Consider the following 57,177-nt stretch of genomic DNA (forward strand, 5'->3'; position numbering starts at 1 on the left):
GCGCCCGGACCGGCGCGTGCCCGGCCCGAGATGTCTACTTGGCGGATGTCGTTTCACGCTGCGGTGACGGCGCCTCGCGTCGGCCCTCGGTGTACGTCGTGCCCGGGAGGGCCGCATGCGGCGCCGCACGGCCAGGCAGGGGTGGCAAGGCCTTGGCACGCTCCAGGTCGATGCCGGCCGTCTGCGCCACCCGGCGTCCATAGTCTTCGTCACAGTGCCACAGATGCCACACCATGCGCAGCTGGATGGTCTCCGGGCACTGCTTCAGGTCGCCGCCGATGTTGGCCACCAGGTCGTCGCGCTCCCAGTCCTCGAAGCTGCGGTAACGTTCGCCCGCCTGTCGGTAGTCGCTCGACGTGCGGGTGGTCTGATAGCGGCCCAGGTGGCCTTCGACCCACTGGTGATATTCCTTCGCGGGCCGCGGCGCTTCACGCACGCCGGCCACCGAGCTCGGCTCGTAGTTGACGTGCTTGTTGCTGCCGGCCGGGTCGACCTGATAGGCCATCTGCCCGTCTCGCTGGTTGGTGTGTGCACGTGCGGCGGGCTGGGGTGCGTTGATGGGCAGCTGCAGGTAGTTGGGGCCGACGCGGTAGCGCTGCGTGTCGGAGTACGACAGCGTGCGCCCCTGCAGCATCTTGTCGTCCGAGAAGTCGATGCCGTCGACCAGCACGCCGGTGCCGAAGGCCGATTGCTCGGTCTCGGCGAAGACATTGTCGGGGTTGCGGTCGAGCACCATGCGCCCGACCGGCAGCAGCGGAAAGCGGTCCTCGGGCCAGCGCTTGGTGTCGTCGAGCGGATCGAAGTCCAGCTCCGGATGCTCGTCGTCGGACATGATCTGCACGCAGAACTCCCATTCGGGACAGTCGCCGCGCTCGATCGCCTCGTACAAGTCCTTGGTCGCATGGCCCACGTCGTGCGCCTGGATCTCGGCGGCCTGCGCGCTGGTCAGGTTGCGCACACCCTGCTTGGGCTGCCAGTGGAACTTGACGAGATGCGCCACCCCCTGGTCGTTGACCAGCTTGTAGGTGTTGACGCCTGCGCCTTCCATTTCGCGGTAGTTGGCCGGAATGCCCCACGGGCTCTTGACCCACGTGACCATGTGCAGGGCTTCGGGTGACTGCGAGACGAAATCGTAGAAGCGCCACGGCTCTTGCCGGTTGGTGACCGGGTCGGGCTTGAAGGCATGGATCATGTCGGGAAACTTGATCGCGTCGCGGATGAAGAAGATCTTCAGGTTGTTGCCCACCAGATCCCAATTGCCGTCGACGGTCTTGAGCTTCACGGCGAAGCCGCGCGGGTCCCGTGCGGTCTCCGGCGAGTCTTTGCCGCCGATCACGGTCGAGAAGCGAACAAAGACCGGGGTGCGCACACCGGTCTCGGTGAGGACGCGGGCCCGCGTGTAGTTGCGGGCCGGCTCGCTGCCAATCTTGCCGTAGGCCTCGAAGTAGCCGTGCGCGCCGGTTCCGCGCGCATGCACCACCCGCTCGGGTATGCGCTCGCGGTCGAAGTGGGTGATCTTCTCGATGAACTGGTAGTTCTCGAGCGTCGCCGGCCCGCGCTCGCCAACCGAGCGCAAGGACTGGTTGTCATAAACGGGATGGCCCTGGCGGGTGGTGAGGATGGGGCGGGGGTCGGTCATGGTTTTCCTTTCAGGAGCGGAAGGACGGTCGTGAGTGGTGCGGGAGGCGTTGCCATGGCGGCGCGCTCGCCGTCGCCTCGTCCTGGCACAGGTTCCGCAACCTTGCAAACGGCGCGCCTTGCGGCGCGAACACCGCGCCCGTGTCGCTCTGCATGCCGCTCACCCTTGCGCGCCGTCTCCAGCCCCGCCGTATCGGAAAGGACCTGGCAACGGCTGCAGGTGTGGCCCCACAGAACTCGGGCCTGTGGCGCGGTTTTGCTGCACTGCAGTAGTAGACTGCGCACCCCATCCGTCGCGCGTACCGGACGCATTGCACCTTCGACTGGTATCCACCTTGGCACCGCTCCCAGGCCCACACCGATCGAACCCGCAAAGCGGGGTCGCCGACCGCCCGCCGCATGTCCTGATCACGTCGTGGGGCACCGCGGGCGACATGCACCCCTTCCTCGCCGTCGCTGCCTGTTTGCAGCGCCGCGGTCACCGCATCACCTTCCTCGCGCCACCGGTGCATGAAGCGCTCGTGACACGGGCGGGCTTCGGTTTCCGTCCCTTGGGCACCGACGCGCAGTACCAGGCCGCGCTGGACGACCCCGAGATGTGGGACGAGCGCAAGGCCTTGGGTGTCGTCTGGCGCAGCATCCGTCCCAGCCTCGTGGCGACGCGCGACCTGGTCGCGACCCTCCCCCCTGACGAGCCATGCTGGGTGCTGACGCACCCGATCGCGCTGCCCTTGGCAGCCCTCGCACGCACCGTGCGCCACGACTTGCACATCGTCGGCGGCTACCTGGCGCCGGGCAACCTGCGCAGTTGCCGCGACCCGATGACGGTCGGACCGCGCCGGCTGCCGGGATGGGTCCCCCGCCGTTGGCGTCGCTGGATCTGGGACCGCGTCGACGCCAGCGTGATCGACCCGGTCTTCCTGCCGACGCTGAACGAGCAAAGAGCGGCCATGGGTCTGGGCGCCGTCCCCCGGTTCATCCCGCACCTGCAGGGCACGGCCGACGTCTCGCTGACGCTTTTCCCGCCCTGGTTCGGGCGGCCCCAGCCCGACTGGCCGACTGGCGTGATCAGTGGGGTGTTTCCTCTCCACGAAGCCGAGCCGGGCGAAGGCCTCTCCCAAACATTGAGCGATTTCCTGGCCGCGGGCGACGCGCCGATCGTCTTCACGCCCGGCACCGGGCACCGTCATGCCTCGCCCTTTTTTGCCAGCGCGCTTGCAGCGGTGGCGCGCATCGGACGGCGCGCGATCTTCCTGACGCCACATCGCCACCAACTGCCACCGCAGCTTCCATCCCATGTGCTGTGGCAAGCGCATGCCCCGCTGCGCGCCCTGCTGCCGCGTGTCGCGGCGCTGGTTCACCACGGCGGCATCGGGACCAGCGCCGAAGCACTGCGCGCCGGCACGCCTCAAGTGGTCGTGGCGTATGCCTTCGACCAGTTCGACAACGGCGTGAGGGTGCGCGAATTGGGCGTGGGCGAGATGCTGCCCGCGTCCCGCGCGACACCCCGGCGCTTGGCGCAGGCGATCACCGGGGTGCTGTCGTCGCGCCCGCGCCGGGACTCCTGCGCCGCGGCCTCCCGACGGTTCGCCTCCGACATCAGCCTCGACGCGCTGTGCGACGAACTCGAGAGCACATTGGCCCACCTGCCGCAGCGTCGGCAAAACAACCTCGAGCAGACCGACGACCTTGTGTCGCGGCCCTGAGGCAGCGCCCCTGCCTGCCCGTCCGGCGCATCGCGTTGATGGGTGGTGCGCTAACCGGCTCACGGCCTGGCCTTGTCAGCGCCGCCACCACGCGCGCAAAACTGCTTCGCACTACTTTACAGGCGGGACGTCACCGCCTCCGCAGGGCCGCGCGTTGATCTGCTCACGTGTCGGGCCTCGGTGGCCCGCACCCGACGCAACTCCCTGACAGGAACCACATGGATGCTTTCCTCCCCCGTGCACTGGTGCTCGCCTCGATCTTGTCGGCCGGCCCTGCTTCGGCCTCGCTGACGGTCTACAGCCACGACGACTTCCGCGGCCACCGGGCCACGCTGACCGACACCGCGCCCGACTTCCGCGCCTTCGACTTCAACGACCGCGCGTCCTCGCTCGTCGTGAACGGCGAGCCCTGGGAGGTCTGCAAGGAAACAGTGTTCCGCAGCCGGTGTGTCGTGCTCCCACCGGGCAGCTATCCCAACCTCGGGTCCATCGGGCTGAACGACCGCGTCTCGTCGGCGCGACCGCTCCCGCGTCACGCCGGCCACCCGTCGCACCCGCCGGCGTCACACGACGCCATCGTCTTCTTCGACGACCGCGGCTTTCATGGTCGGCAGTTCGGTGTGTCGTCGGAGGTGCACGACTTCCGGCGCCGCGGCTACAACGACCGCGCCTCTTCGGTGATGGTGTTCGAGGGCCGCTGGGAGGCCTGTGAGCATGCGGACTTCAGCGGCCGTTGTGTGGTGCTGCGCCCGGGCAGCTACCCCGATCTGGCTGCCATCGGGTTGAACGACGGGTTGTCGTCGGTGCGACGCTGGTCTCGCCGGGGAGCCCGGTATCCGGACCGTGACGTCTCGGCGCCGCTGCCTGTTTACGACTGGCGCCGCCGCCCGGCAGACCGCTTGGTTCACGTCCCGGTCGAGACCGTGCGGGCGGTCTATGCAACGCCGCAGCAACACTGTTGGGTCGAGCAGCCGCAGGCGTCGTCCAACGGCGCCGTCACCGGCGCGGTCGTGGGGGGCATCATCGGCGCCATCCTCGGCCATCAAATCGGCGAGGGCGGCAGCCATCGCGACGTCGCCACGGCCGGCGGAGCCGTCGCCGGGGTCCTCATCGGCTCACAGGTCGGCCGCGGTGCGCAGTCGCCGGCCACACGCTGCACCGCCGGTCCCACACCCGAGCGCCCCGACTACTACGACGTCACCTATCACTTCGAGGGGATGCGGCACCACGTGCAGACGACCACGCCGCCCGGCTCCCACATCCTCGTGAATGACCGAGGAGAGCCGCGGCTCTGACCCTTTGGCCTCGGTGCCCGAACGGCTGCGACCCGAGCGCGCGGCGCGGGTCAATCGCAGCTGTAGCGCACGCCTCCGTCGAGCGCTCGCGGCAGCACCATGGTTCGGATGTGAGCCCGTCGGGCCGCCGCACAGAGCGCCGCACGTTCGCCCTGCAGGTTCTGGACATAACGGGTCGCGTATTCGGCGTTGAACACCGGCTTTCCCACGGCGGTAAAGGCTTGATAGGCCACGCACGCTTCCAGCTCGAAGCACTGCTCGTTCAGCGCGAAGTCGAACTCGCCCGCCAGGGCCTCGACCTGGGCAACGTCGTTCTTGAGGCCCACCGCCAGGCCGCTGGCGTGCGCCTCGCCAGCGAGAAAGCGGTTGAACTCGAGTTGTGCGGCGGCGTCGAGATCCCAGCCGGTGTCGTGCACCCAGGCGTCGACATGGTCCGGCACCACGCCGTCGCAGCGGCGCGCCTTCGCCAGCGCGATGCGGTCTCGCACGATGGCCCTGACGCTCTCGGAGCGGATGTCGAGCCAGCGTTCCCCGGGCCCGTGTCCCAAGGGCCGTCCCATGTCGGCCCGCTTGAAGCGGCCGTGGTCAGGGCGGTGTTCTTCCGAGCTGCCGGCCGAGAAGTGGCACACCACCCGGAGGCCCCGGGCCTTCAGCGCGTCGATCGTGGGCTGCGGCGCGTCGAACAAGTCGACCGCATAGATCGACACGTCGTAGCCGGTGTTCAGCACCCCCTGCAACTGCCACTGCCAGGTGTCGTGAAGCGCGGGTTGCCAGCGTGGCATGGCCGCTCCCGGGGGCGGCAGGTGCTTGACCGTCGCGTCGCCCCCCGCGGCCGTCTCGGCGTCGTTCTGGCACGACAGCACCCCCACCGCCACGCAGGCCACAAAGGCGGCCAGGTAGCGCATCTGCCGCATCAACCACGCCCGATCGTCCAGGTCAGGCTCGACGCGCTTCACGGTGCATTGATGATCCACAGTGCCGTGGGCCGCGTTGCGTCCGGGTCGTCGGAGGCTTCGAAGGCGATGCGCAGGCCGTCGGGCGACCAGCTCGGCGCGCCGTTGTAGCCGCCGGACCGGGTGACGGGTCGCAGTGTTCCGCCGCTCGCCGGCACCACGGCGATTTGCGCACCGTCGCCTTCGGTCGGCGTCGCCGAAAACACCAGGCGTTGGCCGTCGGGCGAGAACGACGCGTCGGTGCAGGACCATCCCGGCGGCGTCACGCGACGCACGTCGCTGCCGTCGGGCCGCATGGTGTACAAGGCCCATTCGTCCCCGCGCTCCAGCCGCTGGAACACGATCAGCTCGCCGCTGGGCGACCAGTTCGGCTCGCGGTCGGCCCCGCCGTGGCTGAGCCGGGTCAGGCCGCCGCCGTCGGCGTTGACTTTCCACAGCTCGGCCGAGGTTTCGCTGGCAGACGCCTCGAAGACCAGTTGCGTCCCGTCCGGCGAAAAGCTCGGCTCGATGTAAGGCGGCCCCCGATGGGTGGTGATGCGGCGTCGTTGGCTGCCGTCGGCCGCGGCGGTCCAGATCTCGTCGCTCTCGCCCACGCTGTCGCTCGAGTAGGCGATGCGTCCGGCCCGGCTCCAGCACGAGCCCGGCAGATTGACGTTGTCGGCGCCGTCATCGATGATCGCCCTCGGCGTGCCGCCTGTGCTGCCGACGGTCCACAGGCCGGCCGGCGCCCGGTTGTAGCCGCGCTGCCACCGGGTGAACACCAACTGGCGGCCGTCGGGGCTGAAGCAAGGGTTCTGTGCCGACGCCGGCCCGGAAAAGCCGATCAGGCGGCAAGCGCCGTCGGCCCGGCAACGCGGCGCGTCGACGCCGGGCGGGGTCTCGAGGGACGCCGCGGAAGCGTCATCGTTGGCGCTCCCGCCGCAGCCGGCGAGCGCCAGCACGGTGACGCTGAGCCCGAGCAGACGGGGAATGAGTGAGGGCATCGGTACTCCTTGGACTGTGCCGCTCGGGTCGGGGTGGCGGCGTGCGGCGCAGTATCGGCAACGCAAGCTGACGCGAAGCTGATGCGGCGCCGCCGGAGGCGGTGCCAAGGAGAGACAAGGTGAAACTGCTCGTGGTCGAGGACACCCCCGGCCTGCGCCAGGCGTTGGCCAAAGGGTTGGCAAAACTCGGCTTCGCGGTCGAGTCCGCGCACGACGGACCGACCGGACTGTGGGCGGCCCAGCACAGCCAGGCCGACGTCATCGTGCTCGACGTGATGCTGCCCGGCTTCGACGGCCTGGAACTGTTGCGCCGCCTGCGCGGCAGCCGGGACACCACGCCGGTGCTGCTGCTGACCGCGCTGGGCGAGATCGAAGACCGGCTCGGCGGTTTCGAGGCCGGCGCCGACGACTACCTGCCCAAGCCATTCGACCTGCGCGAGCTGGCCGCGCGTGCCCGTGCGCTGGCGCGTCGACGCACCGCCGCCGTGCTGCCGGTCATCGAGCTGGACGACCTCCAGATCGACGGGGCGCGCGCCGAGGTCCGCCGCGACGGCCTGCCGCTCCCGATGCGTAGGCGCGAGCGCTTGCTGCTCGAGCTGCTGGCGGCACATCGCGGGCAGACGGTGTCGCGCCAGGACATCGAAGCCAAGCTGTATTCGAACGAGGTCGACCTGCGGAGCAATTCGATCGAGGCCGCGGTGTCGCAGCTGCGTCGCTGGATCGACCGGCCCGGCGAGCCGTCGCGCATCGTCACGCTGCGCGGCGTCGGCTACCGGCTCGATCGATGAGCCGCCCCGGCATCACGCGACGGCTGAGGCACGGCATCGTCGCGGCGCTGACCCTTTCATCCGCGCTCACCTTTGCCGCGCTCTACGCGATCGGGCGTCACGAGCGCGTGCAGGCTTTCGAGCAGGCGCTGAGCGACGACCTCCGCACGATCGGCAACATCACCCAGGTCTACCCGGGCGACGACGTGTACGTCAACGTCGAGCCCGAGTCCTTGAGCCAGTACATGCAAGGCGGCACCCGCTTCTTTCAGGTGTGGGACACCCAGGACGGCGAGCTGCTCGACCGTTCGCTGTCGCTCGAGGCGCTCGACGTGTCGATCCCCCGCCCCGGAGGTGTCACCACCACGCCCCGCCGCTTCGGCGGCCGGCTGCCCGACGGCCGCGAGGTCAGCTGGACGGTCGTGCATGTGCGCGCCCATTGGGGCCTGGACGAGGCCATGCTGAAGCGCACTCGGCAGACCATCGAAGACCACCCGGTCGACCTGCTGGTCGGCCGTTTGAGCCACGAACTCGACGACGCGCTGACGCCACTGGCCTGGGCCTGCGTGGCCGGGGCCCTCGCGATGCCGCTGGTGGCGGCCGTGGCCCTGGCCGGGCTGGTGCCTCGCGCACTGCGGCCGCTGCATGCGCTCGGCGAGGCCGTCTCGGTGCGCAGCAGCGACGATCTGCACCCCTTCGAGGCCCAGGCCGTCGAGATGGAACCCATCGTGCAGCGGCTCAACGAGTTGCTGCAACGCATCGCTGCGGCGCGCGAGCGCGAGCGGCGCTTCCTGGCCGACGCCGCACACGAGCTGCGCACGCCGTTGACCGAGCTGCACACGCTCGCCGACGTCGCGCTGCTCGACCCCGCCGGCAGCCCGGGGCACGCGGCGACACTCGCCGAAATGCGCGAGGTGTCACGGCGCATGGCCCGTGTCGTCGACACCTTGTTCCGCCTCTCGCGCCAGCAACGCGCCGACGAGGCGACGCCGCGCCGGCGTTTGTCGCTCGGGGCGGTGTTGCAGGAGGCGGTCCAGGCCCAGTCGCCCGCCCTGGCCGAGCGGGGACTGCAATGCCGTTGGGACGGTGACGCCGAGGTGTGGATCGACGCCGACGCGCCGATGGCGCGCGCGCTGATCGACAACCTGCTCGGCAACGCGATCGACCATGCCCCCGCCGGCTCCACTATCGAGTTGCGCCGGCATGACGGGGCCGCGGGCCCTGCGCTGAGCATCGTCAATGCGTGCAGCACCACAGGCCAAGCGCCACCGCGCCACCCGCACCTCGGGCGCGGCCTGGCGCTCGCCGCGTTGTACGCCCAGGTGTTGCGCGCGCGCTTGGCCGCAGGCCGCGAAGGCGACCGTTTCGAGGCCAGGGTGGCATGGCCGGACGCCACCGAGCCTGGCGCAACCAACACCTGAAGCCGGCGACCCGCAGCCTGCGCGGCCAAACAACGCATGTGCCTCGGCGGCGTGCCTGCGTCGCCTCCCTCGACCCGTTGTTCCGGGACATCAAAGGCTCAGACATACTGTTAATGTCTGAAACGTGTCATTGGCGTCTGAGACAGCGAACCGGCTGGAAGGACCGCTGTACAGCGGAAGCGGACCTTTGCCGCAAGGGCAAAATCAGTCCCATGGCAGTCAATGACGACCTGACGCTCGACTTCGAGGACGGACGAACTCCGCTCTTTGTCAGGCAAACAGTTGCAGTGGCCTTCGGCGTCCCGCTTGGGCAAGAGTTCACATGGGACTCTCTGACCCTGCTCGTGTGCGATGCTGTGCGAGCCTCTCCACCTCGCCGCATCTCCGTGCTGTCACTGCATTACATCGGGACCGTCATGCCCGACGAGGCCGAAGGGGTTCTTCGTCTCTTGCAGACGCTAAGAAGGATGCACCCTGACTTGGACATCTCCATCGCTCTGAACAGGTGAGCCAGCGGTTCGCCTGCTTGGTCCGCTTCCAGCCTGCACCGCCGCTGTGCAGCGGAAGGGAACGTCAGGGGCGCTAGGATTGCGGGCGGTACGCGAGGGCTCGAGGGAGCCAAGAACAATCTATTGAAGCGAAGAGCAAAGTGTCGAACTTCTCAAAGCAGAGGAATGTCCAGCAGCAGAACGGTTCAACTGAGGCCGCGATCCGAGCTTCAGCGCTCTACTGGCGTACAACCGGCTGGCCTTCCGCCTTGCTTCTCACTGCTGAGGAACATGGCATAGATTGCAGGCGGTCGATAGTCGTTGATTTGGAAATCGACTTTCCGGGGATGCCCCGACTGTTCGGGCTCCTCCTGACAGCCGGCGGGCGTTTCATTGAATTTGAGATTGACACGAATCCGACGCACGACCGGATCGAATCTGTCGAGCTTTGGAAGGACGTCACCGGCGAGCAGAATCTCTCGCAGCACAACCGAGGGACTGGTTGGGGTCGAGCGGCACTCGCGCTAAAGGTTCTGGGCGAGTTGAATGCCGCGGCACAGGCTCCCGCCTAAGGTCGACGCGACGTCCGCTTCCAGCCTGAAGCCGACTTCGGCTTTGCAGCGGAAGCAGAAGTGCCGTCGGCGGCAACGATGGACGGCTCACGGCCAGGAGCGGCCTTCTAGACACCAGGGCTGCTTTGCGCTGTGATACACCCATCGTGACTGACCGGACTGCCCATGGTCAGCACCTGGAGAACCCTGCGCCCACGGCGTGCTCAAGCGTTGAACCCGACGAAGACCGCTGCTTCCGCAACGCTCTTGCGTTCGGACACTACCGCATTGGCGGGGAAGGTCTCATCGGGCCACCCGAGCGCGACGCTCTTCATGATCACCTGATCATCGGCGATACCGGCGTGTTCGCGCACCACCGGAGACTGCATGATTCCCTGGCTGTTGATGACGCAGCCCAGGCCCCGCGACCAGGCAGCGAGGACGAGCGCCGTGGTGACTGCGCCGCAGTCGAAGGGCGTGTCGTCGCTGCCATCGAGCACACGGTCGTAAGTGACGATGATGCAGACGGGTGCATCAAACTGGCGGAAGCCGCGCATCACCCACTCCTGGCGCATCGCCTGGTCGTCCCGAGCGATGCCCATGGCTGCGAACAGTTGCTTGGCAACGCCGACCTGACGCTCTCGATGCACCCCCGCGAAGGGCTGACCAGTCCGGAATTCGCGTGACTGAGGCACGCCGCCGGCCATTCGCTCCGTATTGCCCCTGCGAATGCGTTCGAGCGGCTCGCCCGTGACGACGTAGAAATTCCAGGGCTGCGTGTTCATCGATGACGGTGCCCGCATGGCGAGTCCGATGATCTCCTCAATCAGCGCGCGCGGAACCGGGTCCGGCTTGTAGCCGCGGATGCTGCGGCGGCCGAACATGACCTTATCAAACTCCATGTTGTTCACGTGATCACCGTTGTGTGGGATCTGGATCTTAGGAGCGGGTCCACTTGGCTGCTGTCGCTTCGGTGTCGCGCGTGTGCCTTGTTGCATCCGTAGAGGACGTCCGAGGGCTGCACGTACTGCCGGCAGCGACCGACGCGGCTTCGTGCCCGACGTTGCCCGGCGATGCAGCGAGGCCAAGGCCAAGGTCCTCGACTCGCCGGCAGCAGTCTTTGAATGAGAGTGGGCTGGACGGCCGCTTACAGCCTGAAGCGGTCCTTCGCGGTGTCTCAAACACTGCCGCCGCGATCGCATTACCGTTGCCCCTCCGAGGACGGTGTCTCAGGCTTTCGCTGCGAAAGACTCGCTCTCGCTTCCTCGGCCGGCCGTCTCAGGCTTCATTGACCAGAAACACCCGTATTCGGATTTCAATACGCCGCTTCGCACGCCGCCGCCATGGGACCTGCTCCCGCCCCATAGAGTCCGTCACGCAATCGAGCCGCGTCCAGGATCAGAACCAGCCCGGGCCCCTTGCGCCGGTGTGCCTGGCGTCCACCGCGCCCTACTCATCGAGGTGATGTGATGAAAAGAATTGTGCAAACCGGCGGCACCATCCTGACCGGGATGGCGATCGACCGGATGTCGCAGTCGCCCCGCGAAGCGGCGCCGACCCCGCGTCCCACCGCCCCGCTGCGCCGCGGCGACCAGATCCTGGGCGGGTTGGCACAACGGGCGCAACTGGGCTCGGAAGCGCCGAACCCCCTGGTCAACGGCAGCCTGTCGCAAATCGAAAATCGACGCAGCGTCGCCGACAAGCTGCTGAACATTGCCCGCCATCCCGAGCGCGCGGCGGACCAAGCGGCCCGCATCGTCGACGACGTGAAGTCCGACGTCGAGTTCGTGCAAGGCGCGGTCAAGATCGCCGAAGGCGGCCAGCTCACGACCGGTGACGGCATCCGGATCGCCAAGGCCGCAGCGCAGACGGCCGAGAACAAGGTGGTGGCCGTGGCGCGTGGTTTCTACGTCGGTGCGACGACCTCCGAAGCTGCCCTGCAGGACTTGACGAAGACCGTCGCGGAACGCGCCAAGTACGAAGGTCAGTCGGTGGCCGCGGGCGTCGCGGCCTCGCAAGCGCTGGCGACCGCCATCGGCATGATCCCCCACCCCGCCGCCAAGGCGGGCGCCGCGGCGATCCGCGTGTCCGGCCAGCTCGCCGCCGGCAGCAAGGCGTCGGAAGCGATGCGCGAGTTGGGGGGGCACGTCGCGGGCCCGGTGCGCGAGGAGATCGTCGCGATCGCGAAGGAAAAAAGCCGCGGCGAATGAAGGCCGCGGCCGCGTCTCAGAAACTGTCCCCGGGCACGCGCACCCACCCCTCCATCAGCACGCGCGCGCTGCGGCTCATGAGGACTTTGGCCACGCTCCATTCCCCCTGCACCTGGACCGCCTGAGCGCCCACGCGCAAGGTGCCCGACGGGTGGCCGAAGCGCACGGCCTCGCGCGCACCGCCTCCGGCGGCCAGGTTCACGAGCGTGCCGGGAATCGCTGCCGCCGTGCCGATGGCGACCGCCGCAGTGCCCATCATCGCGTGATGCAGCTTGCCCATCGACAGCGCGCGCACCAGCAGATCGACCTCGCCCGCACCGATGCGCTTGCCGCTCGAGACCACATGGTCGACCGGCTTGGCGACAAAGGCGACCTTGGGCGTGTGCTGACGCTGCGCCGCCTCCTCGACGTTGCGGATCAACCCCATGCGCACGGCACCGTGAGCCCGGATCGCCTCGAACATCGCCAGCGCCTTGGTGTCGGCATTGATGGCATCCTGCAGTTCCCACCCTGTGTAGCCGATCGCCTCGGCGTTGACGAAGATGGTCGGGATGCCGGCGTTGATCATCGTGGCCTTCAGCGTGCCGACACCCGGCACCTCGAGATCGTCGACCACCCGGCCGGTCGGGAACATCGCGCCGCCCGCCCCTTCTTCATCGGCCGCCGGGTCGACGAACTCGAGTTGCACCTCGGCCGCCGGGAAGGTCACGCCGTCGAGCTCGAAGTCACCGGTTTCTTGCACCTCGCCCGCCGTCATCGGCACCCGCGCGATGATGGTCTTGCCGATGTTGGCCTGCCAGATGCGCACCGTCGCCAGCCCGTCTTTCGGGATGCGGCTGGCCTCGATCAAGCCGCTGCTGATCGCGAACGGGCCGACGGCCGACGACAGGTTGCCGCAATTGCCGCTCCAGTCGACAAACGGCTTGTCGATCGACACCTGGCCGAACAGATAGTCCACGTCGTGGTCGGGCCGCGTGCTGCGGGACACGATGACCGTCTTGCTGGTGCTCGACGTCGCGCCCCCCATGCCGTCGATCTGCTTGCCATACGGGTCGGGGCTGCCGATCAGGCGCAGCAGCAGCGCATCGCGCGCCGGGCCTGGTGCCTGCGCGCGCTCGGGCAGGTCTTGCAGCCGGAAGAACACACCCTTGCTGGTGCCGCCGCGCATGTAGGTGGCGGGAATCTTGACTTGGGGAAGGTGGGCCATGGTGGGGTCCTGGACGGTCAGGCCGCCTTCGACGAGGCGAGGAAGTCCTGGGCGAAGCGCTGCAGCACGCCGCCGGCCTCATAGATCGACACTTCTTCTGCAGTGTCGAGGCGGCACGTGACCGGCACCTCGACCCGCTCGCCGTTGCGGCGGTGGATCACCAGCGTCAGGTCCGCGCGCGGGCGGCGCGTGCCCACCACATCGAAGGTCTCGGTGCCGTCGATGCCGAGCGTCAGCCGGTTCACGCCCGGCTTGAACTCGAGCGGCAGCACGCCCATGCCGACTAGGTTGGTGCGGTGGATGCGCTCGAAACCTTCGGCGACGATGGCTTCGACCCCCGCCAGGCGCACCCCCTTGGCGGCCCAGTCGCGCGACGAGCCCTGGCCATAGTCGGCCCCGGCGATCACGATCAGCGGCTGGCGGCGCTCCATGTAGGTCTCGATGGCCTCCCACATGCGCGTGATCTTGCCTTCGGGCTCGATGCGGGCGAGCGAGCCGGCTTTCACCTTGCCGTTCTCGACCACCATCTCGTTCTTCAAGGTCGGGTTGGCGAAGGTGGCGCGTTGCGCCGTGAGGTGGTCGCCTCGGTGGGTCGCGTAGGAGTTGAAGTCCTCCTCGGGCAGGCCCATCTTGGCCAGGTACTCGCCGGCCGCGCTGTCGAGCAGGATGGCGTTCGACGGCGACAAGTGGTCGGTGGTGATGTTGTCGCCCAGCACCGCCAGCGGTCGCATGCCCTTGAGCGTGCGCACGCCGGCCAGCGCCCCTTCCCAATAGGGCGGTCGCCGGATGTAGGTGCTCTGCGGCCGCCAGTCGTACAGCGGGCTCACCTTCTCACCGCTCTCGACGGCGAAGGTGAACATCGGCTCATAGACCCGGCGGAACTGCTCGGGCTTCACGCTGGAGGCCACCAGCGCGTCGATCTCTTCGTCGGACGGCCAGATGTCCTGCAAGGTCACCGGGCGGCCTTCGGCGTCGGTGCCGAGCACGTCTTTCTCGATGTCGAAGCGGATGGTGCCGGCGATGGCATACGCAACCACCAGCGGCGGCGAGGCGAGGAAGGCCTGCTTGGCATAGGGATGGATGCGACCGTCGAAATTGCGGTTGCCCGACAGCACCGCGGTCGCGTACAGGTCGCGCTCGACGACTTCCTTTTGGATCACCGGGTCCAGCGCGCCCGACATGCCGTTGCAGGTGGTGCAGGCAAAGGCGACAACGCCGAAGCCGAGCTGCTCCAGCTCCGGCAGCAGCCCCGCTTCTTCGAGGTACAGCGCGACCGTCTTGGACCCGGGCGCCAGCGAACTCTTGACCCAGGGCTTGCGCACCAGGCCACGCCGGTTGGCGTTGCGCGCCAGCAGGCCGGCCGCCATCATGTTGCGCGGGTTGTTGGTGTTGGTGCAGCTGGTGATCGCCGCGATGATCACCGCGCCGTCCGGCATGCGCCCCGGCTCCTGCTCGACCTTGCCGGCAATGCCGCGCGCGGCGAGTTCGGAGGTCGGCACGCGCTTGTGCGGGTTGGACGGGCCGGCCATGTTGCGCACCACGGTCGACAGGTCGAAGCGGAGCACCCGCTCGTACTCGGCCTGTTTCAGGCTGTCGGCCCACAGGCCGGTGGTCTTGGCATAGGTTTCGACCAGGCGCACCAGCTCGTCTTCGCGCCCGGTCAGCCGCAGGTATTTGAGGGTCTGCTCGTCGATGTAGAACATCGCCGCGGTGGCGCCGTATTCGGGTGCCATGTTGGAGATGGTGGCCCGGTCGCCCAGCGTCAAGGCCGAGGCGCCCTCTCCATAGAACTCCAGGTAGGCGGACACGACCTTCTCCTTGCGCAGGAACTCGGTCAGCGCCAGCACGATGTCGGTCGCGGTGATGCCCGGCTGTGGCTTGCCGCTCAGCTCGACACCGACGATGTCCGGCAAGCGCATCCACGACGCCCGCCCCAGCATCACGGTCTCGGCTTCGAGTCCGCCCACGCCGATCGCGATCACGCCCAGCGCATCGACCATCGGCGTGTGCGAGTCGGTGCCGACCAGCGTGTCGGGGAAGGCCACGCCGTCCTTGACCTGCACCACCGGCGACATGCGCTCAAGGTTGATCTGGTGCAGGATGCCGTTGCCCGGCGGGATCACGTCGACGTTCTTGAACGCCTTCTTGGTCCAGTTGATGAAGTCGAAGCGGTCCTCGTTACGCCGGTCTTCGATGGCGCGGTTCTTCGCGAAGGCGTCGGGGTCGAAGCCGCCGCATTCGACGGCCAGCGAGTGGTCGACCACCAGTTGGGTCGGCACGACCGGGTTGACCAGGGCGGGGTCGCCGCCCTGGCCCGCGATCGCGTCGCGCAGTCCGGCCAGGTCGACCAGCGCAGTCTGGCCGAGGATGTCGTGGCACACCACCCGCGCCGGGAACCAGGGGAAGTCGAGATCGCGCTTGCGCTCGATCAACTGCGTCAGCGAGTCGCGCAAGGTGGCCGGGTCGCAACGCCGCACCAGGTTCTCCGCCAGCACGCGCGAGGTGTACGGCAGCTTGTCATAGGCACCTGGCGTGATGGCGTCGACGGCGGCGCGTGCGTCGAAGTAATCGAGCTGGGTGCCCGGCAGGGGTTTGCGGTAGGCGGTGTTCATCATGAGGGCAGCAATACGGGGTCGAGATCGAGGCGAGCGCTTTACGGGCGGTCCTTGATCGGCACGAACTTGAGATCTTCCGGCCCGACGTAGTTGGCGCTCGGGCGGATGATCTTGCCGTCGATGCGCTGCTCGATGATGTGGGCGCTCCAGCCCGAGGTGCGGGCGATCACGAACAGCGGCGTGAACATGGCCGTCGGCACACCCATCATGTGGTAGCTGACAGCGCTGAACCAGTCGAGGTTGGGGAACATCTTCTTGATGTCCCACATCACCGCTTCGAGGCGCGCGGCGATCTCGAACATCTTCATGTTCTTGGCATCGGCCGACAATCGCTTTGCCACGTCCTTGATCACCTTGTTGCGCGGGTCGCTGACGGTGTAGACGGGGTGGCCGAAGCCAATGATGACTTCCTTGCTTTCGACACGGCGGCGGATGTCGGCCTCGGCCTCGTCGGGCGTGTCATAGCGCTTTTGCACCTCGAACGCCACCTCGTTGGCGCCGCCGTGCTTGGGCCCGCGCAAGGCGCCGATCGCGCCGGCGATGGCCGAGTGCATGTCGGAGCCGGTGCCCGCGATGACACGGCCGGTGAAGGTCGAGGCGTTGAACTCGTGCTCGGCGTAGAGGACCAGCGAGGTGTGCATCGCACGCACCCACGCGTCGCTCGGCTTGCGACCGTGCAGCAGGTGCAGGAAGTGACCGCCGATCGAGTCGTCGTCGGTCTCGACTTCGATGCGCCGGCCGTTGTGGCTGTAGTGGTACCAGTACAGCAGCATCGAGCCCAGGCTCGCCATCAGCTTGTCGGCAATGTCGCGCGCACCGGGGTGGTTGTGGTCGTCCTTCTCGGGCGCCACGCAGCCCAGCGCCGAGACGGCGGTGCGCATCACGTCCATCGGGTGGGCGCTGGCGGGCAGTTGTTCGAGCACGGTCTTGACCGCCGCCGGCACACCCCGCAGCGATTGCAGCTTGGCCTTGTACGCCGACAGCTCGGCGCTGTTGGGCAGCTTGCCGTGCACCAGCAGGTGGGCGATCTCTTCAAATTCGCAGGCTTCGGCCACGTCGAGGATGTCGTAGCCCCGGTAGTGCAGGTCGTTGCCGGTACGCCCAACGGTGCACAAGGCGGTGTTGCCCGCGGCGGTGCCCGACAGGGCGACCGATTTCTTGGGTTTGAAGGCAGGCGCTTGAGTGGCTTCGGTCATGTTGATCGTCTCCGGTTTCAATTCACTTCTTGGCCGCGTACAGCGCGTCCAGATGTTGCTCGTAGGCGTGGTAGCCGATGCGGTCGTACAGTTCTTCGCGCGTTTGCATGGTGTCGAGCACGCCTTGCTGCGTGCCGTCACGGCGGATCGCCTGGTAGACCGCTTCGGCGGCCTTGTTCATCGCGCGGAAGGCGCTCAAGGGGTAGAGCACCATCGCGACGTTCACCGAACGCAGTTCCTCGACGGTGAATAGCGGCGTCTTGCCGAACTCGGTGATGTTGGCCAGCACCGGCACCTTCACGGCGTCGACAAAACGCTGGTAGGTCGGCAGGTCGTAGGCGGCTTCGGCGAAGATGCCGTCGGCGCCGGCCTCGACACATTTCAACGCGCGCTCGATGGCCGCGTCGACCCCTTCCACCGCAATCGCGTCGGTGCGGGCGATCAGAAAGAAGTTCGCGTCGGTCTTGGCATCGGCGGCGGCCTTCACGCGGTCGGCCATCTCGGCCGCCGAGACGATCTCCTTGCCGGGCCGGTGCCCGCAGCGCTTGGCGCCCACCTGGTCCTCGATGTGGCAGGCGGCGGCGCCGAACTTGATCAGGCTCTTGACCGTGCGTGCGATGTTGAACGCGCTGGGGCCGAAGCCGGTGTCGATGTCCACCATCAACGGCAGCGGGCACACATCGGTGATGCGGCGCACGTCGACGAGCACGTCGTCGAGGTTGTTGATGCCCAGGTCGGGCATGCCCAGCGACCCGGCGGCGACACCGCCGCCCGACAGGTAGATGGCCCGATACCCGGCCCGCTGCGCCAGCAGGGCATGGTTGGCGTTGATGGCGCCGATCACCTGGAGCGGCGATTCGGCTTCAAGGGCAGCACGGAAGGCAGCGCCGGCAGAGGTCATGGAATTCCTCGGTGTTCAACAAGACAGCATGAGCGCCTAAGAGCGCAAGCGACGTGCCAGCCGTCCCCCGCCGCCGATCTTCGCGCTAACCTGCTGTCAGGAAAAGGAAAATTTCGCAGACGGCGCGAACGCCGCGGCACCCGTCGTTTCATTCCTGAAACTTCCATGTTCCAATTAGAACAGCATGGAACGCAGCTTCAACCCCTCTCACGCCGCGCGCCCGCCCGGCATTGTGGCCGTTGGCCTGCACCGGCTCAAAAGCCTGTTGCGCGAACTGGCGCCCAGCTACGCCGACCGCGCCGCCGTGACGGTACTGGACCTGGGCTTCGAGGAAGCCGTGCACGCGATCGAGGCCTTGCGCCGGACGCAGTCGGTCGACGTGCTGGTTGCCGCCGGCTCCAACGGCGCCTTCCTGCGCCAACACCTCGACGTGCCCGTCGTGCTGGTGCGGGTCGGCGAGTTCGACGTGATGTCCGCACTCGGCCGTGCGCGGGCGATCTCGCCGCGCATCGCGCTGGTGACCTATGGCGAGATCCCGGCCGAGGTGCAGCGCTTCAGCGAGCGCTTCGAACTGGGCATCGTGCAGCGCAGCTACCGGAGCGAGCAGGAGGCCGCCGATTGCGTGCGCGAGCTGCGCGCCTTGGGCATCGAGGTGGTGGTGGCGCCGGGCCTGGTGGCTGATCTGGCCGACCGGCTGGGCATGACCGGCATCTTTCTCTACTCGCAAGACGCGGTGCGCGAGGCACTCGACGACGCGGTCGAGATCGCACGCGTGTCGCGCATCGAGCTGAGCAAACGCGAACGCCTGAACACCATCCTGGGCCAGTTGCGCGATGGTGTGGTGGCCGTCGACATGCAAGAGCGCATCCAGCTGGTGAACCCGGCGATGGAGCGGCTGCTCGATGCCGACGCGACGCAGCTGCTCGGTCGCCCGCTCGGCGAGGTGGCGCCCGAGCTGAGTTTGCGCGACACCTTGCGCGAGGCGCAGCCGACGCTCGACGAGGCACAGCGTTTCGGCGCCCGCATGGTGGTCGCGAGCCGCTTGCCCATCGTCGAACAAGGCGTGCAGACCGGCGCCGTGCTGACCTGCACCGACCCCGCGGCGATCGAACGTATGGACCGCAGCCTGCGCAGCCGCCAGCCCCGGCGCGCAGCCACCCGCTATCGGCTCGAGCAGATGGTCGGCGCCAGCCCCGCCCTGCTCAAGACCAAGGCACTCGCGGCGCGCTGCGCCGGCGGCCATGCGACGGTGCTCATCATCGGCGAGAGCGGCACCGGCAAGGAGGTGCTGGCGCAAGGCATCCACAATGCCGGGCCGCGCAAACGCCAGCCCTTCATCGCGGTCAACTGCGCCGCGTTTCCGGAAACGCTGCTCGAAAGCGAGTTGTTCGGCTACGAGGAAGGCGCCTTCACCGGTTCGCGGCGCGGCGGCAAGGCCGGTTTGTTCGAGTCGGCCCACACCGGCACGATCTTCCTCGACGAGATTGGCGAGATGCCGCTGGCGCTGCAGACCCGGCTGCTGCGGGTGCTGCAGGAACGCGAGGTGCAGCGCATCGGCGCGACCGAGCCGACGCCCATCGACGTGCGCGTGATCGCCGCCACCCATCGCCACCTGGCCGATGCGGTCGAAGCCGGCGAATTCCGCCGCGACCTCTACTACCGGCTGAACATCCTGCGGCTCGAAGTGCCCCCGCTGCGCGAGCGGCTCGACGACCTGCCGCTGCTGATCGCGCACATGGTCGACCGCCTCGCCGCCCGGCCGGGCGGGCTGCCGCGGGCCCTGCCCCGCCTCATCGACGACCTGCTGGCGCGCGGCCACCGTTATGCATGGCCGGGCAATGTGCGCGAACTGGACAACCTGATCGAGCGGCTGGCGGTCTACAGCGCGCAGGCCGAGGAGCCGCCGCTGGCGGAATTGCACCTGCGCGACTTTGCGCCGGAGTTGTACGCGGACGAAGCGCCGCCGCCAGAGACCCTCCGCGCCTTGCCCGCCACGGCACAGGAGGCTGAACTGCGGCACATCGCCGAGGTGCTGCACCGCTGCCAGGGCGACCGCGCGCTGGCGTGCGCGCAACTGGGCATCAGCCGTACCACGCTGTGGCGCAAGCTCAAGCAATTGGGGCAAGCCTGAACCGGTCGTCCGGGTGACGCAAGAAAGCAGCATCGCCTCCCGGGGGCCCGCCCCCATCGTGCAGCGCTAGCGTTCCACTCGAAGTAGAGTCTCGGCATCGCACCCGCTGCACACTGGCTCCCGCCGTTCCACGGCGGTGGCGGCGAAGCCCGAGGCCCGCCTTTGGACCGGGCGCTGCCCCCTCTTGTTTCTGCCCCGCCCGCACAAGGCCCTGCATGACGTTCGACGATCCGCACATACCCGACACCGCTGCCGGTGCGACGCTGTCGCCCGCCACCGCGTTGGCGAGGCTGAGGCGGACAGGCTGGCGGCTGCTCTACACGCCCGACGTCGCCACCCTCGACACGCTGCTGCAGCGGGCCGCGGCAGAGCCGGGGGTCGTCGCTGAGCTGGAAGCGTACCGACTGGCGCAGCTGATCGAGATCGACGATCTGCCGCACGAGGCGATGCGCCGCTTCGATGACGCGCAGGGCGCGGACCGCGCCGTGCTCGCATGGGCACAGGCACGCGCCGAGCTGATGTTCGACCGCTTCGACAGCGCCGCCAGCCATGCCGACAAGGTGCTGGCCGCCCTGCCCGGTGACCTGCACCCGCTGTCGCTGGCGGCCCGCTACATCAAGGGGGCCGCCTTGTCCGAAGCGGGGCACCCCGCCGAGGCGATCCCGTGGCTGCAGCTCGCGGTGCGCGGCGCACGGCGCGACCGACTGCTGCTGCTCGAACTGCTGGGCCTGCAAGCGCTGGCGCGAGCTGCCGAAGAGGCGAGCGAGACAGCCATACGCGACAGTGTTGCCGAGGCCGCCCGCGAACGCGCGGCAACGCTGGCCGGCTGGCGCATCGCGCAAGCCGTGCGACGCCTGCCGGTGCGCCGGGCGCTGGCGGCGCTCGACCTGCGGCAGGCGCAGGCCCTGCTCGACGAGGCCGGTGCGGTCGAAGATGGGTATTGGGCGTTTCCGCAGCAGGTGCTGCACACCTCGGTCGCGCTGGCCCGCGGCCACGCGGCCGAAGGCATCGCCGCCTGGCAGCGCCTGGAGAAGCGCCTCACCCTCGACTTCTATTGCGCCCGCTGGCGTGCCGACGTCGACCACCTGCGCGTCTGGTGCGCCGGGCTGGGCGACGACCGAGAAACGCTCACCCGCTTGGCGGCCCACCGCGCCATGCCGGCGGCCGATGCCGACTTGTCGACCTGCCGCATCGCGACCCATGCCTTGGCGGCCGCGCTGTGGCTTGGGCAACCGGACGTGCGCGAGCGGGCCGCCGGGTTGCAGCAATGCTTCCGCGCCCGGGGACTGCAGCGGCTGGCGCGCCGGGCGCAATGGTTGTGTGCGGTGTCGGGCGACACCGAGGCGATGGTCGACTGGCTGGCGGCAAGCCGCGAACATGATCTGCTCGACGTGCTGTGGCTGGCCCCCAGGTCCGCCCGGGCGTTGCAACACTTCCTGCGCACGGCCGGCAGCGCCGAGAGACCCGCGCTGCGCGCGCTGGCGCGCAGTCTGGTCGAGCATCTCGCGTCCTCGGGGCCACCGGCATCGGCGCTGCCCGGTACCGCGGTGCCGGAAGGTCTGACCCGGAAGGAGTGGCAGGTGCTGCAAGCGATCGCCGAGGGTTGGTCGAACGAGCAGATCGCGGCGCGGTTGCACATCTCGCTCGCGACCGTGAAGACCCATGTCAATCACCTCTACAGCAAGCTTCAGCTGTCCAGCCGCGACGAAGCGCGGCTGAAAGCACGCCATCTCGCCGCGCTCCACCCCGCCGCCTCCACCTCCGGGGGTTGACGACACCCAGGCCACGCGCCGGCACGATGCAGGGCCTCACCACTGCATTGCCGAGTTGGCCTGCCCATGCTGCTACACCCCCCTGTCGCCCCCTGGGCGGTCCGCACCGACGACGGACTTGAAACTACATTGCTGTACCAGGGCGCACCGCTGTCGGATGTCCAGGCGCGGGTGCTGCTCGACAACGAGGAGCACTGGATCACGCTCGTCGCCGACGGACACGAGGGCCGCTGGTCCCGCTATCGCGCCGTGCTGCCTTGGTGCCAGACCGGGCCGAGCACTCGCTATTGCTTCCGCGTCTATGAGAATGGCCGGCCGCGCTGGCTGGGGGCCGACGGTGAACACCGTCACACACCTGCCGAGGCGGCGCATTTCCGCGCGACCCGCACGCCGGTGCTGCCCGACTGGGCCTACCGGCAGGTGGCCTACCAGATCTTCCCCGACCGTTATGCCCGCAGCGAGCACGCCCCCGGTGTGCGCCACGACACCTACTACGGCAGCTGGCCGATGCCGGTGCAGCAACTGGACTGGCACGCGCCGTCGGATCCTGGCCTGGGGCAGAGCAGCTTCCATGGCGGCGACCTGCCCGGCATCCGCGCCCGGCTCGACCACCTGCAATCGCTCGGCGTTACGACGCTCTACCTGACGCCGGTGTTCGCGTCGGGCAGCAACCACCGCTACGACACCGAGGACTACCACCGGGTCGACCCGGCGCTCGGTGGCGACGCCGCCTTGGTCGACCTGTCCGCCGCGCTGAAGGCGCGCGGCATGCGGTTGGTCCTCGACGCAGTGCTCAACCACACCAGTGCCAACCATCCGTGGTTCAACCGCTGGGGTATCCACCCGGGGATCGGCGCGTGGCAGTCGCAAGACTCGCCGTGGGCCGGTTGGTATGCCCGCAACGCACAGGGCGAGCCGGTCTACTGGAAGGGCCACTCCTCGCTGCCGGTACTCGACTATGCGCACCCGGCGGTGGCCGACGCCATGATCACCGGCCTCGACTCGGTGCTGCGACGCTGGCTGCGCCCACCGGTCGCCATCGACGGCTGGCGCCTGGATGCGATCCACATGCTCGGCGAAGGCGCCGGCGCGAAGCGCAATGCGCACTGGCTGCAACGCATCCGTGACGTCGTAAAGGCCGAGCGGCCCGACGCGCTCGTGATCGGCGAACACTTCTGGGAGGCCACGCCGTGGCTGCAAGGCGACCAGGAAGACGCCGCCATGAACTACTGGGGCTTCACGCAGCCCTTGTGGCAGTGGCTGGCCGAGCACGATCTGGCGGGCCGACCGGCCCCGCTCGACACGCGCGACTTTGCGCGCTGGCTCGACCGCGCCCGTGCGGCGCTGCCGCATGACATCGCGTGCGGCATGTGGAACCTGATCGACAGCCATGACACGGTGCGGCTGTTCACCTTGCTCGGCAGCGACGAAGCCGCCGTGCGCTGCGCGCTCACGCTGCAGTTCTGCTATCCGGGTGTGCCCTGTTTGTATTACGGCGACGAGATCGGCCTGGAAGGTGGCCCCGACCCCGACAACCGGCGATGTTTCCCGTGGGACCCGGCGCAGTGGCGGCATGGCGTGCTCGACCATGTGCGACAACTGGCCGCGCTGCGCCACAGCCGCCCCGAACTGCAACAAGGCGCTTGCCAGACGCTGGCCAGCGGCGACGACTGGATCGCGCTGGCGCGCTACAACGTCGAAGCGGCGACCTTGCTCGTGCTCAATCGCGGGGCGCAGACGTCGGTGTGGGTGCCGTTGGACCGACTGCCGCGCGGCGTCGACGAGTGGAGATCGGTGTTCGGGCACATGCTGGAGGGCGATAAAACGGGCGTGCAGCTGCGCTTGGGGCCGATGGATGCAGCCGTGTTCTGCAGCTGAGGCGAGCCCGGCGACGGGCCGCTAGGGCGGTCTCTGGTTCTTCTCCAAAGGGATGCGCCCGCAACGCAGCCACCAGGTGTGGGCCTGATCTCGGCGCGCGAGCCTACAGAAACTCCGCGCGGATGCGGTCTACGTCGAAGGGGGTGACGCCGTCCTGCACGCTGAACACCGTCTCGGCGCCTTCGCGCAAGTCGACCTGCCGGCCGCGTGCCCTGGCGTGCAGCGTGAACAATGTGTGAAGGTCGGGCTTGACCAAGGAAGTGATGGCCCGCAACATCAACGAGACCCCGCTGAGGTGGTTGCGCACGTTGTTCCACCGGGGCCGAACTTTCAGGGCAAGGTCCATCCAGACCACGCACCGTTCCTGGAGGTCCAGGACCAGCGGCAGGCAGATGCCGGCGTCCGACGCCAGGTCGACACGGTCCACCACTGTCTGCGGCTCGAACGCCTCGCCGGAGTTGAGTTCCTGCCGGCTCATCCAGCCGGCGAAACACTCCGGTAGATCGCAGTAGGGTTGCAGCGTGTAGCTGTTGAGGACCATCACGACAAAGCGCACCCGCAGTTCTCGCAGCCGCCGCAGGTCAAGGTCGATGAACTCCGCCGCTCCTTGCGGTGCGTCCACCACGTCGCCGCTGTGGTAGCCGCCGTAGTTCTGCAGTTTGTAGTAGGTCAGCGCGTCGATGTAGTCGAAGTCGGGCCCGAACAGAACGGCCGACAGGTCGATGTCGGTGCGCCCTCTCCCATTCATCCACCACAGGAAGAGTCGAACGAACCCGGCGTCCGGCATCGGCAGGCGGCTCCCGCGCACCAGCGTGCGCAGGCTACGCGATGCCGAGCGCTGCGAGAAAGGCACCAAGTAGTGGCGCAAGCCCGGGTCGACGAAGCAGGCGCCGAGCGGGGGCAACGCCGAGAACCGCCGCAACAGTTCGCCCTCGCAGATCGCCGTGACCTGTTCGACCGCCTCTTGGGGCAAGGCAGAACGTTGCTCTGCCAAGGCATACACCTTGGCCACCTCCCCTTTGGGGAAGAAGGCCCGCAAGGGGTGCTGGCCGCGATGCCGGAAGTGCACGAGCACCTGAAGCAGTACCGGTGTCGAGACGCGCGGGCACACCTGGCGGAAGGGCTGCAGCACGTCGGACGGGGCCTGAGAGAGGCGCAACAGGTGATCGAGACGTCGCGCGAAATCGCCGGGGCGGGTGGCGAGGGCCAGCGCAGCCGCCTCGACCTGACCTGTGCGGAGGTGGGCCTCGACCGTGCTGTTGAACGAGCTGAACGGCTGCTTGTTGCGCAGCACCGCGAACGCCGCACAGGCTCGCGGGAAGCGCTGTTCGAACTCACGGGGATGCAGGCGTTCGCCGAGTCGTTTCCATCGTTCGCCCCAACGCAGCATGTCTTCGGTCGGATCGCCCCCTTGTTCGAGCAGGTCCAGCAAGAGTTTGCGGTGTTGGCGCTTGAGGGCCTGGAACCGCGTTGACTTCGCCAGGGAAACGTCGCCGCCCGACAGCGCCACCGCCAGGCGCAGCACATCGGTGGCAGTTTTCACCTGGTCCCGCAACAGCGCTTGTGCAGCGGTGCCCGGCGTGTGCCGCAGAAGGGCCGCGCCGACGAGCGCCAGGTTCTCCTTGAAGGGGATGGCACGAGGCAGGAGCCGGAAGATGCCGTCACGGTACTGGCGCACGAACCACTCGACATCCGCCTTGTCCTGCTCTGAAAGCGACGATCGGGCGCCGGCGAGCCGAGTGAACAGCGACTCGAACTCTTCGACGCTCCCCAGACCGATCTCCCTCGGCGCTAGGCCGTGCAACAGCGGCGGCGCAGCGGGCGTGTCACCCGCCGAGACGCGCTTGAGCGTCAGATAGTGGTGCACCGCGTCGAGGTAGCGCTCTGCCTCGCTCAACGACAGGACCTGCAAGGGGAACCGAGGGTAGAGCGGCGTGTGAACGCGGTGGGCACCGACCAAAACGCGCAAGTCTCTCAGGAGCCGGCGCAGGAACTCTGTCAGTTCGGCCAGGGACAGCGTGGCGAGGCGCGCCATCACGGCTTCTGACAGGACAAACCCGAGTTGCTGGGCCTCCTTCTGCACGGCGGCAATGTGCTGCGCCGTGGCCCCACCCTCTCCGGCCTTGACCCACAGCTTGCCCCTGCGCCGGAGGTAGATCTCGTTCATATGTGTCTCGAAAGAAAACGCCTGCCAATGGCAGGCGTCGTGCGGAAAGCGGAGACCCTAGGTCATAGAGTGTGAGAAGGAAGGATCTCCATAGCCACAGACGCACGATAACGAAACGCCCGGCGCGAGGCAAGCGCGGCGTGTCCCGAACGATGCACGACGGCAAGCCCAGCCGCAAGGACACCCCGAGGCATTGATGGCGAACAGCGCCCCCCCGTCAGGGCCGCAGTGGGCCTACGCATCGTCGTAGTGGCGAGGCCGACGAGACGCACCTAGATTGAATTCACCTCGGGCGTCAACGATGACGAGGTTCAGAGCTACCCCGTCAGAAAGGACGAGACGATGTTCGCTCCAAGCGCGCTGGGCAGGGCCATACTCGCTGGCCTTCACCGAGATCCTTTGCCTGTCCGGCCCCCTCTCCACACGGCGGTGCCGACGCCAACTTTGACGCAGCCACGCGTCTCGATGCCGCGTCCTCAAGCCGTACAGGCCGACTTCAAAACCGCCGGCGCTGGGCCTGTCGACGAGATGGCTGCACCTCGGCGAGTGTACGGTCCAGTCACCCCGCCCGCGGGCCCGCTACAACCCCAAACGGTCGTGGTAGACGACGGCCGCTTCTTTCTAGACAGCATGAACGGACACCGTCGGGACAACCGCTGGACGCAAGGGTATCTGCACGCACTTGGCGGACAGCAGAGAGAAGCGGCGTTGCGGCAGTTCCTCGCGCCCGGCGCAGCGCCCCACGGGACGGGTAAGCCCGCGTCACCCGCGGCTTCGCTGCTCAACGTTCGCGGCGGCACGTCTGGCACGCCGGCGGTTTACCAGGAGCCGCGACCGCGGCCGCCACCCGACACCCAGGCTGCCGCCGACCGAGTGCTCGAGGCCGGTCGCCGCAACAACAAGAAGGACGACTACGACAAGCGAATGGAGGTCTTCGCACAAGAGATGGTGGAAGGCGACGATGAATACAAAGCAGAGCTGCTGGACGAGGTTCTGAAGCGCGACAAGAACGCCTTCAACTCCTGGCTGAAGGCCGACCGGTTGCACAACGTCACCGACGAGGGCCGGATCAAACCGACTGAGCGCAATACGGTCTTTCAGGGCATGACGGCCGGCATCGAAGGCGATCACTTCAATGCCGAAGCGATCCCCGTCCAATTCATCCACGATTCCCACGACCCCGCATTGATCGCCAGCTACATCGAGCTGCAAGACACCGGCGAGCGCGACGGCTTCGAGCGTTCGCTGACGGCCTTCGCCGGTGTCTCCGACGGCAGGATGTACGGCTTCGTCACCGACCCAGACAACCAATCGGTGATCCGTGACTTCACGCTTGCGGTCCAGGACCACCAGGACTGGTATGAAAGCCAGACCCTGGACCGCTTCCAGATCACGACGTCCCTCTATGGCGCTTCGGTGCACGAGTTCGAGGCACCCATCACGTTTTCCGAGGGGCAGCTGAGGACCATGCGGATGGGCTTCGAGCACAACAATGGACTCAAGACCGACGGCGAGTTGCTGCTCGCCTACCCGGATCGTCTTGAACGCAACGAGGCGGTGACGCAGCAGTATTCGCAGCTCTCTCAGAACATGGGCCATCTGGTCGGTCCCGACAATGCGAACTGGGCCACCTTTGCGGTGTGGGCGTCTGACGAGATTGGTCGCAACCTGGAAGGTGGCCTTGGCATCGAGCTGGGTGAGCTCGGGGGAGGTGACCCACGTTACTGGCTGAGCGTGGGCAATTCGAAGTTGATCTCGGACATCGGTCCAGCCTTCCAGCACTTCAATGAGGTGTTTGCAGATCCAGCCAATCGCACCATGAGCTTCGACGAGTTCTGGTCCAGCTTTGAATCGGAGTGGGGCGATCGTGGCATCTCTTACCTCGACGGCAAACAAGACCGAGAGCTGGACTTGAGAAATGCTTTCAAGGCTTACCACGAGGCGATGCAGCTGCGCCAGCAGGAGGTCGATCTTGCGAGCAACGGCCCCGGACACGAGCAGGACATCGAGGCGTTGGCGGACCGCCGCAGCGAGCTGATGTTGTATGCCAACACCCTCGTGGGTTTGCAGGAGCAGGAGATCGTGCAGCCGGAGGTCGAAGAAGGCATGCAGACCTTGGCAGACCTTGGGCCGGTCAATCCAAAGGGCGCAGCTGCGCCGTGGGTGGACTTTCATGTGCCGGGCGACAAACCGGGCTCCGAGCGCCGGTTCGACACCGACTCCGACTTCCCGGTCTCCGGTGACCGGGTGAATCTAGACGGGCAGTTCACCACGGTCGGTGGCGAGACCGTCGAACTCGACGAAGTGCTGCACGACCGCCTCGTTTCACTGCGTGGAGACAACAAGGACCCGTCCGATCCGGACAGCGCCGCGACCGACCACTGGGAGCGTTACGGCGATCGCATGACCTACATCTATCACCTGTTCGCCGAGTACCAGCGTGACGACAGCCTCTTCACGTCCCCCCGCGTCGCCTTCGAATCACGCGCGAAGGCGCTCAACAACGACCCGGAACTTCCTCCGGGTTGAACTTGAGCCTTCAACGACGACGTTCAGTAGCTCGGCGACTTCACCGTTGCGACGCGGCAAAGTGCTTGAGTTCTTTGCGACGCGGCAGCCATCGTGCAGCGAAGGGGGGTGCTCCACCTTCCAGGCTGGTGACCGCGACATTCATTGAGAAGACGCTGTTGAAAGCGACCAAGGGCGCTCATTAAAATCGCTGCCCATGGCCTTCTCTGCCCATCCCCTGCAGCACCTGCGCCTGCCTCATGCGCGGCGTCCCGTGCTGCTGTGGGCCCTGGCTCTGCTGGTGCTGCTCAAGGCGTTTGTGCCCTTGTTGGCCGCCGAGGCAGCTCACGCTCGCAATGTTCCGATCGCCGACATCTGCGGGGTGTACGGTGTGGAGGTGTCCCTGCGCACGCCGGCCGGGCCCGACCCTTGGGAGCCTGCTGGCCATCCTTCTCCGGCGGCTCAAGAACATTGCGCTCTCGCGCCGCTGCTTGGCAGCGCAACGGTCGTCCCTGCCGTCGCCGTCGTGGTACCGCTGCCTGTACCGCCTCACTACATGGCGGCACACCTTGTTGCCGCCTTCGCCCCTCCAGACCCTTGGCTGGCTTGGCTGGTCGAGCGTTTGCACGCCCCTCCTTCCCGCGTCTGATCGTTGCCTTCCACCTGCGCGCTCCATGGCTGCGCGATGGGGCTACGCCCTCGCCTGTCGACGGTCGGGCGGCGTTGAAAGCGGCCACGAAACCCGCCTTGCGTCGCACTTGAGCGTCGAGCGGGGCGGTCACTGCTGCGCGCTAGCGACGATCTTTTTTGCCGGGAGAGCGGACGAGGCACCGAGCACCGCTCAACTCCGACCTGCCGTTCGCTGATGGCCTGAGCGTCACGACCAGCGTGGCTGCGTGGGCGGCCCCGGACCTACGCCTCATGGTGGCGGGTCTGGCGCTGCCCAGGCCCGGACGCGTTCCGCACCGAGGCGTTCGACCGCGCTGGCAAGAGCGCGCACCGAGTTTCGATTTCAGAGAAAGACAACATGACGACCCAACATTTCGAGTCAACACCCTCCAACGAGGCCGATGCCAGCAGGCGAGCACTGCTCGGCGTGGCCGGTCTCTGGCTGGGCGCGGTCGGGGCCGGCTTGGCGCTGCCAGTGCAGGCCGACGACAAGGCCACCCCGCCGGCGTACCGACCTGCGACCGGCGATCAACGGTTGCAGGTCGTGATGCTGGCCCATCCCGACATGACTGCGCTCGACCTGGTCGGGCCCCAACTGATTTTCGCGACGATGCCGCCGGTAGACGTTCACGTCGTGTGGAAGGACCAGCAACCGGTGATGACCGACAGCGGCCTCGCCGTGATGCCGACCTCGACCCTCGACCAAGCACCCGCCACGCCGGACGTGCTGTTCGTGCCGGGCGGTCTCAAGGGCACGACCGCCCTGCTGAGCGACCCGCAGGTGCTGTCCTTCCTGAGATCACGCGGCAGCAGCGCCCGCTACATCGCCGGCGTCTGCACCGGCGGCCTGCTGTTGGGTGCGGCCGGGCTGCTGCGCGGCTACCAGGCCACTGCACACTGGTATGTGCGCGACCTGCTGCCCGTCTTCGACGCGATCGCGGTGGATCGCCGCGTGGTGCAAGACCGCAACCGGATCACCGGCGGCGGGGTGACGGCCGGCATCGACCTGGCCTTGACCCTGTCGGCGCTGTTGCGCGGCGACGAGCACGCGAGGACTCAGCAACTGGTCTTCGAATACGCGCCCGAGCCCCCCTTCTCGAGCGGCACCCCTCAAAGCGCCGGGCCGGCCCTGACGGCCAAAGTCCTGCGACGTCGGCACGCGGCGATCGAGCAGACCCGGTTGGCGGTGCACGAAGCGCGGCGATCGTGGGGAGATGAGCGGGTTCGATGACCGCCGTCGAGGGCGCGCGCTGGTGGTGCTCAACAGCGCGGCGGACTGTCATGACACCGGCACGACCGCTGGCGTCAGCGGCATCGTTCTTGTGGCGCTTCCCGGCCGAAGTACGGCCGCGCGAACAGGTACAGGCCGCTGATCATCAGCACGGCGAGCGGCAGCAGCGGTGCATAGGTCACCCAGGGAGGCGGTGTGCCGCGCGTCATGGCGACGAAGTTGGCGATGACGGTGAGCGTGAAGGCCACCGACAGCCAACGGTGCGCCTGCCGGACCCAACGGTTCCAGTTGCTGTTGTGGTGCAAGGCTGCTTCCCCTTCAGTGGCGCCGGGCGCCGATCATCTTCCAGCCATTGCCCGACGGATCGCGGAAGCCCGCGTCCACGCTGCCGAAACGGTCGACGGGCTCCTGCGTGAATTCCACGCCGAGGCCCAGCATCCGCTCGTAGGCCGCGCGGCAGTCGTCCACCGCCAGCACCAGCGGCGGCATGGCGCCCTTTGCCACCAGCGCGCGCAGTGCCTGTGCAGTCGCCTCGTCCTGCAGCGGTGGCCCGGGCGTGAACAGGCCCAGCTGGAACGAGGGCTGCTCGGGGTGCTGCACCGTCAGCCAGCGGAAGTCGCCGTTGCGCACGTCCGTGTGGACGCGGAATCCGAGCTTCTCGACATAAAACGCGAGCGCTTCATCCTGGTCTCGCACATACAAACCGACCACATCGACACCTTGGCTCATCGGACCTCCAGTTCATTTCGAAGGCGCTTTTGTACCGCCCGCCTCGCGGCGCCGCTTCTCCGAAACTGCGGTTTCGAGGCCGGGCCGGTGGGCGGCGCTGACGATACACAGGGGCACGCGGTCGAGCTGATGCGCTTGGGCCCGGCTGCGCTCGCGGTTCACGCTCGGGCTCTCGCCGGTGATGTCGCGGAAGGTGCGCCCGAAGGTGCCCAGGCTCTCCCAGCCTGTCTGGAAGGCGATCTCGGTGATGGGCAGGTCGGTGTCGCGCAGCAGCGCGGTCGCACGCTCGATGCGCCGCGTGAGCAGGTAGCGGTGCGGCGGCACGCCGAAGGCCTGCTTGAACGAACGGGCGAAGTGGGCCTCGGAGACGCCGCTCAGGCTTGCCAGCCGCGAGACGGGCCAGGCCTCGTGCGAAGCGGCGTCCATACGGTCCTTGGCGCGCAGCAGGCGGCGCAGCAGGTCGGGGTCTTGGGTGGGCGGCAGTGCGTCGGAAGGCATGTCGAGGCTCTCGGCCGAAAGCCTAGCAGGCTCCGCATCGGCCCACCAGCGGTCGTGCCCGAAGCAGCAGCTGCCGTTGACGTAACGTATTGCCCGTTCGCACTGCGCGCCCAAACGCGATAGCACCCAAAAAACTTCACACGCGAAGCAAGCCTCGAAAGCCTCTTGCTGCGTAGTACGACTGGGCGCCGTTGTGATACACGAACACCCGCCCATAGCGGCGGTCGCAGAAGAGCGCTCCGCCCAGGGAACGAACGTCTGCCGGTGTGCTGATCCAGCTCGACGTCTTCATGTCGCACTCGACGAGCTTCTGTAGTTCTCGATACTGTTCTTCCGTCAACAGCTCGATGCCCATGGCCGCCGCCATCTCGACGGCACTGCCGTGCGGCTTGTTTTCTTTCCGTGAGTCCAGCGCCTCACGGTCGTAACAGACACTCCTGCGGCCGGTCGGGCTCTCGACCGAGCAATCGCAGAACGTGAAGTGCCCCGCCTCGCCTTTGAGCCCGATCACGTCGGGTTCGCCGCCGGTCTCCTCCATGGCACGCAGCGATTTCAGTGCACTGGGATTGCTTTCGAGCTTGGCCTCGACATCTGCCCATGCCACGCCTTTGTGGCGGTGCATGTTCTTCTCAAAGCGCGCCGCCAATGTTCGAAGCAGCTCGTCTCGTTCTTGCGTCTTCATGTTTTTTTGGAGTGTGTCGACAAAGAGGTGGCGCCGCGGGTGACCATCGATGGCAACGCCTGGAGCGCGTAATGCTACGACACCTGGCAGCCACCAGGCCAGAGCAGACGCGCCCTGAACTGCAGCCGCTGCACCAGGTTCTTCGCGCTACGCTCACGGAGCCCGACCGTGACATCTTGGCTAGACTGACGACCGATCGGCCCGCCAACCGTGCCTTGAAGGACAAGGCGTCGATCAAAGTCCGGCGCTTCCGCGCGCGATTCAGCCGGTTCAGACTGGATCGACGGATGCCAGGCGGTCACCCACCCCGAACTGACCTATGACCCGACACACTTTGATCAAGGCGATGCGCCCATCCCTTGCACGGACGATCGCGACGTTGTTGCTGACCACAGCCTGGACCTCGCCCGCACTTGCCGAAGGCCGCAGCCAGGTCGCCGGCCCGCGCCTGCAGGGCGAGCCGAACTGCCGTTTTGCAGCACCCGAGGGCTGGCGCGACCATGCGGTGCGTTGGGAAGGCGGCTGCGTCAACGGCAAGGCCTCCGGACCCGGTGTGCTGCGCGCCTACGCGAAACACAAGCCGACTGAATTCTTCTATGGCCGGCTGGTTGACGGTACGCCCCGTCTGGGCGTGCTCGAGCAGCCGGACGGTTTCGTGGCAGGTGAGTTCGACCAAGGCGGGGCCGTGCAGAGCGACGACCGCGATGTTGCCGTCCGGGCCTTGCGCGAGGCGGCGCAAGCGGCGAAGCTGGCGTCGGTTCGCTTCAAGGACAAAGGCAACGAGGCCTCGGCCCGCTTTTACCTCGGGAAGGCCGAGCAACTGGACGCCCAGCTCGATTGACGGCGCCAGCGTGCGGGGCGGTCTGCCTCAGGCAGGTCGGCGACGCGGCACAACGGTGTTCGACCCATCTCAGTCCCCACCCCCACCGCCACAGCCGCCCCCACAGCCCCCGCCGCCGCCATCACCACCCCCGCCGCCATCGCCTCCTCCCCCCGCATCGCCTGCGCAGCTGCCGCCGAAGGTGCCGCCACCGCAGGCCGAGCCGCTGAGCGCGGTGGCGCAGTAGCTGGCACGCGGGTCTTCAGGCGCGAACTCGTGGCAGTCCAGGCTGTAGCGGAAGCCGTCGGGGATCGCGAGCTGGGTGTCGAGCGCGAACAGCAGGGGCAACGCCGCCGGCCGGCCTGGGTCGAGACCCTCGGAACGGCAGGCATGCCGCCAGGTGTGGCGCAGCCCGGCCTTGGCGCCGGTGCGGCTCTGGTTCAGCGTCGCCGCCGGCTTGTGGTCGAGGAAGCGGCCGAAGCCGCGGCGGCAGAACTCCCGGTAGGCCGCGGTGTCCAGAATGAACTCGTGCCACATCCGGTCCACCACTTGCGAAGGCATCGCGACAAAGTCGCGGCCGTTCAGCCAGACCACGAAGAACTGCCGCAAGCCCCGCTCGACCAGGGCCAGCTGGTCGGGCTGGAGGTGGGGGTACACCTTGTGAACTGCCTGCCGCAAATGGCGAGGCAGCGGGGCATGGCGCAGGAAGTGGTCGCGGCGCTTGCGGTGCGCTTCACCTGCTGCGACGAGCAATGCGAAGCAGAGCCCGCTGGCCAGCAGCGCCAGCCCAACGGAACCGGGGCCGCTCACCACGGGCCACCAGGCAACAGCGGCCATCACGAGCGCCGCATATTTGGGCAGGCGCCAGAAGGCCGAGCCGGCCGGGAAGAGATAGGACGTCGTCATTCTTGTTCTTCTCCTATTTTGTTGTTGTTGTTCTTGGGGCGCACTATTGCTGCGCAATGTGATGATTGCGTGACAGTCGCCAGCTGCAGTCGAGGCGGCGCAGTTTCGTCCCCACGCCGCGACTCGCCCGGGCGGCGCGTGGGGAGCTTCAGGTCTCCTGGCCCTGCACCGCGAGGCCGCGCTCGTTGTCGGCGGCCATCATCTTTCGCATGCCGAAGACCCCGATCAGGCCGATCGGCACAAACACGATGAAGCCGATGAAGGCCATCACAGCGAACGGCGTTCTGCGGGTGGCCGCGTAACCCAGCGTGCCGATGAGGCTCAAGAACAGGAAGCCGAGCAACACCAGCACGAGGCCCATGCGAAAACTCTCGGAGATGTCGTCCCGCGCCATGAACGACGCTGACACCATGAGGTTGATGAGGATGGAGACGATGCACTGGGCCATGGCGGTCTGCTGAAGCTCACGGTGGAGCAGGTGGGGGTCATCGGGAGCGGCCCGGCATGAGCGGCCCGCGGTACAGCCGCATTTTCTGGGGGGCACGCGCGGTGCGAATACCACCTGTTGGGGGGCTTCCCCCTGTTCTGGGGGGCGTTGACGCATGCATGGCCGCAGTACGCCACTGACATCTGCAGCACCTCGTGTCGTCGAGCCGGCGCGCCGCGTCGGCAATGGAGTGAGTCGGTTGTCCTACACTGCCCCGCGGATCACTACACCACCGACCGCGCCATGGCCGCAGAACCCCAGATCTCCAAACGTCGCTTCGGACGGCGCGACCTGTTCTACGCATGGCTGGTGGCCACGGTCTTCAGTGGTCTCCCCTCCACACTCCACGCGCTGGTGCGCGGGTCTGACCCGCTCGAAGCCACGCGCGCCGCGGGCAAGATGCTGTTGCCCGACGTCGACGATACCTTCACCCTGTTCGCAGCCGCGGCGCTGGTCCATCCCGCCGTGTCGCTGTTCTGGACCGTGGTCTTTGCCGCCCTGCTGCCCCGTCGGCATGTGCTCGTGTGGGCGACCCTCGGTGCCGCGGCCGTCGCGTGGCTCGACCTTCGCATCATCGCGCCGCTGGCGTTCCCCTCCGTGGCCGCGTTGCAGTTCTGGCCTCAAGTCGCCGACCATCTGGCGTGGGGGGCGCTGCTGGGGGGAACGCTGCAGTTTCGGCTTTACCGTGCCCGGATCAGAGCGTCGGAGGATCGCTAGGGGGGCTGTTGCAGAGCGCAGGACATGAGCCTCGGCACGGCGGAACGGTTTGGACATGGGGCGGCAATTCGTCGGAGTGCACAGGAGACGTTCCTCTGCCAACATGTCAAACTGCGGCTTGTGCTCCACGCCGAACCCTACATGTCTTCCGGCACCCGCATTCAGTTCGACCCGAAGCCAGACCCATTGGAGCAGAAGGTTCGCCTCGTCTGCGGCGCACTGCTTGGAGTGCTTGTGGCAGGCGGTATGTTTCTCGAGTTCGGCCCCTTCGACGCGGCCGGTACCGTCGTTCTGGTGCTCGTCTGCATCCTCGGTTGCGCGCTCGGTGCTCTGCAGGGCGGCGATCGCTTCTGGACAGCGTTCTTGCGTCTGCTTGGCAAACTTTGACTGACGAAAGAAGGTCCCATGTCACTCCTCCCCGCCAGCCTGAAGACGCACCGGGTTTCGTCTGCATCCGCGGACGCGGTTGTGCACGGCACGGTGCATTACGCGCCGCTGAAATCGCTTTGGTTGTCGACCATGGCCTGCGCGGCAATGATCGGTGGCGTGGCGACGGCCAGCTGGGTGGCACTCTCGGTCTTTCTGGTCAGCACCGGCATCGTCTTGCTACTAGGCCATTCCCTCGGCAGCCACCGCAAGCTCATTCACAACAGTTTCCAGTGTCCACGCTGGCTCGAATACGCGCTGGTCTATCTAGGCGTGCAGGTCGGTCTCTCCGGGCCGCTGGGCCTGTTGCGTCAGCACGAGCTGAGGGACTATGCGCAACGCCTGCCCGACTGTCATCCCTACCTGAAACACGGCAGTACTTTCTGGCGCGACGCCTGGTGGCAATTGCACTGCGAACTGAGGTTGGACAATCCGCCCGACATCACGCTCGAACCGCACATCGCCGAGGATCGCTTCTACCGCTTCCTCGAGCGCACCTGGATGTGGCAACAGTTGCCACCGGCACTGGTGCTGTACCTGGCGGGCGGCTGGTCCTTCGTGTTCTGGGGCACCTGTGTGCGCGTGACGGCGGGGGTGGTCGGCCACTGGCTGGTCGGCTACTTCGCGCACAACCACGGGCCGATGCACCACGAAGTCGATGCGGCCGCGGTACAGGGCCACAACGTGCCCCTCACCTCTTTGCTGACGATGGGCGAGGGATGGCACAACAACCACCACGCCTTTCCCGGCTCCGCTCGCCTGGGCTTGTATGCCGGCGAATGGGACCCGGGCTGGTGGGCACTGTGCCTGTTGCGCCGGGCAGGCCTGGTGTGGGCGCTGCGTGGACCGGCCGATCTCCCGCACCGTCCCGAGCTTCGCCGCTCGAACCCTGCTGCCCGCTGCCTCGCCGGTCCTCCCTCCAGCGTCTCGATCGGGCGCCTGCGCGACCTCCCTGCATTGCTCGTGGCATGGCACTCGATCCGTCGCCACGCTGGTTGGCTGACCGGCCCGGCCGCCACCTTGCCGGAACCCTTGCTCGCACGCCTCGCCGGCGGGCGCTTTCAGCGCGCGCCCGAGTCTGACCGCCTGTTCTTTTCGACGCCGGACACGACGGTTCGCGGGCTGGCAGCGTTGTGCCTTGCGGTCAGTGCTCGAGGTCGCGTTGCGGGGGCGATCGGCCTGCTTGCCTTGCCGATCGCCGCCGCAGCGGAGTCCGTGCGACACGTTTGCACGGACGCCCGGTAGCGGCACATTGCGGCGACTGCGCGGGCCCAACCCGACGCTGTGGCTGTCGATCCTTCTCACCAACACCACGTCACGCCGAAACTACGCGCCCGCCCTCCCCCGCAATCCCTTCGATCGTCGCGCACAGCCATTGCACCGCATGGTCCCGGTCCCGGGTGGCGTGGTGTGCGATGGACACCGTGAAGCTGGGCAGCTCCAAAGGCGGCCGTTGCGACTGCAACCCGAAGTCCTGTTGCCACAGGGGAGCCACCACCTCGGGCACCGTCGCCAGCGCATCGACCTGCTGCAGCACCCGCGGCAGCGACGCAAAACGCGGGCTGGTGTAGAGCACGCGGCGCTGCAAGTCCAGCTGGGCCAGTTGCTCGTCCACGGCGCCTTGGAAGGCGCCGCGATACGTCACCAGCAGGTGCGGCAGTTCGGTGTAGCGCTTGAGCGTCAGCCGGGCCTTCGCCGCCAACAGGCCTGGGCGGTACACGCAGCGGTAACCCAAGGTGCGCAACTCGCGGCTGCGCTGCCAGCTCGGGCCCGGGTGGAAGGCACCGACCGCCAGGTCCATCTCGTCGCGCGCCAGCATGTCGGAGACACGGAACGGATCCGTCGCGACGACAGCTACGCGCAATCCCGGCGCCTCACGGTGGAGCACGGCCAGCAGCGGCGGCAGCAGCCACAGGTCGACCCAGTCCGGCAACCCCAGCCGAAGGGTGCGGGCCGCACGCGCCGGCTCGAACACCGGAACATCCGACACCACCGCCTGGATCATCTCGAGCGCCGGGATCAGCGCGCTTTGCAGTTCCAGTGCCCGCGGCGTCGGCTGCATCCCGCCCGGGCTGCGCACCAGCAACTCGTCCTTGAACACCTCGCGCAAGCGGGCCAGCGCACCGCTGACAGCGGGCTGCCCCAGGTGCAAGCACACGGCTGCGCGGGAGACGCTCTTCTCGCGCAACAGCACATGCAAGGTGACCAACAGGTTGAGGTCGACCCCCCGAAAATCACGCTCCCTGATACTGTTCATCGAATCAATCGATTTGTGTGATGAAGGGGTGGATTGGATCATTCACCAACCCCATCTTGCAACCCGTGCTTTCAGCCCCCCTCGACATGAACCTCCCGCTTCCTCACGCCATGCACCGCGCCATCCGTCCCGCAGCAATTGCCAGCGCCGCCCTGCTGCTGCTCGCCGCCACCACGCTCAGCGTGCCGGCACCGGCTCATGCCGCAGCCCCTCAAGTGCGCACCCAGGCCCCCGGTTATTACCGGATGATGCTGGGCCAGTTCGAAGTCACCGCGCTCTCCGATGGCACCGCCACGATCCCGCTGGACAAATTGCTCACGCGCACCAGCCCTACGCAGGTCGAGCGCCTGCTCGGCGACGCCTACCTGCAGCCCAAGACCGAGACCTCGGTCAACGCATTTCTGATCAACACCGGCTCCCAACTCTTGCTGGTCGACACCGGCGCCGGCCGGCTCTTCGGCCCCACCGTGGCCGGCCGGCTCGTCAAGAGCCTGCGGGCCGCGGGCTACCAGCCCGAGGACATCGACGTGGTGCTGCTGACCCACATCCATGGCGACCACTCCTGCGGCCTCACGGTGGACGGCCAGGCCGTGTTTCCGAACGCCGTCGTCCGCGTCGACCGGCACGACCATGACTTCTGGCTCAACGAGCAAAACAAAGAGCGCGTCGATGCCAGCCACCACCACGGCTTTGCGGAGGCGGCGGCGGCCTTCGCGCCGTACATCGCAAAGGGGCGGGTGCAGCCCTTCGAGCCGGGGGCCGAGCTGCTGCCCGGCATTCGGGCCCTCGCCACCCACGGCCACACGCCCGGCCATACCTTCTATGAGGTGCAAAGCCAGGGGCAACGGCTGCTGCTGTGGGGTGACCTGATCCATGCCAAGGACGTGCAGTTTCCCCAGCCGGGCGTGACGATCCGCTTCGATGTCGACGATGCCCGCGCCGCGCAACAGCGCCAGCAGGCCCTGCGCACCGCCGCGCGCGAAGGCACGCTCATCGGGGCGGCACACATCAGCTTTCCGGGCCTCGGCCGCGTGCGGCCGGCCGGCAAGGGCTATCTGTGGGTGCCGGTGAACTACTCGCTGGACGGCTTGAAGGAGTGATCCGCTCGCGCTGCGGCGGTTCGCGCCGCAGCGCCGGCAGGCACGACCAGGGTCTCCCCGGCATCCGGACCTGCTCCCTACCGGGTCTGTCCCCCGCACAGACGGGTGTGATAGACCAGGATTTCGTTTGCGATCCAGTCCTGCAGTTCCCAATCGGGATGGCGAGCGCGCAGCAGGGGTGTCATCGCCTGCTGGATGGCGGCCAGGCTCTGTCCGCTGTGGCAGCGCTGCGTCACCTCCTCGCGCACGTCGTCGAGGTGCTGCCTTGCAGCGGCAACGTCCTGCACGGTGCCGACCGGCCCGTGGCCCGGCACCACCACCTGCGGCTTTGTGTCCTCCACGGTCCGCAGGATCTCGCGCCAGTTCAAGGGGTCGACGTCGGTGTCACCGATCTCCGGGAACCAGGGGAAGATCGGGAAGGACCGGGTTTCGAGCAGGTCGCCGAGGATGAACACTCCTTGCGCGGGAACCGAGATCACCTGGTCGCCCAGCGTGTGAGCCGGCGGTGGGGAGTGCAGCTTGACCACCCGCCCGCCCAGGTCGATCTCGGCCTCCCGGTCGTAGACGATGTCGGGCATCACGAACTGCACCTCTTTCATGGCCTGCGCCACCCCGAGTCGCTCGCTAAAGAGCTGCCGGTAGGCCGCGCCCTTCTTCAGCAGTTCGTCGCGCTGCGCCCGGTTGTAGATGATGGTTGCCTTGCCCTTGAACACCTGCGCGCCGAAGCCGTGCTCGGGATGAAAATGCGTGGTGGTCAGGTAGAGGCGTTTGCCCGCCGCCAGGCGCTCGGCAGCTTGCAGCACGCGCGTCGCGCTGTCGACGCCGAGGCCGGTGTCGACGACCAGCACCGCATCGCGGCCGGTGATGATCGTGACGTTGGGCACCAGCACGATGTGATCCTTGTCCTCGATGACATGGACGCCGGGGCTGACCTCGACCATGTTCCGCAGGTCGACCCGTTTCTCTCCGGAGCGATCGTCGCTTGCCGCGCCGGCGAGGCCGACGGCCAGCGTGAGCAGGGAGGCAGCGAGTGGACGAAGCAGTGGTGGGCGCGGGATCATCGTGATCGCTCCTGAATGGTGAATGAGAGGTGAGACACGGCCCGGCCGACATCGCGGCATCGCGCCGCCGTGGGCCGAAGCGACGGAACGATCGGCTCAGACGGCCTGCAACTGCTGCACCGCCCCCTGCCAGTCTTCGACGTGATAACTCCTGACGATGCGGCCGCGCTCGACGGTGTGGATGTCGATCGCCATGATCTCGAAGCTGCGCCCGCTGGGCGCCACCCCGAGGAAGGGGCCGACGGGGGTGGCCCGGGCGCGCCCGCGCACGACCACCCGGTTGTTCAGCTGCAGCATCTCCTCGACCTCCCAGGTCAGGTCCGGGGCCACCCGGCCGATGTCCTCCAGCTGGGCCAGGAACTCGTCCCGTGTCTTCACACGGCCCGAGCCGTCGCCGAAGCTCTGCCAGTCATCCGACAACACTTGCGCCAAGTGGGTGGCCAGGTCACCGCTGGCGGTGCCGCTCAGCACCTGGCTGTAAAGCGCTTCGACCACCCGCAGGTCGTCAGCGTTTGCGGGGAGGGGCTCAGTCGCGGTCAGTGCAGCGGTCCCCGCTGCCGTTGTAATCGTGTTCATGGTGTTCCCTTTGCATGTGAGTGAGTGCCACGCGGCTGGCGTGGCGCCGGAAAGGCGGTGGCATCCGACCACCGCGCCATCGGTCACGCGCCCGTTTCGGTCGGCCGGACGATCACCTTGCCGCGTGCGTGGCGGCCGGCCACACGCTGCAGCGCCGCGCCGGCGCGGTCCAGCGGATGGAGGCTGTCGAGGACCACTTTGAGTTCCCCGGTCTGAACGGCCGCGAGGACCCGATTCAGTACGTCAGGCTCGTGCCGGAAGAACACGAACTGCGCCTGCGAAGATCCGCGCGCCGCGACGTTCGGGTCGACGATGGACAGCAGCGTGCCGCCCGGCCCGAGGACCTGCCAGGACCGCGCCAGCGTGTCGCCGCCGACGGTGTCGAGCACGAGGTCCAGCCCCTGAAGACCTTCCCAGAACGCTGCGTCACGATAGTCGAGCACCTGGTCGGCCCCGAGGTCGCGAACCAGGGCCTGGTTGCGCGCCGAGGCGGTGGCGACCACCTGTGCTCCTGCGCGTTTCGCCAACTGAACGGCGAAGCTGCCCACACCGCCCGCCGCCGCATGGATCAGCACACGTTGACCGGGCATGAGCTGGCCGACCTTGAACAGCGCCTGCCATGCCGTTCCTGCCGCGGTGGGCAAGGCCGCGGCCTGCTCGTGAGGGATCTCGGGAGGCAGGACGCACAAGGCGGTCGCCGGCACCAGCGCATGCTCGGCAAAGGCGCCGCCGGCCGTCGGCTCGAGTCGTCCGACGACACGGTCGCCAGGCCGAACCGAGGTGACACCTGTCCCGACCGACTCGACCACGCCGGACATGTCGGTGCCGAGGGTGTAGGGCAGCTCGACCGGAAAGACCGACTGCATCGCCCCGGTCAGGATCTTGAGGTCCAGAGGGTTCACGCTGGCGGCCTCGATGCGGACGGCCGCTTCGCCAGGCCCGGGGTCGCGCAGGGCCACCGGCTGCAGAACGGCTCGATCCGGGGCGCCGAATTCATGGATGCGCAGTGCTTGCATGAGGTGCTCCAGGGTCAGCGGTGGTGGTCGAAGGTGGCCGGCGGTCGGACCGCGGTGGGATCGGCGGCGTTGGGTATGAGGTCGGGCATGGCATCGCTCCGTGTTGAGGTGTGGAGAGGAATGCCTGGATTCTGTGGAGCCGACTAGAATTCGTCCAACAGATAAACGGTATACGGCGTTATTCGTTCTATGGATTTTCAGGGCATCGATCTGAACCTGTTGGCGGCCTTCGACGCCCTGATGGACGAACGCAACGTGACCCGAGCGGCGGCACGCCTCGGCGTGAGCCAACCGGCGATGAGTGCCGCGCTGTCGCGCCTGCGCACGCTGTTGGGTGATCCGTTGTTCATGCGCAGCGCACAAGGTTTGCTGCCCACGCCCCGCGCCCGCGATCTCGCGGAGCCGATCTCGCAGGCCCTGCGGCAGATCGAATCGGCGCTGCTGAGAAAGCCTCCATTCGCGCCCGCGACGGCATCGTTGACCTTGACGATCGGCCTGTCCGACTACCCGGCTCACGTGATGCTGCCGGCGCTGGCGAAGGCCCTGGCCAGGCAGGCCCCGGGGATCGCGCTCAATGTCCACACCTACACGAGCCGCGACAAGGCCGTCGACCTGCTCGACGCCGGGACGATCGACCTCGCGGTCGGGGTCCCGCCCACGCATCCCGAGTCGCGCATCTTGACGCGCCCCATCCTGCAAGACGAGTTCGTGACCATCGTGCGACGTGGCCACCCGGCGGTGAAACGGCGCATGAGCCTGAAGACCTATCTCGAACTGCCCCATTTGCTCGTTTCACCCGAAGGCGATCGGCATGGCCTGGTGGACGAAGCGCTCGGTCAACTCGGCAAGCGCCGCATACTGGCGCTCACCCTGCCTCAGATGTTTGCGGCGCCCGCGGTGGTGGCGCAAACCGACATGACCGCCACGGTGATGAGACGTGTCGCGCTGGCCTCGCCGGCCCGGACACGGCTGCTCATGTGCCCGCCGCCGTTGCCCTTGCCCGTCGTGGTCTTCGGCCTGATATGGCACCGGCGCAATGACGTGCACCCGGCCCAGCAGTGGCTGCGAGACCTGGTCGTCGCCACAGCCGGGGCGCTGTGAGCGACGGGCCGCAACCTCGCCCGGGCGACGTTGCCCTCAAAACGTAAGCGGTGAAACGGTGGCCCACGCCCCCACCGCGGCGGGGTGGCTTATGGCGCGCGCCAATGCCTGCAAGCGTGGCGCCCATCGTGCCTCTGGCCCACACCTTTTGACAGGAATGCGCACGGTTCATCACAGACGATGGCTAGACCATGCCCCCCTCTCGCCGTGCGGGCCGCCGCCGCCGTGGCGCTGCTTCGCCGCGGCGGGCCCGCCCGCGCACCCTCACCCACTGAAAGGACTCGAATGCCACACCGGTTCACCAGGCAGATCGTTGCGTTCGCCTGTGCATGCTCGGCAGCGACCGCCTCATGGAGCGCACCACCCCAGACCCAGTCTTTCGGCAAGGCTGCTGCTGCCGCCGCCGCCGCGGCGGCGAGCCCGGTCTGTTTCTATGCCGACATCAACTACCAGGGCGCGTCGTTCTGCGGCAGCGCCAACAACGGCTGGGTCGGGCGCACCTGGAACGACCGCATCTCGTCGGTGAAGGTGCCGGCCGGCGCACAAGTCACTTTGTATGAACACGCCAACTATGGCGGTCGTTCTCTGGTGCTGAATGGCGACAACGCCAACCTGGTGCCGATGGGCATGAACGACATGGCGTCGTCGTTCAAGCTCACCGCCGGCAGCGGAGGCGGCGGCAACACGTCCGAACTCGACGCCAAATGCACCCCCACCGTGCAGCTCTCGCAGGAGGACACCGACCCGCAGCGCAGCCGGCTCTTCCTCGATGTTTCGGGCGACAACCCCGAAGCCTTCATGCAAGACATCGGGCGCAAGGTGTGTCGCACGCTCTACCGGCAGGCCAGCGAGATTCGCAACGCCAGCCGCGTGCGACTGATCCTCCGCTACGCGCCCGGGCAGGTCGCGTGGAAGTCGGGCGACGGCGCCGACATCACCGTGATGATCAGCACTGACCACCTGCAGCGCGTGAAGAACGAGAACCGGGATGTCGGCAAGGAGATCAAGGGCATCCTGTTCCATGAGATGACCCACATGTACCAGCAGGACGACCGTGACGGCCGTGGCGCCGACCCGGGTCTGATCGAAGGCATCGCCGACACCGTGCGCTTCAAGAACGGCTTCGTGCCCGACGGTGCGCAGCCCAATCCGAACGGCAACTGGAACGACGGCTACCGCACCACCGCCTTCTTCCTGCTGTGGCTCGACCAACGGTACGACGGCTTCATCTACCGCTTGAACCTGACGATGGACGGCCAAGACGGCAAGGTGTGGACGCCCGATGCCTTCCGCGCCATCACGGGCAAGCCGGTCGACCAACTGTGGGCGGAATACCGCGCTGCCCAGTGAAGGTCGCCTGATTTGAGTTGGCCCCGCTTGCCGGGAGCGCCGCCGCCGTTGGACGGCCGGCGGCCCGGCAAGGCGGGCGGGTCAACCCTCACCGCCCCCTGACGGCCTGCCCGGGTCGGAGGCCGCAACCAGCGACTTGGGCGCCTTGTACTGCCAGGCCTGGCGGACCAAGGTGCGGATCACGCTGGGAGACGCCGACGGCAGCGACGCTCGCACGCCCACCACCTTGCCGCCCCACATCACCTTCTCGAGGAACTCCGGATACAGGGCCAGTGCCTGTTCACGGTGTGGCTCGTCGACGAAGATGTGCAGGTGCTCCTTGTCAGGCGGCACCGTGACAAAAATCTTGCCGCGCACGCGGAACGACGAGTACTGGTGGTGCGGTTCCTCTGTCACCTCCGGCAGGGCCATCGCATGCCGTCTCACTTCCGCAAACTTCATGACGCAGTACCTCCTTGTCGCGGATCTCGACCAGTGCACTGAGCCCCAGGCGGCGCGGGTGCATCCCCTCGCGCTCAGGAGACCGGACGCAGCCGCGCCTTCATCTAGGCGGACGCTCCTTGCCTTCTTGCCTTCTCAACTTGAAGCGCCGCTCACCGAGCCCGACCAACACGCCCGCCTCGACCGCTGCCTCCAAAATGCCATGGGCTTCGTCGTAACTCAGCACGGCGCCACTGGACTCAACGAATTGCTGGACGCGCAGGGGATCGAGGACATCGGGGTCGTCCAGCTTCTCGTGTACGTCGACCAGCAGAGGCGGCGCCGGCCGGACTCTCGTGAAGGCGATGCCGGCCCCATGCCGGCGGGCCAGCCAGACGGCGTCCCCCAGGTCGACCTCGCTGCGCATCGGCACGCCCGTCAACCAGACGTTGCCCTGCGCCTCGGGATGCAGAGCGAGGAATCGGGCAACCAGGCGCCGCTGAAACTCGACCAGATCCTCAAACAGTTTGACGTCGAACATAGGGGCCGTCAGGAATATGGCCCACCGCCTGGGCCGCTTCCGCCGGGCCGAAGCTTCGCGGCGCCCCTACCGCAACATGCTTGCCCTCACCCATGACTCGAAAGGACGCTCACGTACGGCCTGAACAGGTACCAACAGTCCGTGATCGTTGTCGATGACAGCGCGGGTCTGGGGAGGTACGGCCTGTAGCAGTGCTTCAACAAGGGCGCTGTCCCTCCATTCGATCAAATACCCGGCGGGCTCCGTCAACAACTCGGAGAGCCGCCTACGCTCATCTTCGTCGAAGTCGTTTAGCACACTGTCATCCCGGAGGACCGAAAGCCAACCTTCGGAGCGTTCGATCATGATCTGACCGTTCGCTCCAGTTTCTCCACCGTTCTCGGCCGCCCAAATGTTCGGATTCCATTCGCTTCCCTGCTCGAGCAACAACACCAGCGTGTTCATGGCTTCACGACCTCGATCAATGTTTTCTCGCAGTTGGTGGCGGCACAACTTCGAAGAATCGACGGCTTCAAATCTGGCCCGTATCCGATGGTGGGCAAACCCGTTGCCTGCTCGGTTCGCTGAAGCTGGCTCGTCAGGCCTTTGCCGCCACCGGACTTGACTTGAACGACTCCATTTTTCAGCAATATATCGGCATCGGTCACGAGTTGCCCTGCAGCATTGTGAATCGGCACGTTGACGCCGACGACATGGCCGGGATAAGCAGCGTCGATCTTGGTTGCAAGATCGCCGACCAGCGGATCAGGGGAAGTGAAGACTCGGCCCTTTGCGAGTTTGCCCACCTTCAATACCTTCCCGACCGGCACCATGCCCGCTGCTTCCAGCGCAATGTCCGTCCCGGAAACATTCATTCCCCTGTCGTGCTTCATCACGATTTCGTAGAAGGGAACGATGACCCCAATCGCCGCGTCGCGCCTGCTAGCAAAGCGGGCCTGGTTTTGCAACTGGCTCCCCAGCGACTGCCCGGCATAGCTCTGGCAGCTCAGCCCGCAGACGAACCGGCCGGCCTGGATGCTGGAGGTGCCGCTCGGGTCCGCCAGATTGACCGGATCGTTGCCGGCATAGGCATACAGGTTGGGCCCGTCGCCATAACCGATCGGGTCGGTCTGGAGGAAGCGGCCCAAACTGGGCGAATAAAAGCGCGCGTTGTGGAAATAGAGGTTGAGCGGCCCGAACAGTTGCTGGCCCGTGTAGCGGAACCGCACCCCGGTGCTGACGTTGGGCTCACCATAAGGACCGTAAGTGAACACGGCGGTGCTGGTTCCGGCCGATCCTGCCGTGCCGACGATGCTCCCGCGGCCGTCCGCATAGAACCAGTTCTTCTTGCTGGTGTCGGCCCCCTCGTACCAGACCAGCGGCTCCCCCCCGCCCGGGCCGTGGACGTAGCGGCGCAGCACCTTGCCGGCGTCGTCGTACTCCGCCACCAGGTCGGTGCCGTCGTAGCGGAGGTGGGTGGTCACGCCGGCCATCACGGTGCGGTGCAAACGCCCCTCGGCGTCGTAGCCCAGACCGGCGGAGAACCCGGTCTTCGTGGCCGACTTCAGCTTGTTGTCGGTGTCGTAGGTGTAGGTCCAGGTGCCGTCGCCCGCGAGGTTGCCGTTGCGGTCGTAGGTCAACGCGGCACCGGCCGCCGTCGTGTACTGGTTCAGGCCATTGGCCGCGTAGCTTTTGCTGCCGGCCGTGGCACCCTTCCAGAGGTACACGTCGTTCGACACGTCCTCCGCCTTCACCTCCAACACCTGGTTGAAGCGAGACGTGAAGGTCACGTCGAACCCGTCGCCGTTGATCGCGTGGCCGACCAACGACAGGCGGCCGTAGGCGTAGTTGTACTGCGACAGGTTGCCATTGGCGTGGACCGCCTGGTAGCGGCGGTTGCTCAGGCCGATGTATTCGTAGCGCGCCAGCAGGTTGGTGCCGAGTTCCTTGATCTCCTTCGGTCGGTTGGCCGCGTCGTACGAGGTGGTGACGAAGAAACCGCCCTCCGGCCACGTCATGCGCACCCGGTTGCCGGCGTTGTCATACAGGTACTGCAGCACCTGCCTGCCGCTTTGCGTGCTCTTCAGCCGGCCCGCGTTGTCCCACACATAGCTCACGGCATGCACGCCGTTCGCGTACTTGGCACCGGTGCGCCGGCCGGCCAGGTCGTAGCTGAAGACCAGGTTGTCGGCGGCGGTGGGCTGATTGCGGCCCACCACGCGGTTCATCGCGTCGTACAGCAGCGTCACGGTCTGGCCATTGCGTTTGCGATGGCTGGTGACATTGCCGTTGTTGTCATAGCCGAACTGCTCGAAGTCGGTCGTGGACGACAGGTTGACCGTGGTCGGGTGGGGATACCTGACCTTGATCCGCCGGTCGTGGCCGTCGTACTCGTAGGTGGTCAGGTTGTTCTTCGCATCCTTGACGGTTTTGAGCAGCCCGTTGTCCGTGTACGTGAAGGCGCTGTACACCTGCTCCAGTGGTGTGCCGACGGCGCGCTTGACACTCTTGACACTGCCGTTGGCAAAGTACTCGGTCTCGGTGATCCGGTTCCCGCCGTCGGCCGCTGGCAGGTTCTCGATCACGCGTTTGCTGCGGTCCAGATCGTCATAGGTGTGATCGGTGATGCGCACCGCGGGCGCCACCGGCGGGCACTCGGTGGCCTGGGCCACCGACCAGGGCCCCGATTCGCGCAGCACCTTGCCGCTCGGGCTGTAGGTGCGGCACGTCGCCTCCCAGCGCGTGTCGACCATCTCCGCAACGCCAGTCGGTCGGCCGTTCGCGTCATAGAACGTACGCACCACCTGGCCGACCGGGTCGGTGGTGTGCCAGATCCGGCGTTCGGCGTCATAGGCATACTTGGTGATGTCTGCCACATCGGTGCGCGGGCCGTCGACCTGAAGCAGGTTGCCGATGGCGTCGTAGGTGTACGTCGTGACCAGGTTCAGCTTGCCGGTACCGGCATCGGCGGTCATGGTCTTCGGGACATAACGTTTCGCGGCGTCGTAAGTGGTGGTCGTCACGACACTGTTGGACGCCGTGGTCTTCACCGTCTTCGCGGTCGGCAAGTAGAACGTGGGATACCCGGCACGCGAATACGCCGTGTAGTCGACCTGGGTGAACGGCCTTGCACCCGTGGCGTCCGCCGGTCCGGTCACCGTGAAGGGCAGGCCCTGCGCGGTGTACTTGTACTCGGTGACGTATCCCTTCGGGTCTTTGACGGTCTCGACCTGGTGGTAGGCGCGCTCGTAGGTGTAGCGGGTCGTCAGCGGGCTCTCACTGCTCGTCTTCGGCGTCTGCGTCGTGACCAGGACATTGTTCGTGCACCGCTTCTCGGCCGATGCGCAGGTCACGTCGTCGTACTCGTAGCCGACGTTGTTGCCCTCGGGCAGCCGCTTCTCGATCAACCGGCCGAGGCCGTCATATGAGAGCACCGTGGCCCGGCCCAGTTCGTCGATCGAGCGCTCGACCTGGCCGTCGGGTCGGAAGTACGACACCTTGCTGCCGCCGAGCGGGTCCACTTCCTCGGACCGATGGCCGGAGAAGTAATAGGTGTATCGCTTGCCGTGCGCGTTGAGCTGCGTGCGCACCCGCCCCAGGCTGTCATATTCATTGGTGGCGAAGGCGACGGTCGGGTGGCTCGGGTAGAAGTTTTGCGTCATGCGGCCCGGCAGGTCGTACTTGTACGTCTGCACGTGCTGCGCCGCGTTCTTGAAGGTGCTGAGATTGCCGTTTTCGTCGTAGGTGTAGCGCACCGAGCGGAAGCCGTCGCTCACCGCGTCGACACGCCCGTTGACATAGGTGAACGTCAGTACCCGTCCAAGGCTGTTGGACACCTCCTTGACGTTGGCCCCCTCGTAAGTGAACTTGGCCTGGATCCCGCTGGGTTCGGTGTACGTGATCAGCTTTCCGGTCGCGTCGAACAGCAGCTTGACACGGTTGACGGTCTCGTAGGTGTAGGTCCCGTCAGCGGCTTTGGTCAGCTTTGCCGAGTTGCCCGGCGGCGCGTTGTAGCTGCCGTCCGGCATGCGGACGAACAGCTCGCCGTTCATCCCCTGACGCACCACCACCGTGTTCGACACCAGCTGGTCGCCGAACCACCGCTGACCGAGGGTCGAAATCACGACCTTGTCGAGGGAAGGCGTGGGGTCCGCCAGCAGGTCCAGCGCGACCATGATCTCTACCAGCGCCGGCACGGCGTCGAGGACGGAATCTTCGCCGAGCACCTGGGTGCCGTCGGAACTCACGGTCGCACTGCTGGCAAGGCTGTGCGTCCAGCCCTTGCCCAGGGGCCCGGCCTGGGCTCTCATCCCCGAGCTGTACAGGCGCCGCAGGGGCAGCCCGCGAGGGAACTCCCCGTTGCCGGCCTGCAGGTCGTCGTTCTCGAACAGGAAATGCCCGCGGAAGGTGTCGACCGGGTCGCCGTAGGTGTGCCCGGCCGTCTGATAGAGACGCGTCGGTGCGATCGCCGTGGACGACGAGCGCCTCACGGTCTCGGCGAAGCTGAGGCTGCTCCCGGCATAGCCACCCGCACGCGCGATACCGGGCACCTCCGAGATCATCGCGCCGATGCGGTTGCCGTCCGCCGCCACATCGAAGTAGCCGACACCGGCCCAATTGCCTTCCACCAGCTGGCAGCTTCCAGGCACGATGAGGCGACCGCCGTTCCGCGTGACGGCGCGGAAGTCGGACAGGAACTGATCGCAATCCTGCAACTGCGGTCTGACCACCGTGTCGAAGTTGGCCGACCTGGCATCGAAGATCCGCTGGTTGGTCGCCACGGCACGGTCGATCAGCGACACGGTGGACGCGGCCTGCAACTCGGTCGTTTGATGGACTGCGGCCGATTCGAGCACACTCGCATGCATCGCCTGCGCCAGGACCACAGCCTGCGCCCGGCGCTCATCCCCTCGGCGATGGACGACGCTGACCCGGTTGGCGGGCAGGTCCACGAAGGGTCGGCCGCTGTTGTAGCGGTCCACACCGTAGCCGGCCACGCCGACCAGGTGGTGCACCACGGTGTCCGTCTCGGCCAGCCTGTCGATCAACTCCAGTGTCTGCGACGTCTGCGCGATCCACAGCGACGACAGCAAGGCCAGCGACGATCCCAGCACCTCCTCGGAACTGTCCGCCGCACCCGCCGAGCGCGCATTGCCCAGCACCGTCCGGTGATGTTCTGCCACCGCGCGGCCTGCCGAACCCCAAGCGTTGCCGATCACATAGGCGCCGCCCTGCGTGATCGTTACGCGGGAGGTCTGGTTCACCGAGGGATCGAGATACGGGTGGTGGACGACCTCCAGCAGCAGGATGTCGGCCCGCCACGCGGGCACCGGCATGCCCTTGGCCTGCTCCACGCCCTCCAGCATCAGCACCGGCTCGCGTGCTGCGGTGTAGGTGATGGACAAGCGCTTCCCGTAGAGTTCGGTGGAGGTGTAGGTTCGATCGATGTCGCGGTACTGCACGCGCAACGTCGGGTAGTAGCCCGACGGCACCGAGTTCCAGATCTCCACCGGGACGTCGGGCGACTGGTAAGGCAGCGCCGTCTGCCGCAGCTTCTGCCCATGGCTCGGGAATGCCGTCCTGCCGCCGATCCAGTCTGTCAGCGTGGACGACGGGCTGGTGGCGCGGATGTGCGCCGCCAGCTTGGTGGCATAGCCGGTCAGCTTGTTGCGTATCGCGGTGCGATTGATGCCTTGCACGAAGTCCGGCGTGATGGTCGCGCCCGCGCGGGCGGCAGCCAGGAAGTCGGCGGCGTCATAGCCTGCCGCGGCCGCGAGTGAGGTGCCGGAATGGATGAGGTGGCTCTTGAAGCTCGGATCGAAGACATAGGGTTTGCCGTTGATGACGGCGCGCACCCACACGTGCCGGAACTGCATGCCCACCAGCGCCGACTTTCCACCGGGGCACGGCACATCTTCGGCGATCCAGGTCACGATCACCGGCACCTGGGCGTTGCCGAAGTACTGCCGTGCCGCGCAGGCGTCGGCAGGATCGACGCCCATCCAGCTCTGCAGATCCCCGCCCGACAACTCGATCGCGCCATAGACGTAATCAGCGGCAATCCCGGATTCCCGCAGCAGCGCCACCATCAGGCTGGCCAGGTCGAAGGCGGTGCCGCGCTGATCGAGGACGGCACCCTCGGCCCCCTTCTGGAAACCCCAGCCGTGCACGTACGCGATGTTGTTGGACACGTACTCGTAGATGAGGTCGGGATCATGGCGCAGCGCACGCGCCAGTTCTGCAATGGAGTTGCCCGGCGTCGCCGCAGCAGCAGACGCGGTGACTGCCGTGGAAGCAACGGTCGTCGGCGCCGCCTTGAGCTGAACCGCCTTGGCGGCGTTCGCGCGCAAGCGTTCCTCGACCTCCGCCGGCAGGCGGCGCGAGCGCACCACTCGCTCTGCGTCCCGTCCATCGACCAGCGCCAAGGGAACATGGCCGATGCCGCGGTGGCTTGCCGCCTCGACGGCCCCCAACTTCTGCTGTTGAGCGGGTGCGAGTTGCATCCGATGGCCCTTCGAGGCCGGTCTGTTGCCGTGACCGTTCACGTCGCCGGCCGCATGACCGGCCGACAACAACATCCCACTGAGCGCGACGCCCAGACAAGTGCGCCAGAGGTGGCCGATGAATCTTGCAGACATGCTTACCCCTACGGGCCCGACAGGCCCGCAAACGTCGGACGGACATCAAGACGCAAAGCCACAGCAGAGCCCTTCACTCCCGCTGGAGTGGGCACGACTTCGCGCAGTGAAAAGCGATACGGCCTTGCGGCCGCCAGAGAGGAACGGCCCTGCGGCCGCCGATCAGGAGGGAACGGTGGTGACGACGCTGGTGCGATTGCCTGCCGCGTCGTAGCTGTAGGTGATCAGCACACCCGTGCTGTATTGCACCGTCTTGACGCGACCAAGCACGTCATAGGTGTAGGTGACCGAGGCAGCGCCCGCGGGACCTGTGAAGCCGACCGCTGCGACGCTGAGGATCAGCGCCGGGATCGTCGTCCGAAAGAAGCCGGCTGGCTCCCTCCCTCTGTTTGGTGCGCCAAGGGCGGCGTCTTGAGTTCTCATTGTTCTCGTTCTCCCTTTGACTGGACACGAGGTGTCCAACATGCCGCCGAAAACCTCGCATCGACCGTTGTCGGCCCTGCGCAGTGAGGCGGTAAATGGATTGTGGAGATTTGCAATGAATCATGTCAATGGGCAAGCAGGACCCGTTACCGGTCCTCCGCGACACGCTCGCCGTCGCCACTGAACCGGTTTGATTCTTCTTGAGGAGCTGCGCACCGGGGTTGGCAAGAGGGAGCAACTCCTCGGTCTACGGCCCCTCACGCCGTTTACGCCGTCACGCCCCCCTGCCTCACGTCGGTTCTGAGTTGGAGGCCAACGCAACTCATGACATCAAGCCTAGGGAGGTGTCGCCCCCCCACAATGAGTTCGATCGTCGCACACAGCCGCTGCACTGCAGCGATCCGTGTTCCATGTTCCATGTTCCATGTTGCACGATCAACACCGTGAACGGGCCGACGTCGAGCGGCACGCCAACCCGGTCGGCCGCCGCAAGTCCGCACGCCGTTTGCTCTAGGCCGCGCACAGGTCACTGCGTATCGTCCGTCGTGCATCTGCTGTACGTCGGCACCTGGGCACCGGAGTGCACAAGACTGTTGTGACACGCTCAATTGAGGGGACTGCCTCGTCCGCGCCGCACGCCTCCAGCCCGGCCAGACCCGGCTCAGGCAGATGCGGCGAGATACAGGTGAACGATCGCGACACACATGGCGCTGCGAATTCCAAGGTGTCGACCTACCGTTGCCCAGCGAGCCGCCGTGCTTCCGGCCTCGTCCGTTGTCCTCCCCCATCGGTGGCCCTAGGGCCGGTGCGTTCCAACTCGGTCTGCAGAAGCACGCTCACAACAAGGAGAAACCCATGCCGATCCTGCTCCCCTTTGCGCCCAGCGGTAGGCTGCGCACGTCCCATTGCCGCGACCGCCCCGTACTCGGCGGCGTCAAGGCGGCCAAGGCCTTCAGTCAGGCCTTGGCGGTCGGCGTCCTGGTCGTCAGCGCCACCGCCGCCAGTGCCGATGTTCTGACGGTGACGCAAAACGTGCGCGTGCGCGGCGATGTGCTCCATTTGAACCTGCCAGTCCCCCCCGACCAGATCTATACCGGCAGTTATAGGGTGACCGCTCCGACGGTCGACGAGATCGTCGACAGCGCGGGGCACGACGAGGCCATCGCCCACATCTACCATCATTCCGTCGTCGACAGCTTCGACTTTCGGATGAGGGGTGGTACGTCGGGCACGATCGACGTCGACATCGACCTCGGCAAGTTGACCGGCACCGAGCTCCGGTCGACCGCCTTCACGTCGGCCCAGCTCAACATGTTCGGCCGCCGCAGGATCATGGAGGTGACGGCCAACGTCGATGCCGTTTACTTGCCCGTGCCGGAGCCGGCCAGCGTCGCCCTGCTGGCCGCCGGGCTGATCGGATTGGCCGGACGCAAAACCCTCTGGCGGCGCATCGCCCCCACCGCCCACGCGTGACACAGCCCACGCGCGCCGGTGTCGCCCCGAGTCCGGGCCGCCGGCCAGGCTCCTGCAAAGGGGGCTTGGCGCCGCAGCCCAAGGCGGCGCCTCCTTTGATGACACAGTTCCGAGACGCCGCCGAGGGCGTCCGGATGATGGCGGCGCGTGCAGCCCCCGCCGGGGGACGAGAGTACAGCGCCGCGACGTTGATCCACGGCAAAGTGCAAACGGGGTATTCCCGCTGATTGCAGCGCCTGCGCTCCACCATCATCGGCATGGTTGACGTGGAAAGGAGCGGCCATGGCAGACCTCGCAAGAGAGTTGGAACACCTCGCAGAGACCGACCGGCAGATCGCGGCGGCACAAGCTCAAATCGCGGCGGTTGAAGCCACCGCGGAAAAACTCGCCGGGGCGGGCGCCGACTGCGCGCAGACGGAAAAGCTGTTGGCCACCATGCGAGACAGCGTGGCAACCTTCGTCGACCAGCGACGTCTGATCGCCGAAACCATCGAAGACATCCGGGCCGGACGACGGTAAGGCATCGACTTCACCCGGCGCTTGCAAGGAGCGCCGGCAGCAAGACCAGTTGCGGCACCGGCCGCATGCAGAAACGAGCCGTTCCGTGCACAACGGGCCCCTTCACGCGCCCTTCCGTGCGCCATGTCGTCACTTTCCCCGCAAGATCAACATCGTGCGCTGGCTTTGACTTCTCGTAACCGGTACTGAACTGGTACTCGGGTGGTTAAATCAACCGCGTCGCCGGGCCCTGCCCGCGGCGCTGCAGGTGCAGATGCCGGCCGTCTTTTACGAGGAGATGGCGCGGCAGACAGGGCTCCGCGCTCGCCCATCGCGAGGGGCATTGCGGCATCCTCGAGTCACCCGTCTGTTCCAGCGGCTCTCCGGCCCTCGCACCCTGCCTCCCCCGGCAGTCGCAGTGCGAGTTCGAACCCCCGAAGGAGATGCCCTCATGCCTCACCCTGTTTCAACACGGCGAGCGCGCTTGCGCTTGCTCACCGCCGCTGTCGCCGTGATGGCCGCAGCCTCGCTCCATGCCGCTCACCCCGAGTGGAAAGCCGACACCTTCTATCCGGCGGGCACGCTGGTGTCCTATCAAGGGCGCAACTACCGCGCATTGGTCGACCAGGTGGATCACAGCAACTCAGGCTGGAACCCGACGGTGGCCAGCCTGTGGGCCGCCGCAGGTGGAGACGCGCCGTCGCCGGCCCCGGGCGCCTCACCGCAGCCGACCCCCACCAACCCCTTGCCCGCGGCCGAATGCGGTGCGCCGTGGAACAGCAGCACGGTCTACACCGGCGGGGAAGTCGTGAGCCACCAGGGTTCCAACTTTCGAGCCAACTGGTGGACACAAGGCCAGGACCCGGCGGCCAACAGCGGCCCGACCGGAAGTGGCCAACCGTGGACGATGGTCGACAGCTGCGGCAGCAACCCGCCCCCGCCGCCAGGGCCCACACCACCTCCCGGGCCCACGCCACCCCCCGGCCCCACCCCGCCACCGGGGCCCACCCCGCCACCACCGCCACCGCCTCCACCACCGCCTGCGCCGCCCCCCGGGCCGACACCACCCCCACCCCCACCCCCACCCCCACCGCCCTCAGGCCCGCCCGCTCCCAGGCCTCAAGGATTCGTGTTCGGGCCCTACAAGGACGTGACGATCAACATGGACTTCAACACCAACGTCATCTCGACCGCGGTGCCCGGCAGCCGGCAGCCGCTGCTCGACGCCTTGCCAAGCGGCGTCAGGACCGTCACCTGGGCGTTTGCGACCGGTGAATGCGGCCAGGAAAGCTGGGGCGGCATCCAGCCCGCCGCGCTGGTGCAGGCCAACGTCCAGCGCTTCGTCAGCGCCGGCCGCAACTACATCATCTCGACCGGCGGTGCCGCGGGCGCCTTCACCTGCAGCAGCGATGCGGGCTTCGAGGCCTTCCTGGAGCACTACGAGTCGTCCAACCTGGTCGGGGTCGACTTCGACATCGAAGGCGGACAGAGCCAGGAGGTCATCAACGACCTGGTGCAGCGTGCCATCGCAGCCCAGCGCAACCACCCCAGGCTGCGCTTCAGCTTCACGCTGGCCACGCTCGGCGGCAACTCGCCGCAAAGCCTGGGCGCCGCCGGTGTGCGCACGATGGAAGCCTTGAAGGCGTTCGGCATGCGCAACTTCATCATCAACCTGATGGTGATGGACTACGGCAGCGCGTCTCCCAGCGTCTGCACCGTCGGCCCCGATGGTCGCTGCGACATGGGCCAATCGGCGTTGCAGGCGGCGATCAACCTGCACGAGCACCATGGTGTGCCGTTCAACCAGATCGAGCTGACGCCGATGATCGGTGGCAACGATGTCGTGACCGAGACGTTCACGCTGAACGACGTCAACACCGTCTCGTCCTTCGCACGGCAGAACGGGCTGGCGGGCGTGCACTTCTGGTCGGTGGACCGGGACGTCGACTGCCCGCCCGGACCCGCCTCGCCGACCTGCAACAGCTTCGGTCAAGCGGGCGCCTTTGGGTTCACCAACCGCTTCCTGTCCACCGTGGGTCGCTGACGCAACGGCTTTCGTGACGGGTCGCCCGCGCCTGCGGGCGGCCCCCCGCCGAACGGGCCCGCCCGTTCGGCGGGTCTAGTGTTTTCGGCCGGCGATCACGCCCGCCGTCACACCGCGGCCAAGGCCTGTTCCAGGTCGGCCCGCAGATCGGCCAGATCCTCGACACCGACCGACAACCGCACCAGCGTGTCGCCGATGCCAAGGCGCGTCCGCTGCTCGGGCGGGATGGTGGCGTGCGTCATGATGGCCGGGTGTTCGATCAGGCTTTCGACGCCTCCCAGGCTTTCGGCCAGCGTGAACAGCTCACAACGCTCGAGGAAGCGCCGCGTGCCGGCCAGGTCGGACGCCAGATCGAGCGACACCATGCCCCCATACCCATTCATCTGCCGCTGCGCCAAAGCGTATTGCGGATGCGACGCGAGCCCCGGGTAGCGCACACGGGCGACCTTCGGGTGGTGCTCCAGCCACTCCGCCAGCGCCAAGGCATTGCTGCAGTGGCGCTCCATCCGTAGCGCCAGGGTCTTCAGCCCGCGCAGTGCCAGAAAGCTGTCGAACGGGCTGGCGATGGCCCCCACCGCGTTCTGCAGAAAGCCCAGCCGCTCGCGCCATTCGGCCTGCCGCGGCTGGCGGCCGACGATGGCGACGCCGCCGATCACATCGGAATGGCCATTGAGGTATTTGGTGGTCGAGTGCACCACCAGATCGAAGCCGAGTTCGAGCGGCCGTTGCACCCAGGGGCTCGCGAAGGTGTTGTCGGCCACGGCCGTCAAGCCATGGGCGCGGCAGACCTCGGCCACCGCGGCCAGGTCGGCCAGGCTCAGCAGCGGGTTGGTCGGCGTCTCGACCCACACCATGCGCGTGTCGGGCCGGATGGCGCGTTCTAGGTTGTCGGGGTCGGACAAGTCGACGAAGCTGAAATCGAGCCCCGCACTGCGCCGCCGCACCCGCTCGAACAAGCGGTAGGTGCCGCCGTACAAGTCGTCGCCGGCGATCACGTGGGCGCCCGCATCCAGGCCTTCGAGCACGGTCGCGATGGCGGCCAGACCCGAGGCAAACGCATAGGCCTGCGCCCCGCTCTCCAGGTCGGCGACACAGCGCTCGAAGGCCCAGCGGGTGGGATTGTGCGATCGCCCGTAGTCCAGCCCCTG

The 57,177-nt window shown here is 67.2% G+C and carries 48 protein-coding genes (1 of these 48 running past the window's edge); 23 read left to right on the top strand and 25 right to left on the bottom strand.

Annotated elements, in window-relative coordinates:
* Window positions 1–34: 34 nt before the first annotated feature.
* Window positions 35–1,639: a catalase gene (locus AAW51_RS17170; RefSeq protein ID WP_047195576.1), complete on the bottom strand. Its 1,605-nt coding sequence runs from the start codon at window positions 1,637–1,639 to the stop codon at window positions 35–37.
* Window positions 1,640–2,072: 433 nt separating this feature from the next.
* Between AAW51_RS17170 and AAW51_RS17175 the strand changes: the two genes are divergently transcribed.
* On the top strand, window positions 2,073–3,344 hold the full coding sequence (locus tag AAW51_RS17175) for a nucleotide disphospho-sugar-binding domain-containing protein (protein WP_083438713.1): 1,272 nt from the start codon (window positions 2,073–2,075) through the stop codon (window positions 3,342–3,344).
* A gap of 218 nt (window positions 3,345–3,562) precedes the next feature.
* The gene (locus AAW51_RS17180) at window positions 3,563–4,639 is read left to right on the top strand and encodes a beta/gamma crystallin-related protein (RefSeq protein ID WP_047195578.1); all 1,077 of its coding nucleotides are present in this window, start codon (window positions 3,563–3,565) and stop codon (window positions 4,637–4,639) included.
* Window positions 4,640–4,689: 50 nt separating this feature from the next.
* Here AAW51_RS17180 and AAW51_RS17185 read toward each other — a convergent pair whose 3' ends face one another.
* Entirely contained in the window at window positions 4,690–5,595 is a 906-nt protein-coding gene (locus AAW51_RS17185; RefSeq protein ID WP_238947622.1) for an endo alpha-1,4 polygalactosaminidase, read from the bottom strand.
* A complete protein-coding gene (locus AAW51_RS17190; protein ID WP_053013670.1) occupies window positions 5,592–6,575 on the bottom strand; it encodes a PD40 domain-containing protein in 984 nt (327 codons plus the stop codon). Before AAW51_RS17190 ends, AAW51_RS17185 begins: the two co-directional genes overlap by 4 nt.
* 119 nt (window positions 6,576–6,694) lie before the next feature.
* Between AAW51_RS17190 and AAW51_RS17195 the strand changes: the two genes are divergently transcribed.
* The 4 genes from AAW51_RS17195 (at window position 6,695) to AAW51_RS17210 (ending at window position 9,823) form a co-directional block, all read left to right on the top strand.
* Window positions 6,695–7,363, top strand: coding sequence for a response regulator transcription factor (locus AAW51_RS17195; RefSeq protein ID WP_047195579.1), 669 nt, complete (start codon window positions 6,695–6,697; stop codon window positions 7,361–7,363).
* Window positions 7,360–8,763, top strand: coding sequence for a histidine kinase dimerization/phospho-acceptor domain-containing protein (locus AAW51_RS17200; protein ID WP_047195580.1), 1,404 nt, complete (start codon window positions 7,360–7,362; stop codon window positions 8,761–8,763). Before AAW51_RS17195 ends, AAW51_RS17200 begins: the two co-directional genes overlap by 4 nt.
* Window positions 8,764–8,975: 212 nt before the next feature.
* A complete protein-coding gene (locus tag AAW51_RS17205) occupies window positions 8,976–9,272 on the top strand; it encodes a hypothetical protein (protein WP_047195581.1) in 297 nt (98 codons plus the stop codon).
* Window positions 9,273–9,412: 140 nt separating this feature from the next.
* Entirely contained in the window at window positions 9,413–9,823 is a 411-nt protein-coding gene (locus tag AAW51_RS17210; RefSeq protein WP_047195582.1) for a hypothetical protein, read from the top strand.
* A 203-nt stretch (window positions 9,824–10,026) separates the two neighbouring features.
* On the opposite strand, the gene AAW51_RS17215 is transcribed toward AAW51_RS17210, so the two are convergent.
* A complete protein-coding gene (locus AAW51_RS17215; RefSeq protein WP_047195583.1) occupies window positions 10,027–10,704 on the bottom strand; it encodes a nitroreductase in 678 nt (225 codons plus the stop codon).
* A gap of 567 nt (window positions 10,705–11,271) precedes the next feature.
* Here AAW51_RS17215 and AAW51_RS17220 point away from each other — a divergent pair.
* Window positions 11,272–12,012, top strand: a complete 741-nt coding sequence (locus tag AAW51_RS17220; RefSeq protein WP_157359941.1) for a hypothetical protein — start codon at window positions 11,272–11,274, stop codon at window positions 12,010–12,012.
* A 16-nt stretch (window positions 12,013–12,028) separates the two neighbouring features.
* Here the strand turns inward: AAW51_RS17220 and prpF are convergent, their stop codons facing one another.
* From prpF to prpB, 4 genes are read right to left on the bottom strand one after another with little or no spacing between them, the layout of a single operon-like run.
* A complete protein-coding gene (gene prpF / locus AAW51_RS17225) occupies window positions 12,029–13,219 on the bottom strand; it encodes a 2-methylaconitate cis-trans isomerase PrpF (protein WP_047195585.1) in 1,191 nt (396 codons plus the stop codon).
* Between the two features lie 17 nt (window positions 13,220–13,236).
* Entirely contained in the window at window positions 13,237–15,831 is a 2,595-nt protein-coding gene (gene acnD / locus AAW51_RS17230; protein WP_047195586.1) for a Fe/S-dependent 2-methylisocitrate dehydratase AcnD, read from the bottom strand.
* A 41-nt stretch (window positions 15,832–15,872) separates the two neighbouring features.
* Window positions 15,873–17,030 carry a bifunctional 2-methylcitrate synthase/citrate synthase gene (gene prpC / locus AAW51_RS17235; RefSeq protein WP_238947623.1) on the bottom strand — a complete coding sequence of 386 codons (1,158 nt, stop codon included), beginning with the start codon at window positions 17,028–17,030 and terminating at the stop codon, window positions 15,873–15,875.
* A 22-nt stretch (window positions 17,031–17,052) separates the two neighbouring features.
* Window positions 17,053–17,931 (bottom strand): methylisocitrate lyase, encoded by an 879-nt coding sequence (gene prpB, locus AAW51_RS17240; protein ID WP_047195587.1) that lies wholly within the window; start codon window positions 17,929–17,931, stop codon window positions 17,053–17,055.
* Window positions 17,932–18,115: 184 nt separating this feature from the next.
* Here prpB and prpR point away from each other — a divergent pair, with 184 nt between their 5' ends.
* From prpR to malZ, 3 genes are all read left to right on the top strand, one after another.
* Window positions 18,116–20,062 (top strand): propionate catabolism operon regulatory protein PrpR, encoded by a 1,947-nt coding sequence (gene prpR, locus AAW51_RS17245; RefSeq protein WP_047195588.1) that lies wholly within the window; start codon window positions 18,116–18,118, stop codon window positions 20,060–20,062.
* A gap of 215 nt (window positions 20,063–20,277) precedes the next feature.
* Window positions 20,278–21,834: a LuxR C-terminal-related transcriptional regulator gene (locus tag AAW51_RS30870; RefSeq protein ID WP_053013671.1), complete on the top strand. Its 1,557-nt coding sequence runs from the start codon at window positions 20,278–20,280 to the stop codon at window positions 21,832–21,834.
* A 66-nt stretch (window positions 21,835–21,900) separates the two neighbouring features.
* Window positions 21,901–23,712 (top strand): maltodextrin glucosidase, encoded by a 1,812-nt coding sequence (malZ, locus tag AAW51_RS17255; RefSeq protein ID WP_047195589.1) that lies wholly within the window; start codon window positions 21,901–21,903, stop codon window positions 23,710–23,712.
* 103 nt (window positions 23,713–23,815) lie between these two features.
* Here the strand turns inward: malZ and AAW51_RS17260 are convergent, their stop codons facing one another.
* Window positions 23,816–25,879 carry a TerD family protein gene (locus AAW51_RS17260; RefSeq protein ID WP_047195590.1) on the bottom strand — a complete coding sequence of 688 codons (2,064 nt, stop codon included), beginning with the start codon at window positions 25,877–25,879 and terminating at the stop codon, window positions 23,816–23,818.
* Between the two features lie 630 nt (window positions 25,880–26,509).
* On the opposite strand from AAW51_RS17260, the gene AAW51_RS17265 reads away from it, so the two are divergent.
* The 3 genes from AAW51_RS17265 to AAW51_RS17275 all read left to right on the top strand — a co-directional run bounded on the left by AAW51_RS17265 (window position 26,510) and on the right by AAW51_RS17275 (window position 30,287).
* Window positions 26,510–28,408, top strand: coding sequence for a hypothetical protein (locus tag AAW51_RS17265; RefSeq protein WP_157359942.1), 1,899 nt, complete (start codon window positions 26,510–26,512; stop codon window positions 28,406–28,408).
* A gap of 196 nt (window positions 28,409–28,604) precedes the next feature.
* Window positions 28,605–29,036 carry a DUF2946 family protein gene (locus AAW51_RS30040; RefSeq protein WP_157359943.1) on the top strand — a complete coding sequence of 144 codons (432 nt, stop codon included), beginning with the start codon at window positions 28,605–28,607 and terminating at the stop codon, window positions 29,034–29,036.
* Window positions 29,037–29,414: 378 nt separating this feature from the next.
* Entirely contained in the window at window positions 29,415–30,287 is an 873-nt protein-coding gene (locus AAW51_RS17275) for a DJ-1/PfpI family protein (RefSeq protein ID WP_083438371.1), read from the top strand.
* 74 nt (window positions 30,288–30,361) lie between these two features.
* On the opposite strand, the gene AAW51_RS17280 is transcribed toward AAW51_RS17275, so the two are convergent.
* The 4 genes from AAW51_RS17280 to AAW51_RS17295 all read right to left on the bottom strand — a co-directional run bounded on the left by AAW51_RS17280 (window position 30,362) and on the right by AAW51_RS17295 (window position 32,196).
* On the bottom strand, window positions 30,362–30,592 hold the full coding sequence (locus tag AAW51_RS17280; RefSeq protein WP_047195593.1) for a hypothetical protein: 231 nt from the start codon (window positions 30,590–30,592) through the stop codon (window positions 30,362–30,364).
* Between the two features lie 13 nt (window positions 30,593–30,605).
* Window positions 30,606–31,016, bottom strand: coding sequence for a VOC family protein (locus tag AAW51_RS17285; RefSeq protein WP_047195594.1), 411 nt, complete (start codon window positions 31,014–31,016; stop codon window positions 30,606–30,608).
* 12 nt (window positions 31,017–31,028) lie between these two features.
* Window positions 31,029–31,514: a helix-turn-helix domain-containing protein gene (locus AAW51_RS17290; RefSeq protein WP_047195595.1), complete on the bottom strand. Its 486-nt coding sequence runs from the start codon at window positions 31,512–31,514 to the stop codon at window positions 31,029–31,031.
* A 136-nt stretch (window positions 31,515–31,650) separates the two neighbouring features.
* Complete coding sequence (locus tag AAW51_RS17295; protein WP_047195596.1) at window positions 31,651–32,196, bottom strand: DUF4256 domain-containing protein; 546 nt, start codon at window positions 32,194–32,196, stop codon at window positions 31,651–31,653.
* 319 nt (window positions 32,197–32,515) lie between these two features.
* Between AAW51_RS17295 and AAW51_RS28300 the strand changes: the two genes are divergently transcribed.
* Complete coding sequence (locus AAW51_RS28300; RefSeq protein ID WP_053013673.1) at window positions 32,516–33,037, top strand: hypothetical protein; 522 nt, start codon at window positions 32,516–32,518, stop codon at window positions 33,035–33,037.
* Between the two features lie 69 nt (window positions 33,038–33,106).
* Here AAW51_RS28300 and AAW51_RS30470 read toward each other — a convergent pair whose 3' ends face one another.
* Entirely contained in the window at window positions 33,107–33,922 is an 816-nt protein-coding gene (locus AAW51_RS30470) for a glycine-rich domain-containing protein (RefSeq protein WP_053013674.1), read from the bottom strand.
* Between the two features lie 148 nt (window positions 33,923–34,070).
* Window positions 34,071–34,370 (bottom strand): hypothetical protein, encoded by a 300-nt coding sequence (locus AAW51_RS17310; RefSeq protein ID WP_047195597.1) that lies wholly within the window; start codon window positions 34,368–34,370, stop codon window positions 34,071–34,073.
* 282 nt (window positions 34,371–34,652) lie between these two features.
* Here AAW51_RS17310 and AAW51_RS17315 point away from each other — a divergent pair, with 282 nt between their 5' ends.
* The 3 genes from AAW51_RS17315 to AAW51_RS17325 are packed head-to-tail and all read left to right on the top strand — an operon-like array spanning window position 34,653 to window position 36,797.
* On the top strand, window positions 34,653–35,126 hold the full coding sequence (locus tag AAW51_RS17315; protein WP_053013675.1) for a hypothetical protein: 474 nt from the start codon (window positions 34,653–34,655) through the stop codon (window positions 35,124–35,126).
* 24 nt (window positions 35,127–35,150) lie between these two features.
* The gene (locus AAW51_RS17320) at window positions 35,151–35,513 is read left to right on the top strand and encodes a hypothetical protein (RefSeq protein WP_157359945.1); all 363 of its coding nucleotides are present in this window, start codon (window positions 35,151–35,153) and stop codon (window positions 35,511–35,513) included.
* A gap of 18 nt (window positions 35,514–35,531) precedes the next feature.
* Window positions 35,532–36,797 carry an acyl-CoA desaturase gene (locus AAW51_RS17325; RefSeq protein ID WP_083438372.1) on the top strand — a complete coding sequence of 422 codons (1,266 nt, stop codon included), beginning with the start codon at window positions 35,532–35,534 and terminating at the stop codon, window positions 36,795–36,797.
* Window positions 36,798–36,867: 70 nt separating this feature from the next.
* On the opposite strand, the gene AAW51_RS17330 is transcribed toward AAW51_RS17325, so the two are convergent.
* A complete protein-coding gene (locus AAW51_RS17330; protein ID WP_047195599.1) occupies window positions 36,868–37,809 on the bottom strand; it encodes a LysR family transcriptional regulator in 942 nt (313 codons plus the stop codon).
* An 86-nt stretch (window positions 37,810–37,895) separates the two neighbouring features.
* Between AAW51_RS17330 and AAW51_RS17335 the strand changes: the two genes are divergently transcribed.
* On the top strand, window positions 37,896–38,909 hold the full coding sequence (locus tag AAW51_RS17335; protein WP_083438373.1) for an MBL fold metallo-hydrolase: 1,014 nt from the start codon (window positions 37,896–37,898) through the stop codon (window positions 38,907–38,909).
* Between the two features lie 77 nt (window positions 38,910–38,986).
* On the opposite strand, the gene AAW51_RS17340 is transcribed toward AAW51_RS17335, so the two are convergent.
* The 3 genes from AAW51_RS17340 to AAW51_RS17350 form a co-directional block, all read right to left on the bottom strand.
* Window positions 38,987–39,970 (bottom strand): MBL fold metallo-hydrolase, encoded by a 984-nt coding sequence (locus tag AAW51_RS17340; protein WP_053013676.1) that lies wholly within the window; start codon window positions 39,968–39,970, stop codon window positions 38,987–38,989.
* 96 nt (window positions 39,971–40,066) lie between these two features.
* Window positions 40,067–40,546, bottom strand: a complete 480-nt coding sequence (locus AAW51_RS17345) for an ester cyclase (RefSeq protein WP_047195601.1) — start codon at window positions 40,544–40,546, stop codon at window positions 40,067–40,069.
* An 83-nt stretch (window positions 40,547–40,629) separates the two neighbouring features.
* Window positions 40,630–41,562, bottom strand: coding sequence for an NADP-dependent oxidoreductase (locus AAW51_RS17350; protein WP_047195602.1), 933 nt, complete (start codon window positions 41,560–41,562; stop codon window positions 40,630–40,632).
* Between the two features lie 189 nt (window positions 41,563–41,751).
* Between AAW51_RS17350 and AAW51_RS17355 the strand changes: the two genes are divergently transcribed.
* Together AAW51_RS17355 and AAW51_RS17360 are read left to right on the top strand one after the other, a co-directional pair.
* Window positions 41,752–42,663, top strand: a complete 912-nt coding sequence (locus AAW51_RS17355) for a LysR family transcriptional regulator (RefSeq protein ID WP_047195603.1) — start codon at window positions 41,752–41,754, stop codon at window positions 42,661–42,663.
* 285 nt (window positions 42,664–42,948) lie between these two features.
* On the top strand, window positions 42,949–44,013 hold the full coding sequence (locus AAW51_RS17360; protein ID WP_047195604.1) for a basic secretory protein-like protein: 1,065 nt from the start codon (window positions 42,949–42,951) through the stop codon (window positions 44,011–44,013).
* 81 nt (window positions 44,014–44,094) lie between these two features.
* Here AAW51_RS17360 and AAW51_RS17365 read toward each other — a convergent pair whose 3' ends face one another.
* From AAW51_RS17365 to AAW51_RS17385, 5 genes are all read right to left on the bottom strand, one after another.
* Window positions 44,095–44,454 carry an MmcQ/YjbR family DNA-binding protein gene (locus AAW51_RS17365; RefSeq protein ID WP_047195605.1) on the bottom strand — a complete coding sequence of 120 codons (360 nt, stop codon included), beginning with the start codon at window positions 44,452–44,454 and terminating at the stop codon, window positions 44,095–44,097.
* Between the two features lie 100 nt (window positions 44,455–44,554).
* Entirely contained in the window at window positions 44,555–44,974 is a 420-nt protein-coding gene (locus tag AAW51_RS17370) for a hypothetical protein (protein ID WP_047195606.1), read from the bottom strand.
* Between the two features lie 66 nt (window positions 44,975–45,040).
* Entirely contained in the window at window positions 45,041–45,418 is a 378-nt protein-coding gene (locus tag AAW51_RS17375; protein WP_047195607.1) for a hypothetical protein, read from the bottom strand.
* Window positions 45,415–51,456: an RHS repeat-associated core domain-containing protein gene (locus AAW51_RS17380; protein ID WP_169788046.1), complete on the bottom strand. Its 6,042-nt coding sequence runs from the start codon at window positions 51,454–51,456 to the stop codon at window positions 45,415–45,417. The genes AAW51_RS17375 and AAW51_RS17380 overlap by 4 nt, the downstream gene beginning before the upstream one ends.
* 297 nt (window positions 51,457–51,753) lie before the next feature.
* Window positions 51,754–52,014, bottom strand: coding sequence for an RHS repeat domain-containing protein (locus AAW51_RS17385; protein ID WP_083438376.1), 261 nt, complete (start codon window positions 52,012–52,014; stop codon window positions 51,754–51,756).
* Between the two features lie 855 nt (window positions 52,015–52,869).
* On the opposite strand from AAW51_RS17385, the gene AAW51_RS17390 reads away from it, so the two are divergent.
* The 3 genes from AAW51_RS17390 (at window position 52,870) to AAW51_RS31165 (ending at window position 56,029) form a co-directional block, all read left to right on the top strand.
* Window positions 52,870–53,487, top strand: a complete 618-nt coding sequence (locus AAW51_RS17390) for a PEP-CTERM sorting domain-containing protein (RefSeq protein WP_047195608.1) — start codon at window positions 52,870–52,872, stop codon at window positions 53,485–53,487.
* 282 nt (window positions 53,488–53,769) lie between these two features.
* Window positions 53,770–54,006 carry a hypothetical protein gene (locus tag AAW51_RS17395; protein ID WP_157359946.1) on the top strand — a complete coding sequence of 79 codons (237 nt, stop codon included), beginning with the start codon at window positions 53,770–53,772 and terminating at the stop codon, window positions 54,004–54,006.
* A 430-nt stretch (window positions 54,007–54,436) separates the two neighbouring features.
* Complete coding sequence (locus AAW51_RS31165) at window positions 54,437–56,029, top strand: carbohydrate-binding protein (RefSeq protein ID WP_263457719.1); 1,593 nt, start codon at window positions 54,437–54,439, stop codon at window positions 56,027–56,029.
* A 107-nt stretch (window positions 56,030–56,136) separates the two neighbouring features.
* Here the strand turns inward: AAW51_RS31165 and AAW51_RS17410 are convergent, their stop codons facing one another.
* Window positions 56,137–57,177, bottom strand: the 3' portion of a protein-coding gene (locus AAW51_RS17410; protein ID WP_047195610.1) for a trans-sulfuration enzyme family protein. Its footprint extends 183 nt past the window's final position; only the last 1,041 of its 1,224 coding nucleotides appear in the window; the start codon falls outside the window, past its right edge — the gene reads right to left on this strand; its stop codon occupies window positions 56,137–56,139.

The sequence above is a fragment of the Caldimonas brevitalea genome (assembly GCF_001017435.1).
Classification (GTDB): Bacteria; Pseudomonadota; Gammaproteobacteria; order Burkholderiales; family Burkholderiaceae_C; genus Caldimonas; species Caldimonas brevitalea.

Coding starts and splice junctions, on each gene's coding strand:
- AAW51_RS17170 (WP_047195576.1), bottom strand. CDS start 1,639: ATGACCGACCCCCGCCCCATCCTCACCACCCGCCAGGGCCATCCCGTT.
- AAW51_RS17175 (WP_083438713.1), top strand. CDS start 2,073: ATGCACCCCTTCCTCGCCGTCGCTGCCTGTTTGCAGCGCCGCGGTCAC.
- AAW51_RS17180 (WP_047195578.1), top strand. CDS start 3,563: ATGGATGCTTTCCTCCCCCGTGCACTGGTGCTCGCCTCGATCTTGTCG.
- AAW51_RS17190 (WP_053013670.1), bottom strand. CDS start 6,575: ATGCCCTCACTCATTCCCCGTCTGCTCGGGCTCAGCGTCACCGTGCTG.
- AAW51_RS17200 (WP_047195580.1), top strand. CDS start 7,360: ATGAGCCGCCCCGGCATCACGCGACGGCTGAGGCACGGCATCGTCGCG.
- AAW51_RS17205 (WP_047195581.1), top strand. CDS start 8,976: ATGGCAGTCAATGACGACCTGACGCTCGACTTCGAGGACGGACGAACT.
- AAW51_RS17215 (WP_047195583.1), bottom strand. CDS start 10,704: ATGGAGTTTGATAAGGTCATGTTCGGCCGCCGCAGCATCCGCGGCTAC.
- AAW51_RS17220 (WP_157359941.1), top strand. CDS start 11,272: ATGAAAAGAATTGTGCAAACCGGCGGCACCATCCTGACCGGGATGGCG.
- prpF (WP_047195585.1), bottom strand. CDS start 13,219: ATGGCCCACCTTCCCCAAGTCAAGATTCCCGCCACCTACATGCGCGGC.
- acnD (WP_047195586.1), bottom strand. CDS start 15,831: ATGAACACCGCCTACCGCAAACCCCTGCCGGGCACCCAGCTCGATTAC.
- prpC (WP_238947623.1), bottom strand. CDS start 17,030: ATGACCGAAGCCACTCAAGCGCCTGCCTTCAAACCCAAGAAATCGGTC.
- prpB (WP_047195587.1), bottom strand. CDS start 17,931: ATGACCTCTGCCGGCGCTGCCTTCCGTGCTGCCCTTGAAGCCGAATCG.
- prpR (WP_047195588.1), top strand. CDS start 18,116: ATGGAACGCAGCTTCAACCCCTCTCACGCCGCGCGCCCGCCCGGCATT.
- AAW51_RS30870 (WP_053013671.1), top strand. CDS start 20,278: ATGACGTTCGACGATCCGCACATACCCGACACCGCTGCCGGTGCGACG.
- malZ (WP_047195589.1), top strand. CDS start 21,901: ATGCTGCTACACCCCCCTGTCGCCCCCTGGGCGGTCCGCACCGACGAC.
- AAW51_RS17260 (WP_047195590.1), bottom strand. CDS start 25,879: ATGAACGAGATCTACCTCCGGCGCAGGGGCAAGCTGTGGGTCAAGGCC.
- AAW51_RS17265 (WP_157359942.1), top strand. CDS start 26,510: ATGAACGGACACCGTCGGGACAACCGCTGGACGCAAGGGTATCTGCAC.
- AAW51_RS30040 (WP_157359943.1), top strand. CDS start 28,605: ATGGCCTTCTCTGCCCATCCCCTGCAGCACCTGCGCCTGCCTCATGCG.
- AAW51_RS17275 (WP_083438371.1), top strand. CDS start 29,415: ATGACGACCCAACATTTCGAGTCAACACCCTCCAACGAGGCCGATGCC.
- AAW51_RS17285 (WP_047195594.1), bottom strand. CDS start 31,016: ATGAGCCAAGGTGTCGATGTGGTCGGTTTGTATGTGCGAGACCAGGAT.
- AAW51_RS17290 (WP_047195595.1), bottom strand. CDS start 31,514: ATGCCTTCCGACGCACTGCCGCCCACCCAAGACCCCGACCTGCTGCGC.
- AAW51_RS17295 (WP_047195596.1), bottom strand. CDS start 32,196: ATGAAGACGCAAGAACGAGACGAGCTGCTTCGAACATTGGCGGCGCGC.
- AAW51_RS28300 (WP_053013673.1), top strand. CDS start 32,516: ATGACCCGACACACTTTGATCAAGGCGATGCGCCCATCCCTTGCACGG.
- AAW51_RS30470 (WP_053013674.1), bottom strand. CDS start 33,922: ATGACGACGTCCTATCTCTTCCCGGCCGGCTCGGCCTTCTGGCGCCTG.
- AAW51_RS17310 (WP_047195597.1), bottom strand. CDS start 34,370: ATGGCCCAGTGCATCGTCTCCATCCTCATCAACCTCATGGTGTCAGCG.
- AAW51_RS17315 (WP_053013675.1), top strand. CDS start 34,653: ATGGCCGCAGAACCCCAGATCTCCAAACGTCGCTTCGGACGGCGCGAC.
- AAW51_RS17320 (WP_157359945.1), top strand. CDS start 35,151: ATGAGCCTCGGCACGGCGGAACGGTTTGGACATGGGGCGGCAATTCGT.
- AAW51_RS17325 (WP_083438372.1), top strand. CDS start 35,532: ATGTCACTCCTCCCCGCCAGCCTGAAGACGCACCGGGTTTCGTCTGCA.
- AAW51_RS17330 (WP_047195599.1), bottom strand. CDS start 37,809: ATGAACAGTATCAGGGAGCGTGATTTTCGGGGGGTCGACCTCAACCTG.
- AAW51_RS17335 (WP_083438373.1), top strand. CDS start 37,896: ATGAACCTCCCGCTTCCTCACGCCATGCACCGCGCCATCCGTCCCGCA.
- AAW51_RS17340 (WP_053013676.1), bottom strand. CDS start 39,970: ATGATCCCGCGCCCACCACTGCTTCGTCCACTCGCTGCCTCCCTGCTC.
- AAW51_RS17345 (WP_047195601.1), bottom strand. CDS start 40,546: ATGAACACGATTACAACGGCAGCGGGGACCGCTGCACTGACCGCGACT.
- AAW51_RS17350 (WP_047195602.1), bottom strand. CDS start 41,562: ATGCAAGCACTGCGCATCCATGAATTCGGCGCCCCGGATCGAGCCGTT.
- AAW51_RS17355 (WP_047195603.1), top strand. CDS start 41,752: ATGGATTTTCAGGGCATCGATCTGAACCTGTTGGCGGCCTTCGACGCC.
- AAW51_RS17360 (WP_047195604.1), top strand. CDS start 42,949: ATGCCACACCGGTTCACCAGGCAGATCGTTGCGTTCGCCTGTGCATGC.
- AAW51_RS17365 (WP_047195605.1), bottom strand. CDS start 44,454: ATGAAGTTTGCGGAAGTGAGACGGCATGCGATGGCCCTGCCGGAGGTG.
- AAW51_RS17370 (WP_047195606.1), bottom strand. CDS start 44,974: ATGTTCGACGTCAAACTGTTTGAGGATCTGGTCGAGTTTCAGCGGCGC.
- AAW51_RS17375 (WP_047195607.1), bottom strand. CDS start 45,418: ATGAACACGCTGGTGTTGTTGCTCGAGCAGGGAAGCGAATGGAATCCG.
- AAW51_RS17380 (WP_169788046.1), bottom strand. CDS start 51,456: ATGCAACTCGCACCCGCTCAACAGCAGAAGTTGGGGGCCGTCGAGGCG.
- AAW51_RS17385 (WP_083438376.1), bottom strand. CDS start 52,014: ATGAGAACTCAAGACGCCGCCCTTGGCGCACCAAACAGAGGGAGGGAG.
- AAW51_RS17390 (WP_047195608.1), top strand. CDS start 52,870: ATGCCGATCCTGCTCCCCTTTGCGCCCAGCGGTAGGCTGCGCACGTCC.
- AAW51_RS17395 (WP_157359946.1), top strand. CDS start 53,770: ATGGCAGACCTCGCAAGAGAGTTGGAACACCTCGCAGAGACCGACCGG.
- AAW51_RS31165 (WP_263457719.1), top strand. CDS start 54,437: ATGCCTCACCCTGTTTCAACACGGCGAGCGCGCTTGCGCTTGCTCACC.